The 55,836-nt window shown below is 72.1% G+C and carries 52 protein-coding genes (1 of these 52 cut by a window edge); 24 read left to right on the forward strand and 28 right to left on the reverse strand.

Annotated features, from left to right (window positions below):
- The 3 genes from ACZ4TO_RS10750 to ACZ4TO_RS10760 form a co-directional block, all read right to left on the reverse strand.
- Positions 1 to 145, reverse strand: the start of a protein-coding gene (locus tag ACZ4TO_RS10750; protein WP_382781111.1) for a sensor histidine kinase. 1,151 nt of this gene lie to the left of the window's left edge; only the first 145 of its 1,296 coding nucleotides appear in the window; it begins with the start codon at positions 143 to 145; its stop codon lies off the left edge, out of view.
- A gap of 157 nt (positions 146 to 302) precedes the next feature.
- Positions 303 to 581, reverse strand: a complete 279-nt coding sequence (pspAA, locus tag ACZ4TO_RS10755; protein ID WP_382781114.1) for a PspA-associated protein PspAA — start codon at positions 579 to 581, stop codon at positions 303 to 305.
- Between the two features lie 29 nt (positions 582 to 610).
- Entirely contained in the window at positions 611 to 1,405 is a 795-nt protein-coding gene (locus ACZ4TO_RS10760; protein WP_382782721.1) for a PspA/IM30 family protein, read from the reverse strand.
- A 245-nt stretch (positions 1,406 to 1,650) separates the two neighbouring features.
- Between ACZ4TO_RS10760 and ACZ4TO_RS10765 the strand changes: the two genes are divergently transcribed.
- Both ACZ4TO_RS10765 and ACZ4TO_RS10770 read left to right on the forward strand, forming a co-directional pair.
- Positions 1,651 to 2,277, forward strand: a complete 627-nt coding sequence (locus ACZ4TO_RS10765; protein WP_355772576.1) for a DUF3043 domain-containing protein — start codon at positions 1,651 to 1,653, stop codon at positions 2,275 to 2,277.
- 83 nt (positions 2,278 to 2,360) lie between these two features.
- A complete protein-coding gene (locus ACZ4TO_RS10770; RefSeq protein ID WP_382781120.1) occupies positions 2,361 to 3,062 on the forward strand; it encodes a class I SAM-dependent methyltransferase in 702 nt (233 codons plus the stop codon).
- Between the two features lie 89 nt (positions 3,063 to 3,151).
- Here ACZ4TO_RS10770 and ACZ4TO_RS10775 read toward each other — a convergent pair whose 3' ends face one another.
- Positions 3,152 to 3,364 carry a hypothetical protein gene (locus tag ACZ4TO_RS10775; protein WP_261706966.1) on the reverse strand — a complete coding sequence of 71 codons (213 nt, stop codon included), beginning with the start codon at positions 3,362 to 3,364 and terminating at the stop codon, positions 3,152 to 3,154.
- A gap of 113 nt (positions 3,365 to 3,477) precedes the next feature.
- Between ACZ4TO_RS10775 and ACZ4TO_RS10780 the strand changes: the two genes are divergently transcribed.
- Entirely contained in the window at positions 3,478 to 4,677 is a 1,200-nt protein-coding gene (locus tag ACZ4TO_RS10780; protein ID WP_382781123.1) for a bifunctional adenosylcobinamide kinase/adenosylcobinamide-phosphate guanylyltransferase, read from the forward strand.
- Positions 4,678 to 4,937: 260 nt separating this feature from the next.
- Here the strand turns inward: ACZ4TO_RS10780 and ACZ4TO_RS10785 are convergent, their stop codons facing one another.
- Complete coding sequence (locus ACZ4TO_RS10785; RefSeq protein WP_382781125.1) at positions 4,938 to 6,005, reverse strand: class I SAM-dependent methyltransferase; 1,068 nt, start codon at positions 6,003 to 6,005, stop codon at positions 4,938 to 4,940.
- 122 nt (positions 6,006 to 6,127) lie between these two features.
- Here ACZ4TO_RS10785 and cobT point away from each other — a divergent pair, with 122 nt between their 5' ends.
- The 3 genes from cobT to ACZ4TO_RS10800 all read left to right on the forward strand — a co-directional run bounded on the left by cobT (position 6,128) and on the right by ACZ4TO_RS10800 (position 10,110).
- Positions 6,128 to 7,264: a nicotinate-nucleotide--dimethylbenzimidazole phosphoribosyltransferase gene (gene cobT, locus ACZ4TO_RS10790; RefSeq protein WP_468023979.1), complete on the forward strand. Its 1,137-nt coding sequence runs from the start codon at positions 6,128 to 6,130 to the stop codon at positions 7,262 to 7,264.
- 292 nt (positions 7,265 to 7,556) lie between these two features.
- Positions 7,557 to 9,365: a phosphatidylglycerol lysyltransferase domain-containing protein gene (locus tag ACZ4TO_RS10795; RefSeq protein ID WP_382781131.1), complete on the forward strand. Its 1,809-nt coding sequence runs from the start codon at positions 7,557 to 7,559 to the stop codon at positions 9,363 to 9,365.
- Positions 9,366 to 9,408: 43 nt separating this feature from the next.
- Positions 9,409 to 10,110 (forward strand): hypothetical protein, encoded by a 702-nt coding sequence (locus tag ACZ4TO_RS10800; protein ID WP_382781134.1) that lies wholly within the window; start codon positions 9,409 to 9,411, stop codon positions 10,108 to 10,110.
- Here ACZ4TO_RS10800 and ACZ4TO_RS10805 read toward each other — a convergent pair.
- On the reverse strand, positions 10,047 to 10,814 hold the full coding sequence (locus ACZ4TO_RS10805) for a hypothetical protein (RefSeq protein WP_382781136.1): 768 nt from the start codon (positions 10,812 to 10,814) through the stop codon (positions 10,047 to 10,049). The two genes, ACZ4TO_RS10800 and ACZ4TO_RS10805, sit on opposite strands and share 64 nt — an antisense overlap.
- 60 nt (positions 10,815 to 10,874) lie before the next feature.
- On the opposite strand from ACZ4TO_RS10805, the gene ACZ4TO_RS10810 reads away from it, so the two are divergent.
- Positions 10,875 to 11,669, forward strand: coding sequence for an adenosylcobinamide-GDP ribazoletransferase (locus ACZ4TO_RS10810; RefSeq protein WP_468023980.1), 795 nt, complete (start codon positions 10,875 to 10,877; stop codon positions 11,667 to 11,669).
- A 9-nt stretch (positions 11,670 to 11,678) separates the two neighbouring features.
- Here the strand turns inward: ACZ4TO_RS10810 and ACZ4TO_RS10815 are convergent, their stop codons facing one another.
- The 4 genes from ACZ4TO_RS10815 to ACZ4TO_RS10830 all read right to left on the reverse strand — a co-directional run bounded on the left by ACZ4TO_RS10815 (position 11,679) and on the right by ACZ4TO_RS10830 (position 17,624).
- Positions 11,679 to 12,326, reverse strand: a complete 648-nt coding sequence (locus tag ACZ4TO_RS10815; protein WP_468023981.1) for a spherulation-specific family 4 protein — start codon at positions 12,324 to 12,326, stop codon at positions 11,679 to 11,681.
- Positions 12,323 to 13,951: a hypothetical protein gene (locus ACZ4TO_RS10820; protein ID WP_385049749.1), complete on the reverse strand. Its 1,629-nt coding sequence runs from the start codon at positions 13,949 to 13,951 to the stop codon at positions 12,323 to 12,325. The genes ACZ4TO_RS10815 and ACZ4TO_RS10820 overlap by 4 nt, the downstream gene beginning before the upstream one ends.
- Positions 13,948 to 15,471, reverse strand: coding sequence for a GT4 family glycosyltransferase PelF (pelF, locus tag ACZ4TO_RS10825; RefSeq protein ID WP_467838754.1), 1,524 nt, complete (start codon positions 15,469 to 15,471; stop codon positions 13,948 to 13,950). The genes ACZ4TO_RS10820 and pelF overlap by 4 nt, the downstream gene beginning before the upstream one ends.
- Before the next feature lie 122 nt (positions 15,472 to 15,593).
- Positions 15,594 to 17,624 carry a hypothetical protein gene (locus ACZ4TO_RS10830; RefSeq protein WP_468023982.1) on the reverse strand — a complete coding sequence of 677 codons (2,031 nt, stop codon included), beginning with the start codon at positions 17,622 to 17,624 and terminating at the stop codon, positions 15,594 to 15,596.
- Between the two features lie 347 nt (positions 17,625 to 17,971).
- Here ACZ4TO_RS10830 and ACZ4TO_RS10835 point away from each other — a divergent pair, with 347 nt between their 5' ends.
- The 7 genes from ACZ4TO_RS10835 (at position 17,972) to ACZ4TO_RS10865 (ending at position 28,847) form a co-directional block, all read left to right on the forward strand.
- Positions 17,972 to 19,498: a leucyl aminopeptidase gene (locus ACZ4TO_RS10835; RefSeq protein ID WP_382781152.1), complete on the forward strand. Its 1,527-nt coding sequence runs from the start codon at positions 17,972 to 17,974 to the stop codon at positions 19,496 to 19,498.
- A gap of 316 nt (positions 19,499 to 19,814) precedes the next feature.
- On the forward strand, positions 19,815 to 21,203 hold the full coding sequence (gene lpdA, locus ACZ4TO_RS10840; RefSeq protein WP_385049756.1) for a dihydrolipoyl dehydrogenase: 1,389 nt from the start codon (positions 19,815 to 19,817) through the stop codon (positions 21,201 to 21,203).
- A 147-nt stretch (positions 21,204 to 21,350) separates the two neighbouring features.
- A complete protein-coding gene (gene sucB / locus ACZ4TO_RS10845; RefSeq protein ID WP_451074908.1) occupies positions 21,351 to 23,141 on the forward strand; it encodes a 2-oxoglutarate dehydrogenase, E2 component, dihydrolipoamide succinyltransferase in 1,791 nt (596 codons plus the stop codon).
- A gap of 367 nt (positions 23,142 to 23,508) precedes the next feature.
- Entirely contained in the window at positions 23,509 to 24,132 is a 624-nt protein-coding gene (locus ACZ4TO_RS10850; protein ID WP_356466332.1) for a GntR family transcriptional regulator, read from the forward strand.
- A 296-nt stretch (positions 24,133 to 24,428) separates the two neighbouring features.
- On the forward strand, positions 24,429 to 27,134 hold the full coding sequence (gene aceE, locus ACZ4TO_RS10855; protein ID WP_382781162.1) for a pyruvate dehydrogenase (acetyl-transferring), homodimeric type: 2,706 nt from the start codon (positions 24,429 to 24,431) through the stop codon (positions 27,132 to 27,134).
- A gap of 104 nt (positions 27,135 to 27,238) precedes the next feature.
- Positions 27,239 to 28,222 (forward strand): helix-turn-helix transcriptional regulator, encoded by a 984-nt coding sequence (locus tag ACZ4TO_RS10860; protein ID WP_468023983.1) that lies wholly within the window; start codon positions 27,239 to 27,241, stop codon positions 28,220 to 28,222.
- 103 nt (positions 28,223 to 28,325) lie between these two features.
- Positions 28,326 to 28,847, forward strand: a complete 522-nt coding sequence (locus tag ACZ4TO_RS10865; RefSeq protein ID WP_382782724.1) for a DUF4240 domain-containing protein — start codon at positions 28,326 to 28,328, stop codon at positions 28,845 to 28,847.
- Here ACZ4TO_RS10865 and ACZ4TO_RS10870 read toward each other — a convergent pair.
- Positions 28,811 to 29,071: a hypothetical protein gene (locus ACZ4TO_RS10870; RefSeq protein ID WP_385049835.1), complete on the reverse strand. Its 261-nt coding sequence runs from the start codon at positions 29,069 to 29,071 to the stop codon at positions 28,811 to 28,813. The two genes, ACZ4TO_RS10865 and ACZ4TO_RS10870, sit on opposite strands and share 37 nt — an antisense overlap.
- A gap of 122 nt (positions 29,072 to 29,193) precedes the next feature.
- Complete coding sequence (locus ACZ4TO_RS10875) at positions 29,194 to 29,886, reverse strand: peptidoglycan recognition protein family protein (RefSeq protein ID WP_385049832.1); 693 nt, start codon at positions 29,884 to 29,886, stop codon at positions 29,194 to 29,196.
- 429 nt (positions 29,887 to 30,315) lie between these two features.
- Here ACZ4TO_RS10875 and ACZ4TO_RS10880 point away from each other — a divergent pair, with 429 nt between their 5' ends.
- Complete coding sequence (locus tag ACZ4TO_RS10880) at positions 30,316 to 31,500, forward strand: MarP family serine protease (RefSeq protein WP_468023984.1); 1,185 nt, start codon at positions 30,316 to 30,318, stop codon at positions 31,498 to 31,500.
- A gap of 55 nt (positions 31,501 to 31,555) precedes the next feature.
- A complete protein-coding gene (locus ACZ4TO_RS10885) occupies positions 31,556 to 32,263 on the forward strand; it encodes a TetR/AcrR family transcriptional regulator (protein ID WP_468023985.1) in 708 nt (235 codons plus the stop codon).
- A 7-nt stretch (positions 32,264 to 32,270) separates the two neighbouring features.
- On the opposite strand, the gene ACZ4TO_RS10890 is transcribed toward ACZ4TO_RS10885, so the two are convergent.
- Positions 32,271 to 32,759, reverse strand: coding sequence for a GNAT family N-acetyltransferase (locus ACZ4TO_RS10890; protein WP_385049816.1), 489 nt, complete (start codon positions 32,757 to 32,759; stop codon positions 32,271 to 32,273).
- A 72-nt stretch (positions 32,760 to 32,831) separates the two neighbouring features.
- Between ACZ4TO_RS10890 and ACZ4TO_RS10895 the strand changes: the two genes are divergently transcribed.
- On the forward strand, positions 32,832 to 33,749 hold the full coding sequence (locus tag ACZ4TO_RS10895; RefSeq protein WP_382781177.1) for a TIGR01777 family oxidoreductase: 918 nt from the start codon (positions 32,832 to 32,834) through the stop codon (positions 33,747 to 33,749).
- Positions 33,750 to 34,571: 822 nt separating this feature from the next.
- Entirely contained in the window at positions 34,572 to 35,966 is a 1,395-nt protein-coding gene (locus ACZ4TO_RS10900; protein ID WP_382781180.1) for an NAD(P)/FAD-dependent oxidoreductase, read from the forward strand.
- A 342-nt stretch (positions 35,967 to 36,308) separates the two neighbouring features.
- On the opposite strand, the gene ACZ4TO_RS10905 is transcribed toward ACZ4TO_RS10900, so the two are convergent.
- The gene (locus tag ACZ4TO_RS10905; RefSeq protein WP_385049812.1) at positions 36,309 to 37,781 is read right to left on the reverse strand and encodes a regulator; all 1,473 of its coding nucleotides are present in this window, start codon (positions 37,779 to 37,781) and stop codon (positions 36,309 to 36,311) included.
- 332 nt (positions 37,782 to 38,113) lie between these two features.
- Here ACZ4TO_RS10905 and lipB point away from each other — a divergent pair, with 332 nt between their 5' ends.
- From lipB to ACZ4TO_RS10925, 4 genes are all read left to right on the forward strand, one after another.
- Complete coding sequence (gene lipB / locus ACZ4TO_RS10910; RefSeq protein WP_382781186.1) at positions 38,114 to 38,920, forward strand: lipoyl(octanoyl) transferase LipB; 807 nt, start codon at positions 38,114 to 38,116, stop codon at positions 38,918 to 38,920.
- Between the two features lie 162 nt (positions 38,921 to 39,082).
- Positions 39,083 to 40,048 carry a lipoyl synthase gene (gene lipA / locus ACZ4TO_RS10915; RefSeq protein ID WP_103553050.1) on the forward strand — a complete coding sequence of 322 codons (966 nt, stop codon included), beginning with the start codon at positions 39,083 to 39,085 and terminating at the stop codon, positions 40,046 to 40,048.
- 292 nt (positions 40,049 to 40,340) lie between these two features.
- The gene (locus ACZ4TO_RS10920) at positions 40,341 to 40,535 is read left to right on the forward strand and encodes an SCO2195 family GlnR-regulated protein (protein WP_365492415.1); all 195 of its coding nucleotides are present in this window, start codon (positions 40,341 to 40,343) and stop codon (positions 40,533 to 40,535) included.
- Positions 40,536 to 40,651: 116 nt separating this feature from the next.
- Positions 40,652 to 41,350 carry a DUF4191 domain-containing protein gene (locus ACZ4TO_RS10925; protein ID WP_468023986.1) on the forward strand — a complete coding sequence of 233 codons (699 nt, stop codon included), beginning with the start codon at positions 40,652 to 40,654 and terminating at the stop codon, positions 41,348 to 41,350.
- Between the two features lie 922 nt (positions 41,351 to 42,272).
- Here ACZ4TO_RS10925 and ACZ4TO_RS10930 read toward each other — a convergent pair.
- Positions 42,273 to 42,740, reverse strand: coding sequence for an RDD family protein (locus tag ACZ4TO_RS10930; protein ID WP_382781193.1), 468 nt, complete (start codon positions 42,738 to 42,740; stop codon positions 42,273 to 42,275).
- Between the two features lie 199 nt (positions 42,741 to 42,939).
- Between ACZ4TO_RS10930 and glnA the strand changes: the two genes are divergently transcribed.
- Positions 42,940 to 44,349 carry a type I glutamate--ammonia ligase gene (gene glnA / locus ACZ4TO_RS10935; RefSeq protein WP_382781196.1) on the forward strand — a complete coding sequence of 470 codons (1,410 nt, stop codon included), beginning with the start codon at positions 42,940 to 42,942 and terminating at the stop codon, positions 44,347 to 44,349.
- A 150-nt stretch (positions 44,350 to 44,499) separates the two neighbouring features.
- Here the strand turns inward: glnA and ACZ4TO_RS10940 are convergent, their stop codons facing one another.
- From ACZ4TO_RS10940 to ACZ4TO_RS10965, 6 genes are all read right to left on the reverse strand, one after another.
- Positions 44,500 to 45,765 (reverse strand): tyrosine-type recombinase/integrase, encoded by a 1,266-nt coding sequence (locus ACZ4TO_RS10940; RefSeq protein WP_468023987.1) that lies wholly within the window; start codon positions 45,763 to 45,765, stop codon positions 44,500 to 44,502.
- Positions 45,766 to 45,840: 75 nt separating this feature from the next.
- Complete coding sequence (locus ACZ4TO_RS10945) at positions 45,841 to 46,080, reverse strand: helix-turn-helix domain-containing protein (RefSeq protein ID WP_468023988.1); 240 nt, start codon at positions 46,078 to 46,080, stop codon at positions 45,841 to 45,843.
- A gap of 133 nt (positions 46,081 to 46,213) precedes the next feature.
- Positions 46,214 to 46,357, reverse strand: coding sequence for a hypothetical protein (locus tag ACZ4TO_RS10950; RefSeq protein ID WP_468023989.1), 144 nt, complete (start codon positions 46,355 to 46,357; stop codon positions 46,214 to 46,216).
- Between the two features lie 169 nt (positions 46,358 to 46,526).
- A complete protein-coding gene (locus tag ACZ4TO_RS10955; RefSeq protein WP_468023990.1) occupies positions 46,527 to 48,008 on the reverse strand; it encodes an ATP-binding protein in 1,482 nt (493 codons plus the stop codon).
- Complete coding sequence (locus ACZ4TO_RS10960; protein WP_468023991.1) at positions 47,998 to 48,849, reverse strand: bifunctional DNA primase/polymerase; 852 nt, start codon at positions 48,847 to 48,849, stop codon at positions 47,998 to 48,000. Before ACZ4TO_RS10960 ends, ACZ4TO_RS10955 begins: the two co-directional genes overlap by 11 nt.
- Positions 48,846 to 49,598 (reverse strand): DNA methylase, encoded by a 753-nt coding sequence (locus ACZ4TO_RS10965; protein ID WP_468023992.1) that lies wholly within the window; start codon positions 49,596 to 49,598, stop codon positions 48,846 to 48,848. Before ACZ4TO_RS10965 ends, ACZ4TO_RS10960 begins: the two co-directional genes overlap by 4 nt.
- 310 nt (positions 49,599 to 49,908) lie before the next feature.
- Between ACZ4TO_RS10965 and ACZ4TO_RS10970 the strand changes: the two genes are divergently transcribed.
- Positions 49,909 to 50,334 carry a hypothetical protein gene (locus tag ACZ4TO_RS10970; RefSeq protein ID WP_468023993.1) on the forward strand — a complete coding sequence of 142 codons (426 nt, stop codon included), beginning with the start codon at positions 49,909 to 49,911 and terminating at the stop codon, positions 50,332 to 50,334.
- Here the strand turns inward: ACZ4TO_RS10970 and ACZ4TO_RS10975 are convergent.
- From ACZ4TO_RS10975 to ACZ4TO_RS11005, 7 genes are all read right to left on the reverse strand, one after another.
- The gene (locus ACZ4TO_RS10975) at positions 50,331 to 50,807 is read right to left on the reverse strand and encodes a hypothetical protein (RefSeq protein WP_468023994.1); all 477 of its coding nucleotides are present in this window, start codon (positions 50,805 to 50,807) and stop codon (positions 50,331 to 50,333) included. The genes ACZ4TO_RS10970 and ACZ4TO_RS10975 overlap by 4 nt on opposite strands.
- Positions 50,808 to 51,011: 204 nt before the next feature.
- On the reverse strand, positions 51,012 to 53,117 hold the full coding sequence (locus tag ACZ4TO_RS10980) for an FtsK/SpoIIIE domain-containing protein (protein WP_468023995.1): 2,106 nt from the start codon (positions 53,115 to 53,117) through the stop codon (positions 51,012 to 51,014).
- An 82-nt stretch (positions 53,118 to 53,199) separates the two neighbouring features.
- A complete protein-coding gene (locus tag ACZ4TO_RS10985; protein ID WP_468023996.1) occupies positions 53,200 to 53,517 on the reverse strand; it encodes a hypothetical protein in 318 nt (105 codons plus the stop codon).
- A 2-nt stretch (positions 53,518 to 53,519) separates the two neighbouring features.
- Positions 53,520 to 53,750, reverse strand: coding sequence for a hypothetical protein (locus ACZ4TO_RS10990; RefSeq protein WP_468023997.1), 231 nt, complete (start codon positions 53,748 to 53,750; stop codon positions 53,520 to 53,522).
- A 52-nt stretch (positions 53,751 to 53,802) separates the two neighbouring features.
- Positions 53,803 to 54,627 (reverse strand): phosphoadenosine phosphosulfate reductase, encoded by an 825-nt coding sequence (locus ACZ4TO_RS10995; RefSeq protein ID WP_468023998.1) that lies wholly within the window; start codon positions 54,625 to 54,627, stop codon positions 53,803 to 53,805.
- Positions 54,624 to 55,481 (reverse strand): protein spdB, encoded by an 858-nt coding sequence (locus ACZ4TO_RS11000; RefSeq protein WP_468023999.1) that lies wholly within the window; start codon positions 55,479 to 55,481, stop codon positions 54,624 to 54,626. The genes ACZ4TO_RS10995 and ACZ4TO_RS11000 overlap by 4 nt, the downstream gene beginning before the upstream one ends.
- Complete coding sequence (locus tag ACZ4TO_RS11005) at positions 55,481 to 55,747, reverse strand: DUF6284 family protein (protein ID WP_468024000.1); 267 nt, start codon at positions 55,745 to 55,747, stop codon at positions 55,481 to 55,483. Before ACZ4TO_RS11005 ends, ACZ4TO_RS11000 begins: the two co-directional genes overlap by 1 nt.
- Positions 55,748 to 55,836 lie beyond the last annotated feature (89 nt).

Below are 55,836 nucleotides of genomic sequence, written 5' to 3' on the forward strand. Positions count from 1 at the left end.
GGGCGCTCCAGGTCGTCCCGTCGGCACCGTGCGCGTCGACGAAGGAGCCGGCCACCATGCTGACGAGGACGCCGCCGGCGACGGCGGCGTCCAGGGCGAGGGGGTGGTCCCTCAGCCAGTCCCTCGTACGCTCCAGGGTGCTCATCCGGTCCACGGTACGGGGCGCCGCGGGACGGGGGACCTGTCGGTACGGCACCACTGTGGGCGCGGCCCGGCTCCCGGCCCGGGCACGGACCGCCACGACGCCTGGGCACGGACCGCCCCCGGCGTCCCACGGGACGCCGGAGACACGCGGGCAGGGGTCAGCCGGGGATCAGGCCGTCGTCGCGGAGCATCTCGCGGACCTCTTCGAGGGTGGCGTCCGGAGACGGGAGGATGAGCTCCGACGGCTCCAGCGAGTCGTCGGGGAGCGGGGTTCCCGCGGCGCGCACCGCGTCCAGGAGGGCGGCCAGAGTGCGGCGGAAGCCGGACTCGTCACCCCTCTCCATCTCGGTGAGCAGTTCGTCGTCCAGCTTGTTCAGGGTGGTGAGGCGGCCGTCGTCCAGCCTCACCTGCCCCTCCCCCATGATCCGTACGATCATGTCGCCTCCTCAGGCATGGGCTCGCCAGGTCACTGCTTGTCGAAGCGCGGAGTGTCCTGCTGCTGCGAGGGCTGGGACTGGCCCTTGCCGCCCTCGATCGCCTGCTGCTGCGACGAGGAACCGCCGGCCAGCTCGGCCTTCATGCGCTGCAGCTCGAGCTCCACGTCCGAGCCGCCGGAGATCCGGTCCAGCTCGCTCTGGATGTCGTCCTTCGCCAGCCCGGACTGGTCGTCCAGGGCACCGGAGGCGAGCAGCTCGTCGATCGCGCCGGCCCGCGCCTGGAGCTGCGCGGTCTTGTCCTCGGCGCGCTGGATGGCCAGCCCCACGTCGCCCATCTCCTCGGAGATGCCGGAGAAGGCCTCGCCGATCCGGGTCTGTGCCTGGGCCGCCGTGTAGGTCGCCTTGATCGTCTCCTTCTTCGTACGGAAGGCGTCGACCTTGGCCTGAAGGCGCTGTGCCGCGAGGGTGAGCTTCTCCTCCTCGCCCTGCAGGGTCTGGTGCTGCGTCTCCAGGTCGGTGACCTGCTGCTGGAGCGCGGCGCGGCGCGAGAGCGCCTCACGGGCGAGGTCCTCGCGGCCGAGGGCGAGGGCCTTGCGGCCCTGGTCCTCCAGCTTGGTGGACTGGTTCTGGAGCTGGTTGAGCTGCAGTTCCAGCCGCTTGCGGCTGGTCGCCACGTCGGCGACACCGCGCCGGACCTTCTGGAGCAGCTCGAGCTGCTTCTGGTAGGAGTAATCGAGGGTCTCGCGCGGGTCCTCGGCCCGGTCAAGGGCCTTGTTCGCCTTCGCGCGGAAGATCATCCCCATACGCTTCATGACACCGCTCATGGGCTTCGCGCGCCCCCTTCTGACGGACTCCAGCTCCAGGTACTGCAACAGGACCCACAGTACGGGCCCTGCATCCATTACCGCACTGTTCGGGGACGGATGCGCTCATCCCCAAGGACGACTGCGCCCGCCCCCGCTCCGGCGTGAGGAGTAGGTGGCACCCGGGGGGAACCCCGGAACGACGTCCCCTCTGTCCAGCACAGACGCACGGTGTTGCCGGATCGTTCCCCACTCGATCGACGTCCATGCTCGCGGACCCCGTACCCTTGGGTTTTGTGTTCCGTAGCCGTGCGAAGGAAGAGAAGGCCCCCGCCGACAAGGCGCCGGTGACCGACTCCAAAGTGACCCGTGACCCTCAGGCCCCCAAGGGCCGCCCCACGCCCAAGCGCAGTGAGGCCCAGACCCAGCGCCGCAGCGTCGCCCAGACGCCGACGACGCGCAAGGAGGCCGCGAAGCGCCAGCGCGACGACCGCCGTACGGCGATGGAGCGGCAGCGCCAGGCCCTCGCCAACGGGGACGAGCGGTATCTGCCCGTGCGCGACAAGGGCAAGGTGCGCCGGTTCGCGCGCGACTACGTGGACTCGCGGCTGTGCGTCGCCGAGCTCTTCCTGCCGCTGGCCGTGATCATCCTCATGCTGAGCGTGGTGCCGGTCGCCGTCCTGAAGAACGTGGCGCTGCTGCTCTGGCTGGTCGTCATCGTGATGATCGTGGTCGACTCGTTCGTCATCGCGTTCCGCCTGAGGAAGCAGCTCAACGAGCGCTTCCCGGACGAGAACACGAAGGGCGCCGTCCGCTACGCGCTGATGCGCACGCTCCAGATGCGTCGACTCCGGCTGCCGAAGCCGCAGGTCAAGCGCGGAGAGCGGCCCTGAGCACTACGTCGTTCTCCGGGGGCGCGGCGGATGCCTGGCTGAGCAGGCTGGGCGGGCTGCGGGATGTCGTACGACAGGAACTGGTGGCCCGGCAGCTCGATGAGCAGATAACCGGGCGGTATCCGGTGGGACAGCGCCTGCGGGTGCTGGACGTCGGGGCGGGCCAGGGCACACAGGCCCTGCGCCTCGCGCGGGCCGGCCACCAGGTGACCGGTCTCGAACGGGACGCCACGATGATGTCCGTGGCCCGTGAGGCGCTGGCCGCCGAGCCCGAGGGCATCCGCGGCCGGGTGCGCCTCATCGAGGGCGACGGGCACGAGACCGGTGTGCACTTCCTGCCGGGCAGCTTCGACGTCGTGCTGTGCCACGGCGTCCTGATGTACGTCGAGGAGCCGGACGCCCTGCTGGCCGGGCTGGCGCGGATGCTGGCCCCGGGCGGGCTGCTCTCGCTGCTGGTGCGCAACGCGGACGCGCTGGCCATGCGGCCGGGGATCGGCGGGGACTGGCCGACGGCCCTGGCCTCGTTCGACACGACCGCGTACACGAACCGGCTCGGTCTCGACGTCCGCGCGGACCGTCTCGCCACGCTGACCGGCACGCTCGCCGGGATCGGGGCCCCGCTGCACGCCTGGTACGGGGTGCGCGTCTTCACGGACACGGCGGCCGACGGCGCCCCGGTGCCGCCGGACGCGGAGGCGATGCTGGCCGCGGAGGAGCGGGCCGGCCGGACGGACCCCTACCGCCAGGTGGCGGCCCTTCTGCATCTGTGCGGCGTACGGGGCTGAGCGTGTCCCCGGCGCCGGTGTCGCCCGCACGGGTGCCGCGGTGGGCGGCGGCGGGTTGCCGGGGTGTGGCCCCGGCAACCCCTACCGGCCTACTCCGGTTCGGCGTGCAGGCTCATCGGGCCGTAGATCTGCGTGCTGTCCTCGAAGAGGAACACCTGGTCGGCGCCGCCCGCCAGGAGGTCCTTCCAGACCTCACCGATCCAGGACTCGGCGTCGCCCTGGGTGGTGAACTCCTCCGGCTGCACCGCGGGTTGGACCTCTGTCCCGTCGGACTTCTCGAACCGCCACGTCCATGCCGCCATGTACGCCTCCAAGGTGTGAGCACACTGCACAGCGGAAGCCGGACAAGATCCGCCTCCCGTCCGAAGCCTAGCCGGACGCGCAAGACGTCCGGGGACACGGAAAAATCGGCGGCGTGGAACTGACTCTGCTCGGCACCGGTGCCCCCGCGGGCCTGCCCCGCCCCGACTGTCCCTGCGCCGCCTGCGCGAGCGCGCTCGGCGAGGAGGCGCGGGCGGCGACGGCGCTGCTCGTGGACGGCACGCTGCTGCTCGACCTCACGCCCGGCGCCGCGTTCGCGGCGGCCCGCGCCGGGCACTCGCTGGGCGGCGTACGGCAGGTGCTGCTCTCCCATCCGCACGACGGGCCCGCCGTGGAGGTGCCGGCCGGGCTGCCGCAGCCCGGCCGGGTGCCCGACGGACGGGAGTTGGCGCTGCTGACGGGTCACCGGGTGCGGGCGGTGCCGATGGACGCGCCCGGTACGGGCTACGCGGTGACCGGCCCGGCCGGACAGCGGCTGCTGTACCTGCCGCCGGGCGCGGCACCGGCGGGTCTCGACGAGAACGGCGAGGCGTACCACATGGTGCTCCTGGACGTCGTGGGGCGGCCCGACGCGCTGGCGAAGCTGCGCGCGGCCGGCGCGGTCGACCCGACGACGGACGTCGTCGCGGTGCACCTCGACCACGACGTGCCCCCGGGGGCGGAGCTGCGCAGGCGGCTCGCCGCGGCGGGCGCGCGGGCCGTACCCGACGGGACGACGCTGGACGTCGGCGTCTACGAGGACGTGCCCGACGTGCCGCGCAGGACGCTCGTGCTCGGCGGGGCGCGGTCGGGCAAGTCGGTGGAGGCGGAACGGCGGATGGAGGCCTTCGCCGACGTCCTGTACGTCGCCACGGGAGGGACGCGCGGCGGGGACTCCGAGTGGGCGCATCGGGTGCGGCTCCACCGGGAGCGGCGGCCCGGCTCCTGGCAGACCGTCGAGACCTGCGATCTGGTGCCTCTCCTCGCCGAGGACGGCCCGCCGCTGCTGGTCGACTGTCTCTCGCTGTGGCTGACGGACGCCATGGACGCGGTGGACGCCTGGGACGACGCCGAGTGGTCGGGGGGCGGTGAGCGCGCCCTGCGCGCCCGCGTGGAGGAGCTCGTCGCGGCGGTCCGCCGCACCCGCCGCACGCTCGTCGCCGTCTCCAACGAGGTCGGCTCGGGCATCGTGCCGGCCACCGCCTCCGGCCGCCGCTACCGCGACGAACTCGGCCGTCTGAACGCGGCCTTCGCCGGGGAGTGCGAGCACGTGCTGCTGGTGGTGGCGGGGCAGGCCCTGACCCTGCGGGGCTGACGGAGGACGAGGGCGGTCCGGGCCTCGGGGCTGGTCGTCGGGGGGATTCGGGCCGGGGCACGGGGGCGGAACGGGTCGGGGCGGAACGGGTCGGGGCGCGGGCAGCGGTCCAGGTCAGGTCTCGGGCGACGGTCCGGGCCGGGGCACCGGCGGCGGATCGGGCCGGGGCACGGGCGGCGGTCCGGGCCTCGGGGCTCCTCGTCGGTGGCGGATCCGGCCGGATCACCGGCGGGGAGTCGGGCCGGGGCGCCGGCGGCGGTTCAGTCCTCCTTGCGGGCGATGACGCGGTACGCGTTCGAGAAGCGGGTGCGGCGCAGCAGGGGGGCCAGCAGCCGGTCCAGCGCGCCGGCCGAGGCGAGGAGCGGGGCGGACGCCCGGCCCAGGGCCCGGCGCGTGGTCCGCTGGAGGGGCGTCGGCGGTGCCGGGCGCCAGGGGGCGTCGGGACCGGGGAGGGCACGCCCGAGCGCCAGGGCGAGGGCGCCCGAGAGGTCGTGGGGGACGTGCGGCTCGCGCCGGTCCGTGGCGACGACCACGCAGCCGAGGGCCTCCAGTTCGCCGAGCAGGTTGGGCAGCGGCACGAGGTGCAGATGGCGCGGCTGGCCGTACTCGGGCCACCACTTGCCGAGCAGCGCGCCGAACGCGCAGTCGGGGTCGGGCACTTCGATCAGGAGGTGGCCGCCGGGTCTCAACACCTCGAGCGCGGCCCGCAGTTCCTCACGCGGTTCGGGGGTGTGCTCCAGGTGGTGGAGCATGCTCACGACGTCGTAGCGGGCCCGCAGCCGCTCGGCGATCCGCGGGTCCGTGAGCCGTCCGACGTGCGCCTCCTCCACCCGTCCCGCCGCCCGCGCCCGCTCCACGCGCCGGGTCGGGTCGAGGCCGTCGAAGGAGGTGTACGGGTGGATCTCCCTGGCGGCCGCCGGGAAGTGGCCGTGCCCGGTGCCGATGTCGAGCCAGCTCTCCGGTTCCGTGAAGGGCAGGAGGGCGCGGGCGGCCGCGAGGTGACGGCGGGCTGCGCCGCGGGCGCCGGACGGCCGTCCGGCGAGGCCGTCGTGTGCGTCCTCGCGCGCCTCGCGCCGGTAGAAGGCCAGGCCCTCGGCGGTCAGGCGGGGGTTCTGGAAGGCGTGGGCGCAGTCCCCGCACACGTCGACGACGAACGTTCCCGGCTTGCGCTGGCGCAGATCCGGCGTGCGCACTCGGGTGTGCAGGCGGTTCGAGCCGCACCACGGGCAGTCGGCGCGGCGTGGTTCGTGGAACCGGGCCGTGCCCTGGGCGAGTTCGGCCGCGTAGGCGGCACGGCGTTCGGAGACCGGCTGCGGGGTGGGGGGCATGGACGCTCCTGTCGGGGACGAGCCGTACGACAATCCGATACAAACGGTACGTATGCGATGGGGATCCGGAGCGCAACGACGTGGCGCGGACACGTTCGATCAGTGCCGGTACTGTTCGGCGAATGAGCTCGCTTAATCTCGACGACTTCACCGATCTGATCGAGCGTCCCGACGGAGGCGTGCGCCGTGACGCCGAGGCGTACCGGGAGCGCAGGACCGTGCCGCCCGGGGCGCTGGGCCGTCTCGACGACCTGGGTGAATGGCTGGCGGCGGCGCAGTCCGCGGTGCCGGTGCGGCCGATCGAGCACCCGCGCGCCGTGCTGTTCGCCGGCGACCACGGGGTCGCCGCCCTCGGCGTGTCGGCGCGCCCCGCGGGCGAGGCCGGCCGGCTGGTGCGGACGGTCCTGGAGGGCGGGAGCCCCGCGTCGGTGCTGGCCCGGGGGCTGGGCGTGCCCGTGCGCGTGATCGACATGTCGCTGGACTCGGACCCCGAGGGGCTGCCGGACGAGGTCGTACGGCACCGGGTCCGGCGCGGTTCGGGGCGGATCGACGTCGAGGACGCGATGACGCCGGAGGAGGCCGAGGCCGCGTTCCGGGCCGGCATGGCCGTCGCCGACGAGGAGGCGGACTCCGGTACGGATCTGGTGGTGCTCGGCGACCTCAGCGTGGGCGGGACCACGGCGGCGGCCGTCCTGGTCGCGGCACTGTGCGGGACCGACGCGTCCGTCGTCACCGGGCGGGGCGGGCAGGCCATCGACGACCTCGCGTGGATGCGCAAGTGCGCCGCGGTGCGTGACGCGCTGCGGCGGGCGCGGCCGGTGCTCGGCGACCAGCTTCAGCTTCTCGCCACGGTGGGCGGGCCCGATCTGGCCGCGATGACCGGGTTCCTGCTGCAGAGCGCGGTGCGCAAGATGCCGGTGATCCTCGACGGTGTGGTGTCGGCGGCGTGCGCACTGGTCGGTCAGCGGGTCGCCTTCCGGGCGCCGGACTGGTGGCTGGCGGGGCAGCGGAGCGGGGAGCCGGCGCAGGCCAAGGCCCTGGACCGGATGGCTCTCGAGCCGTTGCTCGATCATGGGGTGACCGTGGGTGAGGGGGTCGGGGCGCTGCTGGCGTTGCCGTTGGTCCGGGCCGCGGCGAGTCTTGCGGCGGAGTTGCCGGAGGCCGCTGTTCCGGCGGCGGAGGAGACCCCGGACGCGCCTTCCGAGTCCGGGCCCGCCCCGAGCCTCGGCTCCGACGCCGACGCCGACGCCGACGCGTAGGCCCGGTTCGCCGGGCCGCACGGCAGGCTTCTTTTCGCCCCCTCCGCCCCTACCCATCCCGTACCCGGGGCTCCGCCCCGGACCCCGCTCCTCAAACGCCGGAGGGGCTGAACCTTGCCCCGCGACGCCCCCGGGCCCGGGGGCTGAACCGTGCCCGCGGCTGACAGGCGGGCCGGAGGGGCTGGGACTCTCGCCGGTCGGGGCTGAAACGTGCCGCACGCCCACGCGGCTGAACTTGCCCAGGTGCATAATGTCCGCTTAGCGCTCTTCTTGCCCCATATCATCCCGTTTTATGGGAGATGCCGGGATTGCCGTTGCCGTCGCTGTTGAGCAGGAGCGGGCTGCGGGCCGCCGGAGTGACGGGGAGCGGCGGTCCACGGCCGGGTCCCGGCGGGCCGCCGCCCTCGCCGTCTGGTACCTGCGCGCGGTCACGTTCATCAACTTTCTGAGCGCCGCCTGGGTCTCCCTCGGACAGGACGTGCGGCGGCACAACACCGAGAACTTCTTCACGCCTTATCTGCTGACGGCCGGCTTCGCCTCCGGTGTGTTCACGATGTTCCTCGCCACCACCATGCGGCGGCGCAAGCGGGCCGCGTGGATCCTCAACTCCGTGCTCGGGGGCCTGTTCCTCCTGTTGTTCGGCGTCGCGATGGCGTTCCCGGAGATCCGCCAGTACGCGCAGAACTGGGTCTCGCTCGCGCTGACCGCGGCGTTCGTGGGCTGCCTGGCCGCCGGCCGCCGGGAGTTCTACGCCAAGGGCGACCGGTCCAACCCCAAGCTCGCGGCGGCCGTCGCGATCGGCGGGCTCCTGGTCACCTCGCTGCTCGCCACGCTGCTGGTCACCGTCACCAACGACGCTCACGACGCGCACCGTTCGACCTTCCTGGACCGCTGGCGCTACGGCACCCTGCGGCTCGTCTCGGTCGCCGCCGACGACTCCCACTACCCCGGGATCGCCACCCCGAACTGGGTCAACGTCGGCATCAACGTGCTCAGCACCCTGCTGGTCCTCGCCGTCCTCTACGCCGCGTTCCGCTCCCGCCGCGCCGTCGACCCGCTCACCGAGGACGACGAGAAACGGCTGCGGGCGCTGCTGGAGCGCAACGGCGACCGGGACTCGCTGGGCTACTTCTCGCTGCGCCGGGAGAAGAGCGTGGTCTGGTCGCCCACCGGCAAGGCGGCCGTCGCGTACCGCGTGGTGGGCGGGGTCTCGCTGGCGAGCGGTGACCCCATCGGGGACCCCGAGGCATGGCCCGGCGCCATCGAGCCCTGGCTGGCCGAGGCCCGGGAGCACGGCTGGATCCCGGCGGTGATGGGCGCGAGCGAGGAGGCGGGCACCGTCTACTCCCGGCACGGCCTGGACGCCCTGGAGCTGGGCGACGAAGCCCTCGTCGAGACGGCCGAGTTCACCCTGGAGGGGCGGGCGATGCGGACCGTCCGGCAGGCCTACAACCGGGTCGGGCGGGCCGGCTACCGGGTGCGCATCCGGCGGCACGAGGACATCCCGGCCGCCGAGATGGCGTATCTGCTCCAGCGCGCGGACGACTGGCGCGACGGCGCGACCGAGCGCGGTTTCAGCATGGCGCTGGGACGGCTCGGCGACCCCGCGGACGGGCGCTGCGTGATGCTCGAATGCACGGACGCCGAGGGCGACTTGAGGGCGGTGCTGTCCTTCGTGCCCTGGGGTCCCGGCGGGCTCTCCCTCGATCTGATGCGGCGCGACCGCGACGCGGAGAACGGGCTCATGGAGTTCATGGTGATCGAACTACTGCGGCGCGCCGGGGAGATCGGGATCACCCAGGTCTCGCTCAACTTCGCGATGTTCCGTTCGGTCTTCGAACGGGGGGCGCGTCTCGGCGCGGGTCCGGTGCTGCGGCTGTGGCGTTCGCTGCTCAGCTTCTTCTCCCGCTGGTGGCAGATCGAGTCGCTGTACCGGGCCAACGCCAAGTACCGGCCCATCTGGGAACCGCGGTTCCTGCTCTTCGAGAAGAGCGCGGACCTGCTGCGCATCGGGGTCGCGTCCGCGCGCGCCGAAGGGTTCCTGGAGGCGCCGGGTCTGCCGAAGTGGCTGCACCGCAAGCACCTGGAGTCGCACCGATGAGACCGGCGGGAGCCGGCGCGAGGAGAGCCGTGGGGACGACCGGATGAGCGCACTCGCCCGCTGGGCCCGCGCCGAGTGGGGTCTGCTGTACGCGACCGTGCGCCGGGCCCTGCGGGCGAGAGGGTGGCGGGCGGTCCCGATGACCCTCGGCGCGGTGGGCCTGACGGCCGTCCTGCAGTTCGTCCAGAACCAGTCCTGGGGCTACCGGCTGGTGCAGGACACGGGGGCCGTCCGGGCCGAGGACCCGCTGTGGCTCGCGCTGGTCCGCACCCCGCTGTCCCTGTTCGTGCCGGCGCTCGACCTGCCGGTGTGGGGCGCGCTCGCGCAGATCCTGATCGTCTTCGGGATCGCGGAGATCTGTCTGGGCTGGTGGCGCACCCTGGTCCTCGCGTACGTCGCCACGCTGGCCGGGACGCTGTACGCCCGGGTCGGGATCGCGCTCGGACCGCACCGTCCCCTGGGGCTGCCCGGTGCGGACGCCCTGGTCGTGGACACCGGTCCGTCGGCGGCGGTGGTGGGCCTCGCGGTGTTCCTCGGCTGGCGCTACCGGGCGTACGTGACGGCGGGGATCGTGATCGGGGCGATGGTGGCCGAGGTGGTCGTCAAGGACAACCTGGCGGGCAAGGAGCATCTGGCGGCGATCGCCGCGGTGCTGGTGGTGTGCGCTCTGTCCGCCGCGCGTCACCGTCGTTCGGACAGGGATCGGGCGGGAGCGGGGTCGGGTTTGCCGCCGATCCACTCCTGAAGCCTGCGGGCGGGGCCCGCCCAGCGGCGGTCGTGCCGGTACGCGCGCAGCCTGGCCTTCGCACGGGCGCGCGGCCGGTTCCGGTAGAAGCGCTTCGCCCAGGGCGAGGCGGGCTTGGCCAGTCTGATGGCGCCGATGAAGGCGATGAAGGGCACGATCACGCCGAAGATCGCCATGCGGGCCTTGCCCTTGCTCAGGGTGAGCAGCACGAAGAGGAAGTTCAGGACGATGGTCACGATCGCGCTCGCGCGGTCCTGCGCCTCCTGGTCGCTGACGTCGTTGACGCCGAGCGGCGAGAAGCCGCTGAGCATCAGGCCGAGGAGGGCCGCCGTGACCACGACGACCTCCACGCTCTTGCGTCCGTCCTCGGTCCAGTAGACGTCGTCGAGGTGCAGGATCAGCGCGAACTCGTCGAGCACGAGGCCCGTTCCGATGCCGAAGACCACGGCGCTCACGCAGGGCCAGAAGCCGTAGCGGCTTCCGGCGACGGCGCCGAAGCCGCCGATCACGGTGAGCACGACTCCGGGGACCACGTGGTGGATGTGCAGATCACCGGCCTTGACGTTGCCGAAGGGCCCTTTGCCGGCGCGGATCATCCGCACGACGACGCGGGTGACCACGAAGGTCACGACGAACGAGGCCAGCGCCAGGAACAGGGGGAGCTTCCCGGGCTCGACGATGTTCCGATACAACCAATGACCCATATGCGAACTTTATCCAGCACCGCTGTATCCGCCTTCCGGGCGTCCGGGTAGCCTGCGCCGATGCCCAAGACCGCCTCCGGCGCCTCCCTGCCCGACAGCCTCCGCTTCGCCTTCGGCACCCTCACCGCGCTCCCGGTGACGGTGACCCGCTGGGACCGCGACGCGGCGCGCGGCGGCATGCTGTGCGCCCCCCTGGCCGGTCTGGCCGTGGGGGCGGGCGCGGCGCTGGCGGGCGTGGTGCTGCTGGCCATGGGCTCGAGCGCGCTGCTCGCGGCCGTGGCCACCGCCGCCGTACCGGCCGCCCTGACCCGGGGTCTGCACCTCGACGGTCTCGCCGACACCGCGGACGGACTGGGCAGCGGAAAGCCGGCCGAGGACGCGCTGCGGATCATGAAGCAGTCGGACATCGGCCCGTTCGGCGTGATCACCCTCGTGTTCGTCCTGCTCGCCCAGGTGGCGGCACTCGCGCAGGCGTACGAGGTCTCGTGGGGCCGGGGTGTCCTCGCGGCCGTCGTCGCGGCGGTCGCCGCCCGCCTCGCCCTCACCCTGGCCGCCCGCACCGGCGTGCCGGCGGCCCGCCCGGGGGGTCTGGGCGCGGCCGTCGCGGGCACCGTGCCGGTGTGGGGCGCGCTGGCGGTGGCGGTGGCCGTGACCGGGGCGGCGGCGGGCGCGGGCGCGCTCGTGGGGACGTACGACATCGTGCGCGCGGCGACGGCGGTGGTGCTGTCCGCCCTGGCCGCCGACCTGCTGCTGCGGCACTGCACCCGGCGCTTCGGCGGTGTCACCGGCGATGTGTTCGGCGCTCTCGCGGAGACGGCGGCGACGGTCGCGCTCGTGGTGCTGTCGCTGGGCTGATCGGCGGGTTCACGGGGTGGGGGCCAGCCCGTGGGGCAGGGTGCCCCAGGGGTGGTCCCCGGTGCCGGGGACGGCGCAGAACAGTCCGGCCCCCCGGTCCCGGGCCAGCGCCTCCGGGTCGGCGCCCTCCGGCGCTCCGTGGACGAGGTGGCACAGACTCACGCCGGCGCCGGTCCACGGCGGCGGGGGTTTCCTCCGGTAGGTGGCCCAGGTGCCCTCGAAGGTGACGAGGACGTCGGCGACACGGGCGTACGAAGGGTGCGGTGCCGTGCCGTGGTTGAGGACGAGGGTGCCGCCGTGCAGCCCCCGGACCGCGGTCGCCAGCCGCCGGTAGTAGGCGAACTCGCCCTCCGTCGCGGCCGCCTGGTCCAGGAACACGCCGTCGGTGCCGAACCAGTCGCGGTGGCGGGCCAGTTCGTCCTGGACGTCCCCGAGCGGTCTGCGCCCGTACGCCGTGTCGACGTACCCGAGGACCCGGACGTCCGCGGCGCGCAGCCGGGCGGCGACGGCCGCGAACGCCGGGTCGGGGCGGTCGCCGGGGCCGCTGGCGGGGTTGAGCACCACGCCGTACAGCCGGGGAGCGGCGGCGAGGAGGGCGTCCCACTCGGCCGGGCGGACGGCGGGGTGTTCGTAGTACGGGACCAGAAGGGTCTTCACCGGTGGGCCGTCACCTTTCCGAGCCGGGCGCAGACGAGCAGGGTCTGCGCGCCCGCCGCCGCGCCGCAGGTGATCAGGCCCACCCAGTGCGCGTCACCCGGGTGCGTGGCGAGCGCCGCGGTCTGGGCGAGCGCGGCGGCGCACACGACGGCGGCGGTGCCGGTGACGGCGCCGAACGACTGGAGCAGCAGCCCGGTCCACATGACGACCCCCAGCAGGAGCAGTCCGCCGAGCCTGACCGCGTCCGCGGCGGCGGGCGCGTGCGGCCACAGCGCGGAGACGCCGAGGCCGAGCACGAGCAGCGCGGCGAGATAGCCGGCCAGGCACCTCAGGAGCGCGCCGGCGACGGCCCGCCGGAACCTCCTCGCCGAGGTGCTGGAGCGCAGTCCGGCGAGGCTGCCGCTGCGGAAGCGGAAGAGCAGCCACTCGGCGGGGCCCATGCTGAGAGTCAGCGCGACCGCGGCGGGCGCGGCGGCCGCCGCGCGCGCCCCGGTCAGGACGTCGCCGAGCGCGGCGTACAGCACGAGGACGCCGCTGCCGAGCCCGAACAGGGCATACGCGAGGGTTCCGGCGTGCCGGCCCGGGGCCGACCTGAGGGCTCCCAGCCGTGCGCCGAGGACGGCGAGGCGGCCCGGAGCCGTCACCCGCTTCCCCGTGGCCGGCCGGCCCGCGGCGGCGGCCCGCGGCGCACCGGCCCGCGCGGACGGCTCGGTGCCGCCCCGCAGGGTGCCGTACGGGACCAGCGCGATCAGTCCCGCGCCCCAGCTCCCCTCCCCCAGCTCCCTCACCGCAGGCGCCACTTCGAGGAGCCCGAGCAGGGCGACCGCCGCGAGGGAGGCGAGGAGGAGGGCCACCCGGGCCGGGTCGGGGACGGGGTGGAACACGGTGAGGGCCGCGCCCGCCGTGATGGGGGCCAGGGCGGCGAGCAGCGTGCGTTCCCGGCCCATGACCAGCAGGACGGTGGCGGCGCCGAGGTAGCCGGACTGCCCGGCGGCGAAGGCGACGGCGCCGCGGCCGGCCGATCCCGCCGCCGCGAAGGCCACCAGGGAGCCGAGCAGGACACCGACCGGGGTGCCGACGAGCAGCGCGCGCCGGGCGGCCGCGCGGTCGCCGAGCCCCATCCAGGTGTACGCGCGGTGGGCGAGCCCCTGGTTCCAGGTCCAGCCGCACAGCGCCCCGGCGAGCATCGGGACGGTTCCGGCCGGGAGTCCGAACGCGCCCCTGGGCCCCGCGAGGAGCGGTGCGGCGAGGACGTAGCCGAGGCCGGGGAGGGCGAAGACGACACCGCGCAGGAGGCAGCCGATCAGACCGGTCACCCAGGGATCGGGGGCCGGCGCGTCCGGTTCGGGATAGCTCCGGTCGACGCGCGCGAACAACTCCTCGGCGAGGGCGAAGGAGTTGGTGACGCCGTACCGTTCGCGGATCTGGTCGTCGGAGAGGCCGTCGGACTCGAGGAGCGCGGCGACTTCGTCGGGATGGACGGCCGCGGTGACGAACTCCTTGAGTTCGGCGGCGAGTTCGTCGATCGGGTCGGGCCGTCCCCAGCTCGCCGGGCGGCGCTGGCTCGGCACCAGGGGACGGGTGGCCTCGTGCGCTCCGGGCTGGGTGCGCAGGGAGCCGCTCACCAGCCGGTCCCGTCCGTGGCGACGGCCTGGTACCAGGGGTCGCGCAGTTCGAGGGTCCAGTCGTCGACGGTCTCCACGGCGGGTTCGTACACCGTGGGCCGTCCGGCCAGTTCCTGGTAGACGGTCCGGAACGCGTCGACGGAGCGGCGCAGCGTGAACCGGTCGATGACCCTCTGGCGGGCCGACTCGCCGAGATCCAGGCGTCGTTCCTCGTCCCGCAGCAGGGCGAGGGCCGCGGCGGCCATCTTCTCGGGCTCGCGCGGCGGGACGACGACGCCGGTGTCGCCGACCGCCTCCCGGACCCCGCCCACGTCGGTGGAGACCGTCGTACGGCCGCAGGACATGGCCTCGATGATCGAGAACGGGAAGCCCTCCGAGATCGAGGACAGCATGACGACGTGTCCGGCCGCGTAGGCGCGCCACACCTCGGTGATGCGGCCCTCGAAGGTCAGCCCGTCGGTGACGCCCAGTTCGGCGGCGAGCTTCTCCAGGCGGGTACGGTACGCCTCCCCGCCGGGCGGTACGGGTCCGAACAACCGCAGCCGGGTCTCGGGCAGTTCGGCGCGCACCATGGCGTACGCGCGCAGGAGGGTCTCCAGGTCCTTGATGGGGTCGATCCGGCCGCACCAGGTGAGGGTGGGCACGGCGGGTTCGGGTCCCGCGTGCGGGAAGGCGTGCGGGTCGACGCCGTTGTAGACCGTACGGATGCGGTCCCCGTCGGCGCCGCCGCGTTCCTCCCAGCGGCGGTTGTACTGGTTGCAGGGGGTGATGAGGTCGGCGGCGCGGTAGCCGAGGGAGTTCAGCTCGCGGTAGAAGCCGAGCATGAACGCCTTGACGGGCCAGCGCTGTCCGGCGCCGCGGTAGCCGAGGTAGCGCTCGCGCAGATAGATGCCGTGCTCGGTGAGCAGGAACGGGACCCCGTCCAGGTGGTGCGCGACGAGGGCGGGCAGCGTGGCGAGGCCGCTGCTGACGGCGTGGGCGACGCAGTCCTCGGGGATCCGGACGCCGAGCGGGCGCAGCGCGTGTTCCAGCAGGTCCGTCGCGGTGAGCGCGTCGTGGACGGTGGGCCCGGCGGCGGCCGTCGGCAGATGCGGCATGGTCCAGATCCACATCAGCGAGCGCAGGGCGGATTCGCCGCGCAGGGCGGCCGAGAGGCGTCCCTCGCGGGCGAGCGCGGCCAGTTCGAACAGCGCGTCGCCGAAGTCCTCGGGCGAGTCGGGGTCGAGGAAGGAGAGCAGGAAGCGTTCGTAGATCTCGGCGAAGCGGCGCTGGGCGCGGCCGATCGGCGGGCGGGCGCGGCCGGGGCGCGGCCCCCAGGTCGGTACGCGGGTGTGGCGGTAGACGTTGGGCGGCAGCTCCCAGGTCACGGGTTCGCGGCCGCTGCCGGTGAGCGAGACGATGTGGAAGTCGACCTCCGGCATGCCCTTGACCAGTTGGTCGCACCAGGTGCTGACCCCGCCGTGGACATGTGGGTAGGTGCCTTCGGTGAGCATGGTGACATGACGGCCGGTGCGCATCATGCGTGGTTCCCCCCTGGGACTGTTTCCTCCGGAGAGCCCCCCGGCTCCCCGTCGCACGGCTCACGAGCGCACCCCGGCCGGTCGGGCCGGGGTGCGCGTCGCGAGCCGCGATGCCGCCGTGCCTAGGCGGGCAGGTTCAGCTTGACCGCGGACTGGAGAAGCTCCGGCTTGGTCCAGTCGTTGCGCGCTCCCGCGTACGCCGTTCCGAACGGGGTGGTGCCGACCAGGAGTTGCTTGGTCGTCCCCTCGGGCACGGTCACCGGGATCTGCGTCCCGGACGGGGCGGTGACGGTGACCTGGTTGCCGATGCGGTAGGCCGTGACCCGCCCGCTCGCCAGGGCGGTCTGCCAGTCGGTACGGCGCTGCAGTTCGGTGCCGATGGCGCTCTGGCGGGGGTTCTGCAGCGGGGCGTTGTCGGCGTAGATCGCCTTGTAGTCGGCGAGCACCTTGTCCAGGACCGGGTAGAGGATGCGCCCCTCGGCCAGGTTGGACTGGTGGACGTAGTGCGGACGCGGGTCGTTGCCGATGGCGTGCCCGAGCGCGGTGCGCGCCTCGGCCGGGACGATGTAGTCGGCGTAGCCGGTGGCCGTGTTCAGCGGGGCCGACAGGCAGGTGGACGTCGCGTTGTTCTCGCACACCCCGCTGCCGCCGGCGGCCTTCGAGGTGTAGATGTAGTTGTACTCGTCGGCCATCTCCTCGGGCGTGCCGGTGTTGTAGTAGATGTTCATCGGGTAGCGGGGGACGGTCATCACGCCGTTGCCGACCGAACGCTGCTCGGGCTCACGGGAGTTGTCGGACCCGGTCCACTTGACGCCGTTGTCGGACATGGCGCGGGCGAGGTTCGGGTTGTCGACGGGCTGCTGGGGCAGCGTCTTGAGGCCCGAGTGCTCGCCGGTCACCAGCTCGGTGCGGTCGGTGGACAGGCCGTGGGAGGCCGCCCACCTGTTGTTGTCCGCGATCTGCGCCGAGATGTCGGAGCGGCTCACGTACTGCGTGGTGCCGTTGGTGTTCTTCGCGCACGTCCAGGGGACGGTCGTGGTGTCCTGGACGCAGCCGAGGAACAGGTGCGTGTAGGTGTGGTTCATCCAGCGGAACTTGGCCTTGTCGGCGAGCAGCCGGTCCGTGAGGGCGTCGGTGCCGCCGTTCTCGGACTTCCACTCCTCGCCCGCGCCGGCGTTGAAGACCATGTCCAGCGTGAATCCGTGGTCGGCCTCCCACTGGGCGGCGTAGGCGGCGTCGGCCGCCGTCATCCGGATCGGCGTGGTGGTGTCCTCGCCGTCGCCGCCCGCGCAGTCGATGTCGCCGGGCGTGCAGTCGCGCTCGGAGTCCCAGCGGGCGTCGGGCGCGAAGACGTCGTCGACGTGGACGGCGAAGTAGTTCCTGGCCTGCCCGAGGTGCACTCCCTGGGTGAGCCATTCGACGATCCCGCGCGCCAGGACCTTGAACTGCTTCTGGTACTGGTTGTACGCGAAGGTCACCACGAGTTCGCGGCGGCCGTCGTGCTCGTACTGCCCGAGCATCGAACCGCCGCTGGGCGCGTTCAGGTAGCTGGTGAACCCGTCCCTCGGGTGGGCCGCGTAGCCGTAGGTCTCCTGTACGGCCGGGTCGTTGTCCTCGAAGGTCAGGGGTCCGTCGAGGTAGCGGAACGGGCCGGTCGTGCCCGCCGCGGTGATCTGCGTGGTCCGGCCGTCCAGCACTCCGGACCAGCCGCCGTTCTGGTCGGTGTAGTCGAGACCGACCTCGGGGTGGGCCCACGTGTAGGCGTCGACCTGCGGGATGCCGAACGTCTTCTCGTAGGTCTCCAGGGCGGTCTGTTCGGCCGAACCGGCGCCGAAGGGCGCCTCGTTCGGCAGGACGACGCCCTGGTACTTGGCGCGCGGGGCGCCGTTCACGGTGTCGCTCAGGAACGTCGCGTTGATGGTCGGGCGGTTCGCGTCGCCCAGGTTGACCGTGGTGTACGGGACACCCTCGTTCTTCAGTTCCGTGGTGATGGCTCCGACCTGGCCCGCGCCGTTGTCCACGACCAGGACCTTGAGGTCGATCCGCGGCGTGGCCGCCGCGGCCGCGCCGGGTGCCCCCATGCCCAGCGCCAGGAGTCCGGCGGCCCCCAGGACGGCAGCCGTCCCTCTCCACCGTTGCAGACTCTGTGCCATATGTAGCTTTCTCCCCCTCGAGCATCCCCCACGGGTGGAAACCATGGGGAATCTGTGGAAATCGTGCAAAGCAGTGGGCGGCGTGCCCACTGAACACGATGAGTGTGTCTCAGGTCACCGGGAGTGAGGGGCGGGAATCCGGCAGGGCGCCACCTGTGGGTGAACGTCCGCAGGAATGAGCGAAACCCGGCCCCGAGCGTAGGCTCGTCCCGGGTACTGGCCCGGCCCTTCGGGGGCCCCGGCAAGGACCGCCCCCGAGGCCGGATCTAGGGTCAGCCGTCGGGCCCGGTCGACCCACCCCTTCTCGGCCACAACGAACTTTCAATGGAAGCGGAGATCTCACCACCGTGACTGCTCTCACTCTCAGCACCGCCGCAGCGTCCGGTCTGCGGGCCGACGCGATCGTCGTCGGTGTCGCGAAGGGCCCCAAGGGCCCGGTCGTCGCACCGGGCGCCGAGGCCGTGGACAAGGCGTACGACGGCGGGCTCGCCGGAATCCTGGAGACCCTCGGCGCCTCCGGCTCCGAGGGCGAGGTGACCAAGCTGCCCGCGCCGTCCGGATTCAAGGCCCCCGTCGTGGTGGCCGTCGGCCTGGGAGCGGTCCCCGAGGACGAGGCCGGCTACGACGCCGAGGCGCTGCGCCGCGCGGCCGGTGTCGCCGCCCGCGCGCTCGCCGGCGCCAAGAAGGCCGCGTTCGCGCTGCCGGTCTCGGACGCCGCCGACGCCGGTGCCGTCGCCGAGGGCGCCCGCCTGGGCGCCTACGGCTTCGACGCCTACAAGGAGACGGGCCGCACCGAGGCCGCCAAGGGCCGCAAGGGTCCGCTCGGCGAGGCGACCGTCCTCGGCGGCAAGCCCCGCGACGCGGCGTACAAGGCGGCCCTCGCGCGCGCCACCGCCGTGACCGAGGAGCTCAACCGCGCCCGCGACCTCGTCAACACCCCGCCGAACGACCTCAACCCGGAGTCCTTCGCCGCCGTCGCCACCGCGGCCGGCAAGGAGCACGGCATCAAGGTGCAGGTGTTCGACGAGAAGGCCCTGGTCAAGGGCGGCTTCGGCGGCATCCTCGGCGTCGGCTCCGGCTCGGCCGCCGGCCCCCGCCTGGTGAAGCTGTCGTACACCTCCTCGAAGGCCGACAAGCACCTCGCCTTCGTCGGCAAGGGCATCACCTACGACTCGGGCGGCATCTCGCTGAAGCCCGCCGGGCACAACGAGACGATGAAGTGCGACATGGCCGGCGCCGCCGCGGTCTTCGCCGCCGTGGTCACCGCCGCGCGTCTGGGCCTGGAGGTCAACGTCACCGGCTGGCTCGCGCTCGCCGAGAACATGCCGTCCGGCTCCGCCACCCGTCCGGGTGACGTGCTGCGCATGTACAGCGGCAAGACCGTCGAGGTCCTGAACACCGACGCCGAGGGCCGGCTGGTCCTGGCGGACGCGCTGTGGAAGGCCTCCGAGGAGAAGCCGGACGCGATCGTCGACGTGGCGACGCTGACCGGCGCCATGGTGCTGGCGCTCGGCAACCGCACCTTCGGCGTGATGGCCAACGACGACGCGTTCCGTGCCGCGATCGTCGAGGCCGCCGAGGAGGTCGGCGAGGAGTCCTGGCCGATGCCGCTGCCCGAGCACCTGCGCAAGGGCATGGACTCCCCCACCGCCGACATCGCCAACATGGGCGAGCGCATGGGCGGCGGCCTGGTCGCCGGTCTGTTCCTGCGCGAGTTCGTGGGCGAGGGCATCACCTGGGCGCACCTGGACATCGCGGGCCCCGCGTTCAACGAGGCCGGTCCGTTCGGCTACACCCCCAAGGGCGGCACCGGTTCCGCGGTCCGCACCCTGGTCCGTCTCGCCGAGCTGACGGCGGCCGGCGACCTGGGCTGAGCCCCCGTACGCCACACCGGCCCCGGGCGTCACCGCGCCCGGGGCCGCTCGTACGGCCCAACCGGGGTTTCGCCCTCGACGAAATCCGCAGGTTCACCCGGCTCCGCACCCCGTCGACGTGATGGATCAGACGTCCCACACACCGGCCCGGCGTCTCGCTCGCCCTCGACAAGTGCGAAGATGGGTTCTCGGCAGGACAGGGCCCCCACCACAGGGCCGTAGAAAGAGCGGCCGGACACCAGCCGACCGACCGGTCAACCACCCGTAAGGGACAAAGGTGCCCGGCGTAACGGCGCACATGCATGGAGGACGTGACGTGGCGAACGACGCCAGCACCGTTTTCGACCTAGTGATCCTCGGCGGCGGTAGCGGCGGTTACGCCGCGGCGCTGCGCGGAGCGCAGTTGGGCCTGGACGTCGCCCTGATCGAGAAGGACAAGGTCGGCGGTACCTGCCTGCACCGTGGGTGCATCCCCACGAAGGCCCTGCTGCACGCGGGCGAGATCGCCGACCAGGCCCGCGAGAGCGCGCAGTTCGGCGTCAAGGCCACCTTCGAGGGCATCGACGTACCCGCCGTCCACAAGTACAAGGACGGGGTCATCTCGGGCCTGTACAAGGGTCTGCAGGGTCTCATCGCGTCCCGCAAGGTGACGTACATCGAGGGTGAGGGCCGCCTGTCCTCCCCGACCTCCGTCGACGTGAACGGCCAGCGGATCCAGGGCCGTCACGTGCTCCTCGCGACCGGCTCCGTGCCGAAGTCGCTGCCGGGCCTGGAGATCGACGGCAACCGCATCATCTCCTCGGACCACGCGCTCGTCCTGGACCGTGTGCCGCAGTCCGCGATCATCCTGGGCGGCGGCGTCATCGGCGTCGAGTTCGCCTCGGCGTGGAAGTCCTTCGGTGCCGAGGTGACGGTCATCGAGGGCCTCAAGCACCTCGTCCCGGTCGAGGACGAGAACTCCTCCAAGCTTCTTGAGCGCGCGTTCCGCAAGCGCGGCATCAAGTTCAACCTGGGCACCTTCTTCTCGAAGGCCGAGTACACCCAGAACGGTGTCAAGGTCACCCTCGCCGACGGCAAGGAGTTCGAGGCCGAGGTCCTGCTCGTCGCCGTCGGCCGCGGCCCGGTCTCGGCCGGTCTCGGCTACGAGGAGCAGGGCGTCGCGATGGACCGCGGCTACGTCCTGGTCGACGAGTACATGCGGACGAACGTCCCCACCATCTCCGCCGTCGGCGACCTCGTCCCGACGCTCCAGCTCGCGCACGTCGGCTTCGCCGAGGGCATGCTGGTCGCGGAGCGGCTGGCCGGTCTCAAGACCGTCCCGATCGACTACGACGGCGTCCCGCGCGTGACGTACTGCCACCCCGAGGTCGCCTCCGTGGGCATCACCGAGGCCAAGGCCAAGGAGATCTACGGTGCGGACAAGGTCGTCGCCCTGAAGTACAGCCTCGCGGGCAACGGCAAGAGCAAGATCCTCAACACCTCGGGCGAGATCAAGCTCGTCCAGGTGAAGGACGGTGCCGTGGTCGGCGTCCACATGGTCGGCGACCGCATGGGCGAGCAGGTCGGCGAAGCCCAGCTCATCTACAACTGGGAAGCGCTGCCCGCCGAGGTCGCCCAGCTCATCCACGCCCACCCGACGCAGAACGAGGCGCTCGGCGAGGCCCACCTCGCGCTCGCGGGCAAGCCGCTGCACGCGCACGACTGACCGGCCCGGCCGGGGGTTCCCCCCGGCCACCGGCCGTTCCAGTCACCGCGTCGAGCAGGGCTCGACGACGACCACAGACTTCCGCACTTCCCCGAGCCCTCGATCCCGGTCGGGCAGGGGAGACCCCAATAAGGAGCAACAGAAACCATGCCGGTTTCCGTAACCCTTCCGGCACTCGGTGAGAGCGTCACCGAGGGCACTGTCACCCGCTGGCTGAAGGCCGAGGGCGAGCGCGTCGAGGCCGACGAGCCGCTGCTGGAGGTGTCGACGGACAAGGTCGACACCGAGATCCCCTCCCCCGCCGCCGGCATCCTCGCGTCCATCAAGGTCGCCGAGGACGAGACCGTCGAGGTCGGCGCCGAGCTCGCCGTCATCGACGACGGCACGGGCGCGCCCGCCGCCGCCCCGGCTCCCGCCGCCGCCGAGGCCCCGGCCGCTCCGGCCGCCCCCGCCCCGGTCGCCGAGGCTCCCGCGGCCCCGGCCGCTCCCGCGCCCGCCCCGGCCGCCGCTCCCGCCGGTGGCGCCTCCGGCACCGACGTCGTGCTGCCCGCGCTGGGCGAGTCGGTCACCGAGGGCACCGTCACCCGCTGGCTGAAGGCCGTCGGCGAGGAGGTCGCGGAGGACGAGCCGCTGCTCGAGGTCTCCACGGACAAGGTCGACACCGAGATCCCCGCGCCGGTCGCCGGCGTGCTGCTGGAGATCGTGGTCGGCGAGGACGAGACCGCTGAGGTCGGCGCGAAGCTGGCCGTCATCGGCGCTCCCGGCGCGGCTCCGGCCGCCGCCGCCCCTGCCGCCCCCGCCGCCCCGGCTCCGGCCCCCGCCGCTCCGGCCGCCCCGGCTCCGGCCCCGGCTGCTCCGGCCGCCCCGGCCGCCGCCGCCCCGGCTCCGGTCCAGCCGGCCGCTCCGGCCGCGCCCGCCGCTCCGGCTCCGGCCCCCGCGCCGGTGGCCGCGCCCGCCCCCGTCACCCCGGCCCCGGCGCCCGCCGCGACCAGCGGTGACGACGGCGCGTACGTGACCCCGCTGGTGCGCAAGCTCGCCGCCGAGAACGGCGTCGACCTGGCCACCGTCAAGGGCACCGGCGTCGGCGGTCGTATCCGCAAGCAGGACGTCGTCGCCGCCGCCGAGGCCGCCAAGGCCACGGCCGCCGCGCAGGCTCCGGCCGCTGCGGCCGCCCCGGCCGCCGCCGCCAAGAAGGCGCCGGTCCTCGAGGTCTCCCCGCTGCGCGGCCAGACCGTCAAGATGACCCGCATCCGCAAGGTCATCGGCGACAACATGGTGAAGGCCCTGCACGAGCAGGCGCAGCTCTCCTCGGTCGTCGAGGTCGACATCACCCGCCTGATGAAGCTCCGCGCGCAGGCCAAGGACTCCTTCGCCGCGCGCGAGGGCGTCAAGCTCTCCCCGATGCCGTTCTTCGTGAAGGCGGCGGCCCAGGCGCTGAAGGCCCACCCGGTCATCAACGCCCGGATCAACGAGGCCGAGGGCACGATCACCTACTTCGACGCCGAGAACATCGGTATCGCGGTGGACTCGGAGAAGGGCCTGATGACCCCAGTCATCAAGGGCGCGGGCGACCTGAACATCGCCGGCATCTCGAAGGCCACCGCCGACCTGGCGGGCAAGGTCCGGGCGAACAAGATCACTCCGGACGAGCTGTCCGGCGCGACCTTCACCATCTCCAACACCGGCTCGCGCGGCGCGCTCTTCGACACGATCATCGTGCCGCCGAACCAGGTCGCGATCCTGGGCATCGGCGCCACGGTCAAGCGTCCGGCCGTCATCGAGACGGAGGAGGGCACGGTCATCGGCGTCCGCGACATGACCTACCTGACGCTCTCCTACGACCACCGTCTGGTGGACGGCGCCGACGCCGCCCGTTACCTGACCGCGGTCAAGGCGATCCTGGAGGCGGGCGAGTTCGAGGTCGAGCTCGGCCTGTAACCCGCACCGCCAGCGCGCGGAAAGCTGACACGGCACCCCCGTCCGGACCTCCGGGCGGGGGTGCCGTGTTTGCGAGACACCCGGGTTCCCGGCCGCCGATCTTCCGCCGCGCCCCGAGTTGCACGATCACATCGACGGTACGAATCCGGACTTCACCCGGTACGGACCCGTACGGACGGGAACACTCTGACAGCGTGTAAGTCTCGTCTCACCTGCGGGAAAGCGCCACCATGCGCCCCTCACCGACCGGGCCCCGGCCTTATTGTCTAAAGGTCAAGCCCCGGGTCCCGCCCGCCACCCGACCACCGCCCCTCATCGGGGCACTCCGTGCCACGGCATCGGGTCTGCCCCTCCCAAAGGAGCCTTCATGACCGCGCCCGTCGTCCACTCGCTGCGCGAACAGATCCGCGAGCACATCGTGGAGGGGATCGTCAGCGGGCGCTGGAAGCCGGGCGAGCGGATCGTGGAGCGGCGGATCGCCACCGAGCTGGAGGTCAGCCAGACCCCGGTCCGCGAGGCGCTGCGCGAGCTGGAGTCGCTGCGGCTGATCGAGTCGGCGCCGAACAAGGGCGTCCGGGTGCGCAATCTGACCGCCGCCGACCTGGAGGAGAGCTACCCCGTACGAGCCGGTCTGGAGGCCATCGCGGCGGAGCTGGCGGCGGAGAGGCTGGCGGAGGACTGCTCGGCCCTCGAACCGCACGTGGCGGCCCTGTACGAGGCCGACCGGCTGGCCGACGGGACCGGTCAGGTCCGGCACACCGTGGGCTTCCACCGCGAGCTGGTCCGGGCGGCGGGCAACTCCGTCCTCCTGCACACCTGGGAGGGCCTGGGCATCGAGGTCTTCACGGCCCTGTCCATCCGCTGGCTCGGGACCGTGCAGCAGTCGTACGCCGAGGAGCACGAGGCCCTCGTGGACGCCTTCCGGCGGCGCGACCCGCTGATCGCCGACCTCGTGAAGGCCCACGTCCTCGGCTGCGCCCCGCGTCCCTGAGGGCTGCGCCGACGCCGTCGGCGCAGGGGAGCACACCCCCGCTCAACCGTGCTCCCACCTGCGAAAACCCTCGATTTTCGAGGCACCCGGTGCCTGGCGGCAAGGCACCCCGTGCCGACTTTCCGATCTGAAGAGGATTTCCCCCCGATTCCTTTGATCGATCATCGATCAGGGGGTTACAGTCCTCGACGGGCTCCCACAAGAGCCCGTCGCCCTGTCCTGCCATAGACCAAGGGCACACCCCGAAAACCCCTTGCCGATGAGGGAACCCCCCTCCGCATCCGGAAGGCGGCGCAATGACCGACCCCACCGCAATCCAGCCGAGCGAGCTCGACCAGCTCCCGGACCGCGACCCCGAGGAGACCGCCGAATGGCAGGCCTCCCTGGACGCCGTCACCCAGGCGGCCGGGCCGCACCGTGCCGCGTACCTGATGCGCCGCACGCTGGAGCGCGCCGAGGGCAACGGTCTCGCGCTGCCCAAGCTGCTTGAGACCGACTACGTCAACACCATCCCCACCGCCGCCGAGCCCTCCGTGGACGGCGACGAGGCGATGGAGGCCCGGATCACCGCGTGGAACCGCTGGAACGCGGCCGCGATGGTGACCCGGGGCGCGAAGCACGGCGTCGGCGGCCACATCGCCACCTTCGCCTCCGCGGCCTGGCTCTACGAGACCGGCTTCAACCACTTCTTCAAGGGCAAGGAGGGTGACGGGTCCGGCGACCAGCTCTACATCCAGGGCCACGCCTCCCCCGGCATCTACGCCCGCGCCTTCCTCGACGGCCGGCTGACCGAGCAGCACCTGGACAACTTCCGCCAGGAGTCCGGCGGCAGCGGCCTCCCGTCGTACCCGCACCCGCGCCGGCTGCCCTGGCTGTGGGAGTTCCCGACCGTCTCCATGGGCCTCGGCCCGCTGTCGGCGATCTACCAGGCCCGCTTCAACCGCTACCTCACCAACCGCGGCATCAAGGACGTCTCCGCGTCGCACGTGTGGGCGTTCCTCGGTGACGGCGAGATGGACGAGCCGGAGTCGACGGCGGCACTCGCGCTGGCCTCCCGCGAGGGTCTGGACAACCTGACCTTCGTCATCAACTGCAACCTCCAGCGCCTCGACGGCCCGGTCCGCGCGAACTTCAAGATCGTGCAGGAGCTGGAGGCGCAGTTCCGCGGCGCCGGCTGGAACGTCGTGAAGTCGCTGTGGGGCTCGGCCTGGGACGAGCTGTTCCAGCTCGACACCACGGGCGCGCTGGTCCGCCGGCTGCGCCAGGTGCCCGACGCCCAGGTGCAGACGTACCAGACCCGCGACGCCGCCTACATCCGCCAGGACTTCTTCGGCTCCGACCCGGCGCTCGCCGAGATGGCGAAGCTGCTGAGCGACGACAAGATCCTGGAGTGCTTCCACCTGTCCCGCGGCGGCCACGAGTCCCGCAAGGTGTACGCGGCCTACCGCGCCGCCCTCGCCCACAAGGGCGCGCCGACGGTGATCCTGGCCCAGACGGTCAAGGGCCACACCCTCGGCCCGGGCTTCGCGTCGAAGAACGCCAACCACCAGATGAAGAAGCTGTCCACGGACGAGTTCAAGCAGATGCGTGATCTGCTCGAACTGCCCATCTCCGACAGCCAGTTCGTCGACGGCGTGGTCCCCTACGGCCACCCGGGCGCCGACTCCCCCGAGGTCCGCTACCTCCAGGAGCGCCGCGCGGCCCTCGGCGGCCCGGCCCCGGCCCGCCGCACGCACGCGCTGGCCCCGCTGCCGGCCCCCGCCGACAAGGCGTTCGCCTCCTTCGACAAGGGCTCCGGCTCGCAGAACGTGGCGACGACCATGGCGTTCGTCCGTCTCGTCAAGGACCTGGTCCGCGACAAGGAGACCGGCCGCCGCTGGGTGCCGATCGTCCCGGACGAGGCCCGCACCTTCGGCATGGAGTCGCTCTTCCCGTCGCTGGGCATCTACTCGCCCAAGGGGCAGACGTACGAGCCCGTCGACCGCGACCAGCTCATGTACTACAAGGAGGCCAAGGACGGCCAGATCCTCAACGAGGGGATCACCGAGGCCGGTTCCATGGCGGACTTCATCGCCGCGTCCACCGCGTACTCCACGCACGGTGAGGCGATGATCCCCTTCTACATCTTCTACTCGATGTTCGGCTGGCAGCGCACGGCCGACCAGATGTGGCAGCTCGGCGACCAGCTCGGCCGCGGCTTCCTCGTCGGCGCGACGGCCGGCCGGACCACCCTGACCGGTGAAGGCCTCCAGCACGCCGACGGCCACTCCCCCGTCATCGCGGCGACGAACCCGGCGGCGCTGTCCTACGACCCGGCGTTCGCGTACGAGATCGCGACGATCGTCAAGGACGGTCTGCGCCGGATGTACGGCGAGAGCGCCCCGGGCGAGGACCCGGACGTCTTCTACTACCTGACCGTCTACAACGAGCCGATGCCGCAGCCCGCCAAGCCGGCCGGCCTCGGCATCGACGAGGGCATCGTCAAGGGCCTGTACCGCTTCAACACGGCGGAGTCGGCGGGCCTGAACGTGGCGGCGGCGAACGCCCCGCGCATCCAGCTCCTCGGTTCCGGCACGGCGATCCACTGGACGCTTGAGGCGCAGAAGCTGCTCGCCGAGGAGTGGGGTGTGGCCGCCGACGTGTGGTCCGCGACCTCCTGGACCGAGCTGCGCCGCGACGCGCTGGAGGCCGACGCGGCCCTGCTGCGCGGCGAGGAGCGGGTGCCGTTCGTCCGCCAGGCGCTCCAGGGCGCCGAGGGCCCGGTGCTCGCGGTCTCCGACTACATGCGCCAGGTCCCGGACCAGATCGCGCAGTGGGTCGAGCAGGACTGGTCCTCGCTCGGTGCCGACGGCTTCGGTCTCTCCGACACCCGTGCGGCGGCCCGCCGCCACTTCGGCGTGGACGCGCAGTCGATCGTCGTCGCCGCGCTGGCGCAGCTCGCCCGCCGCGGCGAGGTCAAGGCGTCGGCCGTGAAGGAGGCCCGGGAGCGCTACGGCCTGTAGTGCCCGGGGAGTGACAAAGGGAAGGGGTACGGCGGTCGCCGTACCCCTTCCCGGCTTTCCGGCCGGCTCTCCCGGCTGTCGGCGGTGCCCGGCATCATGAATCCATGCGTGCCGCTCGTCTGATCAAGATGGTGCTGCTGCTCCAGACCCGCGCGTCGATGACCGCCGCCGAGCTGGCGCGGGAGCTGGAGGTGTCCGAGCGCACGGTCGCCCGGGACGCGCAGGCGCTGTCGGAGGCGGGGATCCCGGTCTACGCCGACCGGGGCCGGGCCGGGGGCTACCGCCTGATCGGCGGGTACCGCACCCGGCTGACGGGGCTCGCGCGCGGCGAGGCGGAGGCGCTGTTCCTGAGCGGGGTGCCGGGGGCGCTGCGCGACATGGGTCTCGAGGACTCGGCGTCGGCGGCCCGGCTGAAGGTGTCGGCGGCGCTGCTGCCCTCGCTGCGGGACGCCTCGCGGTCGGCGGCGCAGCGGTTCCATCTGGACGCGCCCGCCTGGTTCAGCGAGCCGCTCACACCGGAGCTCCTGCCCGCGCTCGCGGGCGCGGTGTGGGACGACCGCCCGGTCCTCGCGCGCTACCTGCGCGACGGGGCGGAGGTGGAGCGGGCCCTCGAACCGTACGGGCTCGTCCTGAAGGCGGGGCTCTGGTATCTGTGCGCGCGGGTGACCGACGCCGGGGCCTTCCGTGTCTACAGGATCGACCGGTTCACCGCCGTCGAACCCGGCCCGGAGCGGTTCCGTCGGGACGACGGCTTCGACCTGCCGGAGTTCTGGCGGGAGCGGGCCGAGGAGTTCGCCCGGTCCGTCCTGCGGTCGGAGGTCGTCGTACGGCTGTCCCCGGAGGGCGTGCGGATGCTGCCGTACGCCGTCGATCCGGGGTCGGCGAAGGAGGCGCTCGGTGCCTCGGAGGCCCCCGACGGGCGGGGCTGGGTGACCCTCACCCTGCCGGTCGAGTCCGAGGAGGTCGCCCGGATGCAACTGCGGGGGCTCGGGCCCGAGGTGGAGGTGCTCGCTCCGGCGGCCCTGCGCGAGCGCTGCGCCGAGGACGCGGCCGGTGCCGCGGCGCTCTACCGGCCCCCGACCACTTGAAATCCGTAGGAACCCGGCGGTTTTACCTTCGGCATGTGCATGCATAACAATCTGCTCCGCTCCACGTGCGTCCCCTCCGCCCAGGCCCGATGCTTGACCCGTGATGGACGAGACGGAGTTCTGGGAGCTGGTGGACACGACCCGCGAGACGGCCGAGGGAGACCCCGAGGAACAGGCGGATCTGCTCGTCGAGCGGCTCGTCCAGCTTGATCCGGACTCCGTCCTGGACTTCGCCCGGCACTTCGAGTCCCGCTACAACCGCGCGTACCGCTGGGATCTGTGGGGCGCCGCCTGGGTGCTGCTCGACGGGGCGAGCGACGACGCCTTCGACTTCTTCCGGTGCTGGCTGATCGGCCAGGGCCGGGACGTCTTCGAGGGGGCGATGCACGACCCCGACACGCTCGCCGAGCTGCTGGACGACTTCGACGAGGAGATCGACGGCGACGGCGAGGAGCTGGGGTACGCGGCCGACGAGGCGTACGAGCAGCTCACCGGTGCCGTCGCGCCCGCCCTGGGCATCCCGGCCGCGGCCGCCGAGCCCGAGGGCACTCCGCTCGAGTTCGAGAACGAGGCGGTCATCGCGGAGCGCTACCCCAAGCTGTGGGAGCGGTTCAGGGAGGACTGACGGGCCGGCGGGGCCGCGTTGGCCCGGTCCAGCGCGGACGCCGTGACCGCCGCCGGGCCCAGCACGACCGTGGCCACGGCGCACAGCAGCGCCCACGGCCGCCGCGCCCCCGTCACGCGGCCGCCGGACGGCTCCACGGCCCGTGTGTCCTGTCCGCCCCCGGTGCGCCCCGCGTGCGCCCCGCTCCCCGCGCGGCGCGCGGGCCCCGTCCGACTGATCCTCATGATCCCCGCCTCCGGTCAGCGCCTGCGACGCCGTGCGGCGCCGTACGTGGACGGTAGGGCGCCCGGCTCTGGGGAGTCTGTGAGCCGGCGGGGGTGTGCCTGTGACCGGCGGCGCCGGGCGCTCAGCGGCCCTGGATGCGCGCCGCGAGGTCGCGGATGTCGGGGATGCGGGCGCTGAGGGCGGCGCCCGGACAGCTCGTCATGAAGGCCGCGTCGTGGCCGGAGACGGTGGCGAGCACGGCGGCGGTGCCGGCGGCGTAGCGGCTGAGGCTGTTGCTGGAGACGAGACGGACCGTGCCCCGGGGGTCCACGCCGCTGAGCCCGAGCTTCCAGGCCACCACACGGGCGATCGCGTCGGTCATCGCCTTGGGCACCTGCGATCCCGCCGTGAAGGTGCCGATCGCGGCGATCCCGGCGGTGCGGTGGTTGAAGCCCTGGGTGTGCGCCCCGGTGACGGGCCGGTCGACCCCGCCCGCGCGGCCCTCGTAGATCGTGCCGCACCGGTCGACGAGGAAGTTGTAGCCGATGTCGTCCCAGTCCTTGGCGCCGGTCTGGCCCGCGTACACGTCACGGATGATGCGGGGCACGTCGGCGCAGTCGTAGCCGTTGGGCGAGTCGGTGTGATGGATGAAGACCGCCACGACCCGGTCGTCGTAGCGGGGCGGCGGCTGTTTTCGCGTGCTCGCGGTGTCCAGCCACGCCGTGCGCGGCACGATGGGCGGTCTGGCGACGGGGCGGGGGACGGTGATCCGGGCCGCGACCGGGGGCGGGGTGGTGGCGCGGGACGCCGTGCGGTCCACCCCGGCCGCGCACATCACCAGCGCCAGGACCGCGAGCAGGCCGGGCACGCAGCCGAGGGCGACGAGGGCCGGTTTCGGGAGCCCGAACGGCGCACGCCGGCGCACGCCGGGGGGCACGGGCGCACGCGGGGCCCGCGCCGTCCTGCCGGTGCGCCTCTCGCGGGCCCGGGGCCCCGGGCGTACGTGCCGCCCGTGCCGGGACACCCGCTCCCCGCTCCGTATTCGAGGCCCCCGCGGATTCCGGAAGACACGCATGGAGCCACCCTGACCCGGATCCGCGCGGCCCGCGATGTGTGGTGTGCCACCTGGTGGAACCATCGTGCGTGTCCGGGACGTTTTTACAGGTCCACGGGTGTGTGGCCGTTCGCGCGGGCACCGAACGCGCGTGGCTGATCACTGGGCCCGCCCGGCGCGTACTAAGGGGCCCTAGAGAAAGGCGGCTCCGTGGACGTTCTCGACCTCCTGCTGGCGCTGGTCATCCTGGTCTACGCGGCCTCCGGGTACCGCCGTGGCCTGGTGGCCGGCTGTGTCTCGCTGGCCGGCTTCGTGGGCGGCGCCGTCATCGGCGTATGGGTGCTGCCGTGGATCATGGAGCTGGTCACGGCGGGGACACCGGCGGCGACGGTCACGGCGGTGCTCACGGTGCTGGTCCCGGGCGTCGTGGGCCACGAGCTGGCCGGGCGGCTGGCGCTGAAGCTGCGCCGCGAGCTGGACCAGGGGCCGCTGCGGGTGGCCGACGGCATCGGCGGAGCCGCGGCGAACACCGTCGCCGTGCTGCTGGTGGCCTGGGTGGCGGCGAGCGTCCTGGGCGCGTCCTCCTCGACGGTGGTGACGCAGTCGATCCGCAACTCGGCGCTGCTGGGCGCCGTCCAGAACTCGATGCCGGAGACCACTCCGGCCTGGTTCTCGCGCGCGACCTCGGCCCTCACGGAGGCGGGCTTCCCGCAGGTCTTCAACCCGTTCGAGAACGAACCGACGGCCGGGGTCGCCAAGCCCTCCGGCGACAGCGTCACGCCCTCCGCGACGAACGCGGCCAAGCTGAGCACCGTGAAGGTCGAGGGCACCTCGGGCAACCAGGGCCGGGAGGGCAGCGGCTTCGTCTACGCCGCCCACCGCGTGATGACCAACGCGCACGTGGTGGCCGGCATCGACCGGCCGACCGTGCGGGTCGGCGGGGTCGGCCGCCCCTACCAGGCGCGGGTGGTGCTCTTCGACCCGCAGAAGGACGTCGCCGTGCTGTACGTGCCGGCGCTGCAGGCGCCCGTCCTCCACTTCGACGGGGTCGCCTCGCGCGGCGACTCGGCGGTGGTCGCGGGCTACCCGCAGGACGGCGGTCTCGACCTCCAGGCGGCCACCGTCGCGAGCCGCATCAACGCGACGGGCCAGAACATCTACAACACCGGCACGGTCACCCGTGAGATCTACTCGATCCGCTCGACCGTCCGGCCCGGCAACTCCGGCGGCCCGCTCCTGACGACGGACGGCAAGGTGTACGGCGTCGTCTTCGCCCGCTCGACCTCGGACGCCGAGACCGGTTACGTCCTGACGGCCCACGAGGTCGCGAGCGACGCCCGCAAGGCGGCCCACGCCACGGCCCGCGTGGACACCGGCGACCTCGTCACGTCCTGATCCGGGGCCCGTATCCGGCCGGGTCCGCGGGCCGCTCCCGGCGTACGCTCTCCGCGTGAGCAGCCAGCCGCCCCGGGCACCCGCACCGTCGCTGACCGAGCGCCGCAAGGCGGCCACCCGGCTGGACATCGCGCGCGCGGCGGCCGAGCTGTTCACCGAGCGCGGTCCGGACGGCACCACGGCGGAGGACATCGCGCGCCGGGCCGGGGTGGGGCCGCGCACCTTCTACCGCTACTTCCGCGACAAGCGGGACGCCGTGGGCCCGCTGCTCGCGGCGGGCGGCGAGCACTGGCGTGCCCTGCTCGCGGCGGCGGAGCCGGGCACGGCCCTGCCGACGGCGCTGGAGCGGGCGATACGGCAGGCGCTGGCCGCCCCCGACGCCCACGCGGCGGAGCGGCTGGAGCAGACCCGCGCGCTGCTGCGGGCGGCCACCGGCGATCCCGCGCTGCGCTCGGTGTGGTACCGGGTGAACCAGGAGTCCGAGGAGCGGCTGGTCCCGGTGACGGCCCGGATCGCGGGCAGCGGCGCGGACCCGCTGGAGCCCCGGCTGGCCGCCGCCGCGGCCACGGCCGCGATCCGGATCGCCCTGGAGACCTGGGCGGCCACGGACGCGCCGGCCGAGGGACCGGGTTCACCCGCCGAACTGGCCGTCCGCTGTCTGCGTCATCTCATGGCCGGCCCGCGCCCGTCGCACACCGGCGGGCGGGAACCGCCGGGGCCGTCGGTGCCGCCCGCGGACGGCGGGTACCCGTCGAGACGGTGAGAGCCCGTCAGAGCGGGCGTCCCATCAGGACGTCGTCCACGTAGGCGCCGTCCAGCAGGAACTCCCCGGGCAGGACGCCCTCGACGACGAAGCCCTCGGAGGCGTACAACGCGCGCGCCGGGGTGTTGTGGCCGAGCACGCGCAGGGTGATGCGCCGGGCCCCCTGGCGGCGGGCCTCCTCGCACGCCGCCCGCAGCAGCGCGCGGCCCACACCGGCGCCGCGGGCCTCGTCGGCGACGGCCAGTCCGAGGATCTGCCGGACATGCGCGTTGCAGGCCAGCGGGGTCGGGAAACCCAGCCGCAGGTACCCCACGACACGGCCGTCGAGCTCGGCGACGACATGGTCCCGGGGACCGAACCGCTCGCTGTAGAAGGGCTCGTACGGCGGCCGGGGGCGCGGCATGACGGCATGCAGCGTGGACCAGGTGTCACGGTCGATCCGGCCGAGCGCGTCCTCGTCGTCCAGGGTGGCGGTGCGTATCCGCGGAGCTGACATACCGGTCACTGTACGGCCGCCGCGCTGCGGTCCTTTCCGTGAAGTCCGCGGCGGCGCGGGCAGGATGGACCCATGAGCGACTCACCGCTGTCACCGGGTTCCCGCATCGCGATCGCCGGCGCGTCCGGTCTGATCGGTTCCGCGCTGGCGCGCTCCCTGAGCGCCGAGGGGCACGAGGTGGTCCGGCTCGTGCGCCGCGAGCCGCGTTCGCCCGACGAGATCCGCTGGGATCCGCAGCGGCAGCGGATCGACGCGGTGGGGCTCATCGGCTGTGCGGCGGTGGTCAATCTGGCGGGGGCTCCGGTCGCGGGGCGGCCGTGGACCCGTACGTACAAGCGGATGATCCGGGACAGCCGGGTGCTCGGGACGGTGACGCTCGCGGAGGCGGTGGCCTCGCTCGACGAACCCCCGCGGGTCTTCGTCAACGGGAGCGCGATCGGGTTCTACGGCGACACGGGCGACCGCGCGGTGGACGAGTCGGCGCCGCCCGGGGACGGTTTCCTGTCGTCCGTCTGTGTGGAGTGGGAGGAGGCGACCGCTCCCGCCCAGGAGGCCGGGGTGCGCACGGTGATCCCGAGGACCGGGCTCGTGGTGGCCCGTGAGGGCGGGGCCTGGGCGAGGCTGATTCCGCTGTTCAAGGCGGGGGCCGGGGGGCGAATGGGGAACGGGCGCCAGTACTGGAGCTACATCGCGCTGCACGACGAGGTGGCCGCGATCCGGCATCTCATCGACACGGAGTCGCTGTCCGGGCCGGTGAACCTGACCGCCCCCGACCCGCTCACCAACGGCGAGATCACCGAGGCCATGGGGCGCGTCCTGCACCGCCCGACCCTGCTGACGGCCCCCGCCCCGCTCCTGCGGCTCGCCCTCGGCGACATGGCCGAGGACGTACTGGGCAGCCAGCGCGTCCTGCCCACCCGCCTCCTGGAGTCGGGCTTCACCTTCGCGTTCCCGTCGATCGACGCGACACTACGAGCCGCACTGGGCTGAGGGGCACGACTCCGGGGGCCGGAGACTCGGGGCATGCCCCGGACGGGGGCGGGTCTCCGGCCTGAGGGCAAGTCCCGGGCGCGGGCGCGGCTTCGAGCGCAGGCCGAGCTTCGAGCGCGGGGCCGGCTTCGAGCGCAGGCCCAGCTTCGAGCGCAGGCCCGGCCTCGAGCGCAGGCCCGGCCTCGGACGCGGGGCAAGGCTCGGGCGCAGGCCCGGCCTCGGGCGCCGGGCAAGGCTCGGGCGCCGGGCAAGGCTCGAGCTGAGGGTCGCCCTCCGGACCGGACCGGAGGCCGGTCTCCGGGCACGTCCCCGGACGACGGCATGCCTCCGGCGGAGGATCTGTCTCCGGGCGGGGCCCGGCTTCCGGCGCGGGCAAGGCTCGAGCGCGGGCCCGGCATCGGGCGCCGGGCAGGGGCTCGAGCGCCGGGCAAGGCTCGGGCCCGCGGGCGAGTCTCCGGACCGGGGGCCGGTCTCCAGGCGGGGCGTCGGCTTTGAGTGCTCCGGCAGGGCTCGGTGGCCCGAGGGCCGGCCTCCGGACCGGAAAGCCGTCTCCAGGCGGGGCGGCGGCTTTGAGTGCTCCGGCAGGGCACCGCGGCCCGAGCTTCCGGTTCGGGGCGAAGTCGCCGAGGGGGCCGGGGCGGTCCCGGTGGGGTCGTCGCACCCGACGGGCGGGCACATGCACCCCCCATGCCCCCGTGCACGGCCGCCGCGCGGCTTCCCCCGGGCGGCCGAACCTCGCACCCTCGATCCGAACTCGGGCATTCCAGAAGCGTGTTGGGGGCATGACGTCCCCACCGGCCGCGCAACCTCGAGGAGGGGCACGTGCTAGAGCCCGCACGCCACGCCGCGCACACGGCGGAGATCACGCAAGACGTCGACGTCGTCGTCGTGGGAGCCGGTGTCGCCGGCCTCGCGGCCGCACGGCATCTGACCGGGGCGGGGCTGAGGACCGCCGTCCTGGAGGCCGCCCCCCATGTGGGCGGGCGCATGTCCACGGAGAAGGTGGACGGCTTCCGGCTGGACCGGCTCGGCCGGCTCCTGTCCACCTCGTACCCGGAACTGCGCCACACCCCGGGCCTGGGCGGCCTCGTCCTGTGCCCGTTCCCGCCCGGCGTGCTGCTGCACAGCGACGGCCACCGCCATCACACGGGCACGCCCAGCGCTCCCCGGAGCGCGAGGGGCGCACTCACCACCGCACGCGCCCTCGCGAGCGCCCCCCGGCTCCCGCTGCCCCGGCCCGCGCGCGGCACCACCCGCCCCGGACCGCTCGGCAGCCCCCTCGATCAGGCCCGCCTCGGCGGGGCCCTCGCGCGGCTCGCCGCCACCACGCCGGAGCGCCTGCTCGCCCGCCCCGACCTCACCGCGGCGAAGGCGCTGACCGCCCGGGGGCTTCCGGCCCGTACCGTCGAAACCTTTCTGCGCCCCCTCCTCGCGGCCCTGCTGTGCGACCCGGACCTGCGGACGTCGAGCCGTCTCGCCGACCTCGCGCTGCACTCCTTCGCGACGGGCCGGCTGTGCCTTCCCGAAGGCGGCGCGGACGCGCTCCCGGAGCTGCTCGCCGCCGGCCTTCCGCCCGGCACCGTGCACACGGGCGTCCAGGTCACCGCCGTGTCGACGACCCGGGTCACGACGAAGGACCACGGCGAACTCCGCTGCCGGGCCATCCTGCTGGCGACCGGGGCCCGTGCCGCCGCCGGGTTCCTGCCCGGGTTGCACGTGCCCGCCTTCCATCCGGTGACCGTCCTGCACCACACCACGGACGAACCGCCGCTCACCGGACCCGCGTTGCTCCTGGACGCCGACCGGAGCGGGCCGGTGGCGCACACGGCGGTCGTCAGCCAGGTCGACCCGACCCGGGCGCCCGCGGGCCGCGCCCTGATCTCCTCGACCGTGCTCGGCACCCCGCCCGCCGCGGCCCATCTGGACGCGACGGTCCGCGCCCAGCTCGCCCGTCTCTACGGCACGTCGACGAGCCGCTGGGAACTGCTGGCGGTCCATCACGAGCCGGAGGCGGTCCCGGCGATGCCGCCGCCGCACGACCCGCGCCGCCCCGTACGGCTGCTCGCGGGCCTGTACGTGTGCGGCGACCACCGGGACACCAGCACGGTGCAGGGCGCGCTGCACTCCGCCCGGCGGGCCGCCCACGCCCTCCTGACGGACCTGGACGTCCACGCCCCCGCCCCCTCGGCCGAACCCCTGGAACCCGCCGCGGCCTGACCCACCCCTCGCGCCCCGGACCGGAACCCCACGACTCCGGCACCGGTCCGGCGAGTCCGGCCCGGAGCCCCGCACCTCCGGCACCGGGTCCCGCAACTCCGGCACGGGGCTCCGGAGTTCCGGGACCACGGCCCCGGCGAGCACCCCGCCCCGGTGGGGCGACCCCGGCCCCGGTGGGCCGGTCCGCGGGTGCCGGGGGCGGGCTCCCGCCCCCGGCGCGCGTGTCGGGCTTCCCGGTCTCCGGTTCCCCAGGCCGGAGACCGGGGACGGTCCGGCGGCACGGGGCCCTGCTCGCCTGTCCGGGCCCGCAGGCGACGCCGCGGCCCCGCCGGACAGTCCTCCTCAGCTCAGCGCGGCCACCTTGTCGCGGTAACCGCGGACGGGGGCGGCGTCCTTGTACGGTTCGAGCCGTTTCTCGAAGTCCCGTACGTACTCGACGGCCCGCGCCGACCGCATCTCGGCCGCCTGCCCCGCGGCCTCCGCGCCGAGCAGACAGGCCTGGTCGAGCTCTCCGAGCCCGAGCCGCGCCGAGGCGAGCACCACGCGGCAGAACAGCCGGCTGCGCGCGTAGCCGGGCGCCCGCAGTTGCAGCGAGCGCTCGGCGTGCTGCGCCGCCGCCCGGAACTGCTGAAGGTCCCGGTGGCAGTGCCCGAACTCGTCGGCGAGCTGCGCCTCGTCGAAGTACCGGGCCCAGTGCGGGACCTCGTCGCCGGTCCGGGACGCCTCCAGCGCGCGCTCGGCCCGCACCAGGGAGGCCGTGCAGGCCCGCACCTCGCCGAGCACCCCGTGCCCGCGCGCCTCGACGGCGTGCAGCAGCGCCTGCACGACGTGCGGCCCCCCGGCACCGAGACCCTGCTGCGCGACCCGCGCGAGCTGCACGGCCTCACGTCCGTGCCCGAGGTAGACGGCCTGCCGGCTCATCGTGATGAGCACGTACGAGCCGTACACCCGGTCGCCCGCGGCCTGCGCCAGCCGCAGCGCCTGGACGAAGTACCGCTGCGCGAGTCCGTGCGCGCCGATGTCGTACGACGTCCAGCCGGCGAGCCGGGTGAGGTCGGCGGCGGCGGCGAACAGGTGGCGGCCGGTCTGCTCGCCGTACGCGCCGCGCAGCATCGGCTCGGCCTCGTGCTCCAGATAGCGGACCAGTGCCTGGCGGGCGTGGCCGCCGCCGTAGGCGTGGTCGAGGGCGCGGAAGAGTTCCCCGACCGAGCGGAGCGCGGCGATGTCCCCGCCGCTGACCCGCTGGCCGGGGCCGCGCTCGGTCCGGCCGCGCCGGGAGGCGGGTCCGCCCTGCTCGGGCGGCACCGTGACCTTGGGCGAGGCCGGGCGGCCCTGGGCGGGGATGCGGGCGGGCTGCTCGCCGCGGGCGACCCGGTCGTCGGCCCGGCCGATCAGCCAGTCCCGGCTGGGCACGACGAGCCCCGCCGGGGTGAAGGCGATCTTGCGGAGCTCGGCGTGGCTCCCGGAGTCCTTGCGCCACAGGCCGCTGACGATGTCGACGGCCTCCTCGGGGGTCGCCGCGAATTCGAGCCCCGCGTACACGGGGGCGCAGGCGTCGAGCCCGAGGTCCTGCGCGCTCAGACGCCGGCCGAGGCGGCGGGTGAACACCTCGGCGATGAGCGCGGGGGTGGTCCCGCGGGGCTGCTGGCCCCGCAGCCACCGGGTCACCGAGGTCTTGTCGTATCTCAGGTCCAGTCCGTGTTCGAGTCCGAGCTGGTCCACGCGGCGGGCGAGACCTGCGTTGGAGAACCCCGCTTCTGCGATGAGCGCGGCGAGCTGTCGATTGGGCGTGCGCTGCGCGGGTCGTTCCGTCATCTGCGGTGCGGTCTCCTGCCTTCGGGTCTCCAGAGGCGTCTCGGGGCGGCGCGAGAACGTGCTCGCGCCTCCCCGAGGCCCCCCTGTGCCCGGATTGCCTGTGAGCAGCCCTTATGGCCTCGTGAACGGCGCGAATGTAGCGGAGCGTGAGCACGTCATCGCACACATCGACATTCATTCATCCGATCGTGTGAGGATTAGCCGTCGAGCTGACGCGGATCGGACGGACGTACAGTGGCGTGGGCGCGCCACGGACCTGACGAAAGGTTCCTCCGCGTGCCCCGCACGGGGATCACCACGTGCCCGAGGAAGCTTCGAGGGAGGCGCTTGCCGTGAGTGAGTTGCGGTTCGTCCGCATGGGATTCGGTGCCGAGGCCGTCGAGTACCAGGAGGCGTGGGACGAGCAGCGTCGCGTGCACGCCGCCCGGTTCCTGGACGAGATCCCCGACACCTGCCTGCTCCTGGAGCACCCCCCGGTGTACACCGCGGGCCGGCGCACGGCGGACAACGAGCGGCCCCTGGACGGCACCCCCGTCATCGACGTGGACCGCGGCGGCAAGATCACCTGGCACGGTCCCGGCCAGCTCGTCGGCTACCCCATCCAGAAGCTCCCGCGTCCCGTGGACGTCGTAGCCCACGTACGCCGTCTGGAAGAGGCGCTCATCCGCACCTGCGCCGAGTTCGGCCTGGAGACGAGCCGGGTCGAGGGCCGCAGCGGCGTCTGGGTCCTCGGTGACGCCAAGGACCCCGCCCAGGGGGCCTCCGCCCTCGGCGGCCTCTCCCTCGACTTCGACCCCCGGCTCCAGGACGAGGAGTTCGACCCGCGGCTCAACGGCCCGGAGTACGCCCCGTCCAACGCCGGCCAGCGCCGCGAGGACCGCAAGATCGCCGCGATCGGCATCCGCGTCGCCAAGGGTGTCACCATGCACGGCTTCGCGCTGAACGTGAACCCGGACAACGCCTGGTTCGACAAGATCATCCCGTGCGGCATCCGTGACGCCGGCGTCGCCTCCCTCGCGAACGAGCTGGGCCGCGACGTGACCATCGCCGAGGTCCTGCCGGTGGCCGAGAAGCACCTCAGGGACGTCCTGGCGAACGCGGACCTGAAGCCGCGCGTCGTCGAGCACACTCCGGCCTGAGCCCCGCGCGCCCCGTGGGGGCGCGCACACGTCCCCCGCGCCGCACGGCCGAACGCCTCCGGGAATGCACCCCCGCTCCCGAAGGTTGCCCACCTCGGGGGCCGAGCACCACACGGGCGTACCCTGGTGTACGCCGAAGAATCGAAGCTACAGGGAGCCGATGTGTCCGCAGTCGCACCCGACGGACGCAAGATGCTGCGCCTGGAGGTCCGGAACAGCCAGACCCCCATCGAGCGCAAGCCCGAGTGGATCAAGACCCGGGCGAAAATGGGCCCCGAGTACACGAAGATGCAGGGCCTCGTGAAGAGCGAGGGCCTGCACACGGTCTGCCAGGAGGCGGGCTGCCCCAACATCTACGAATGCTGGGAAGACCGCGAGGCCACCTTCCTCATCGGCGGTGACCAGTGCACGCGGCGCTGCGACTTCTGCCAGATCGACACCGGCAAGCCGGAGGCCCTGGACCGCGACGAGCCGCGCCGTGTCGGTGAGTCCGTCGTCACGATGGACCTGAACTACGCCACGATCACCGGCGTCGCCCGCGACGACCTGGAGGACGGCGGCGCCTGGCTGTACGCGGAGACCGTCCGCCAGATCCACGCGCAGACGGCGGGCCGCGAGGCCGGACGCACCAAGGTCGAACTGCTCGCCCCGGACTTCAACGCCGAGCCCGAGCAGCTCGCCGAGGTGTTCTCCTCGCGCCCCGAGGTCTTCGCCCACAACGTCGAGACGGTCCCGCGGATCTTCAAGCGGATCCGTCCGGGCTTCCGCTACGAGCGCTCGCTCAAGGTCATCACCGAGGCCCGTGACTACGGTCTGGTCACGAAATCGAACCTGATCCTCGGCATGGGCGAGACCCGCGAGGAGGTCAGCGAGGCGCTCCAGCAGCTCCACGAGGCCGGCTGCGAGCTGATCACGATCACGCAGTACCTGCGCCCCTCCGTGCGCCACCATCCCGTGGAGCGCTGGGTCAAGCCGCAGGAGTTCGTGGAGCTCAAGGAGGAGGCCGAGGAGATCGGCTTCTCCGGCGTCATGTCGGGCCCGCTGGTCCGCTCCTCGTACCGGGCCGGCCGGCTGTATCAGATGGCCGTCGAGAAGCGGGGCGCGTACGTCGCCTCCCAGGCGGTCTGATCCCCCGAACGGCACACGTTGCGAAAGGAAAGCGGTGGCACCGAGTGCCACCGCTTTCGTGTGAATCCGCGCACAGGCAACTCGCCCTTCACAACGGCCCGTTCACACCCCCTCACGGCATCCCCGCAGTTGAACGCCGCATCAGGAAGGGGGCCGGAAAAGGACCCGCGGTATCAAGGTTTCATTGGTGTTTGACCGCTCGGTCACGTACTGGTAACACCAATCAGTGACTCTGGTTCCACGTCACACCCGTCCCCGTCCGAGCCGTCGATCCCTAGGGGGGATCTCCATCATGCAGGCCGCGCCCGTACGCGCCACCGCGATTCCGTCGTTCACCGATGCACTGCGTGCCGTCGAGTCGTTGCTCATGAGCAGTGGGCAGCGCACCGCCCGCCGCAACGCCTGGACCTCCGTCCTGGAGGACCGTCGCCGAGCCAAGGACCGGGTCGAGGCGCAGCGCGTGCTGGAATCCGTCGTCCATTCCTGACCGGCGCCGCCCGGCACCGGTCGTTCCCGCCACGGCAGCCGCCTCGCCGCTGCCGCGACCCCGCTCGCCCGGTACTGCCGTCGTCGGCGCTTCGCGGGCCACGTAGACTCGTGGGCATGGCGAGGAAGGAACCCGCAGCGGACGCTGCGAACCCCGGGCGACTCAAGCAGATCGCTCAGACGTACAAAATGACCCGCAAGGCCGATTCCAAGATCGGTCTTGTACTCGCGGCTGTCGGAATTCTCACCCTCGGTGTTTTCCTCGCGATCGGCTTCTTGATCGGCCACCCGGTCTATCTCGGGATTCTCGGGCTTCTGCTCGCCTTCCTCGCGACGGCGATCGTCTTCGGGCGCAGGGCCGAGCGGGCCGCCTTCGGGCAGATGGAGGGCCAGCCGGGCGCGGCCGCGGCGGTGCTCGACAACATCGGCCGGGGCTGGACCACGACTCCGGCGGTCGCGATGAACCGCAGCCAGGACGTGGTGCACCGCGCGGTCGGCAAGGCCGGCATCGTGCTGGTCGCCGAGGGCAACCCGAACCGGGTGAAGACCCTGCTGGCCGCCGAGAAGCGGAAGATGGCGCGGATCGTCGCGGACGTCCCGGTGCACGACATTCTCGTGGGCACCGGCGAGGGCCAGGTCGAGCTGAAGAGGCTCCGCACGACCATGCTGAAGCTGCCGCGTGTGCTCGCTGGGCCCCAGGTCACGGCGACCAACGACCGGCTGCGCGCGATGGGCGACCTGATGAGCAACATGCCGCTGCCGAAGGGTCCGATGCCCAAGGGCATGCGGATGCCGCGGGGCGGTCCCAAGCGGTGACGCTCGCGCCGGCTTGACCAGTTCTACGGCGGTGGGGGGGGGGGGGGGGGGGGGGGGGGGGGGGGGAGGGGGGGGGGGGGGTGGTGGGGGGGGGGGGTTTTTTTTTTTTTTGTTTTTTTTTTTTTTTTTTTTTTTTTTTTTTTTTTTTTTTTTTTTTCCCCCCCCCCCCCCCCCCCCCCCCCCCCCCCCCCACCGCCGTTTCCATGCCGTTCCGTCGGGCCCGGTACCGCCCCCGTCGGCACGCGGCCCGCGTCGCGACGACCACCTTGCCCGGCGGGACACCGGACCGGGGGCCGAGTCCGCTGCGGTCGGAGTTGCCATGGCCGGGGCCACCTCGACCGGCCGGGACAGGGCCCTCACCGGGGCCGCCGGGCCGCGCGGGCATACCGTTACCGTGCGGGCCCGCCCGCCTTACGTCGCCGGCCCCTTCACGGAGCCGCCAGGCGCAGCGGGGCCCACACCGTTGCCGTCGGCAGCCGCCATGGCCCGCCGGGCCTCTCAGCGGAGCCTCCGAGGCAGCGGGCCCACGCCATTGCAATTTCCGTCGGCAGCCGCCTCGGCTGGCCGGGCCACTCGGCGAAGCCGCCGGGGCAACGGGCCCACGCCATTTCCATCGCCGACCGCCTTGGCCCGCAGGGCCCTCACCGGGGCCGCCGGGCGGCGCATGCCGTTACCGTGCGGGCCGCCCGCCTTCGGCCACCGGCCCCTTCACGGAGCCTCCGGGGCAGCGGGCCCACGCCATTGCAATTTCCGTCGCCGGCCGCCATGGCCCACCGGGCCCCTCGGCGAAGCCGCCGGGGCAGCAGGCCCACACCATCACCGTCGCCGGCCGCCCCGGGTCACCCGGTCACCGGGCCCTCACCCGAGCCGCCGAGGCGGTGGGGCCGTGTCTGGTGTGTGCGGTCCGTGGGGGCGGGGTGGGTCAGGTGCGGACTTCGATCGTGCGGGCGAGGCGGTCGTGGAGGCCCCGGCCGTCGCGGTCCCAGATCAGGGCCGGGACGGCCACGCACAGCAGCGCGGTGCGCAGCACGGCGCGCAGCGGGTTCAGCCGGCCGCCGCCCTCGGGCACGACGCGCAGACCCAGCAGCCGCTTGCCCGGAGTGAAGCCGACGGTACCGACCGTCAGGACGCCGAGGGCGAAGAAGACGAGCAGGGCCCAGTTCCCCGTAGCCTGGTCATAGCCGTCGGTGAGCAGCCCGTATGCGATCAGGAGGCACAGGCCCCAGTCGACGGCGAGGGCGCCCAGACGGCGCCCCGGGCGGGCGATCGAGCCCGGTCCGTGCTCCGGCAGACCGAGCTGTTCGCCCCGGTATCCGAAGTCGACTCCGGCTTCCTCCGCCGCCGCGCGGGGGCCGGAGAGCCACGATCCGATTGCTTGCCTGTTGTCCACCCGTCCAAGGTACTGTGCCCGTTTTGCCATACGGACAGGAGGGGCCCGCCCGGCCGAGGTCGGTTAACTTGGGCGAAACAAATGGGTCACGCTGGAGAAATCCCCCGTCCCTATGGTCGGCCCCAGCGTGTGCCACCGCACTGGCCGCACGAACGAACTACCACCCCGGTCCACAGTGGGCGGGAGTAGGAGGAGCTGGATGTTCCAGAACGCCGACGAGGCCAAGAAGTTCATCGCGGACGAGGACGTCAAGTTCGTCGATGTCCGTTTCTGCGACCTGCCGGGTGTGATGCAGCACTTCACGATCCCGGCCGAGGCCTTCGACCCGGCGGAGGAGCTCGCATTCGACGGCTCCTCCATCCGCGGCTTCCAGGCCATCCACGAGTCCGACATGGCGCTCCGCGCCGACCTGTCCACCGCGCGCGTCGACCCCTTCCGCCGCGACAAGACGGTCAACATCAACTTCTTCATCCACGACCCGATCACGGGCGAGCAGTACTCCCGTGACCCGCGCAACGTGGCCAAGAAGGCCGAGGCCTACCTCGCGTCGACCGGTATCGCCGACACCGCGTACTTCGGTCCCGAGGCCGAGTTCTACGTCTTCGACAGCGTGCGCTTCAAGACCGCCGAGAACGAGTCGTTCTACCACATCGACTCCGAGGCCGGCGCCTGGAACACCGGTGCCATCGAGGACAACCGCGGTTACAAGGTCCGCTACAAGGGCGGCTACTTCCCGACCCCGCCGGTCGACCACTTCGCCGACCTGCGTGCCGAGATCTCCCTGGAGCTGGCCAACTCCGGCCTCCAGGTCGAGCGCCAGCACCACGAGGTGGGCACCGCAGGCCAGGCCGAGATCAACTACAAGTTCAACACGCTGCTCGCCGCGGCCGACGACCTCCAGCTCTTCAAGTACATCGTGAAGAACGTCGCCTGGCGCAACGGCAAGACCGCGACCTTCATGCCGAAGCCGATCTTCGGTGACAACGGCTCGGGCATGCACGTCCACCAGTCGCTGTGGAGCAACGGTTCCCCGCTGTTCTACGACGAGGCCGGCTACGCGGGCCTGTCGGACACCGCCCGCTACTACATCGGCGGCATCCTCAAGCACGCCCCGTCGCTGCTCGCCTTCACCAACCCGACGGTGAACTCGTACCACCGCCTGGTCCCCGGCTTCGAGGCCCCGGTCAACCTGGTGTACTCGCAGCGCAACCGCTCCGCGGCCATGCGTATCCCGATCACGGGCTCCAACCCGAAGGCCAAGCGCGTCGAGTTCCGCGCGCCCGACTCCTCCGGCAACCCGTACCTCGCGTTCGCGGCGCTGCTGATGGCCGGTCTGGACGGCGTCAAGAACAAGATCGAGCCGGCCGAGCCGATCGACAAGGACCTGTACGAGCTGGCTCCCGAGGAGCACGCGAACGTCGCCCAGGTCCCGACCTCGCTCCCGGCCGTCCTCGACTCGCTGGAGCGCGACCACGAGTTCCTGCTCGCGGGCGACGTCTTCACGTCCGACCTGATCGAGACGTGGATCGACTACAAGCGCACGAACGAGATCGCGCCGCTCCAGCTCCGTCCGCACCCGCACGAGTTCGAGCTGTACTTCGACGTGTGATATCGCCCCAGGTCAGAGCGGGTTTCCGCTCTCCTGGGCCGTGTGTGGGCCGTCGGCCGTGTTCTTCCTCTCGGGAAGGGCACGGCCGACGGCCTGTTTCGGGCCCCACACCGCGAACGGCGATCGCTGGCTCACACGGGGCGCCGCCGCTCAGGCCGACGCAGCGGCTTCACCGGGACCGAGCTTCGCGCCCCGCACTCCGAATGCGGCGTCGATGGCCCTGCGGGCGCGGTCCTGGCTGTTCGGCATGAGGTGCGTGTACGTCCGAAGCGTGAATCCCGGGTCGGAGTGACCGAGGTACTCGGCCAAAGCCTTGATGTTCTCTCCCGAGTCCAGCAGCACCGACGCGTAGTAGTGCCGCAAGGCGTGCATGCCGTGCTCTCGCGACGGTTCGAACCGCTCCCCCGGTGTCCGTTCCGGGATGACGCCGGCCGCGATCAGAGCGGGCTTCCACAGGTACATGTTGAAGTAGTTCCGGTTCATTGCTTTGCGCTCGCGCGAGTAGAACAGCAGCTTGGCCGTGACCGGCGGTCCATCCGGCGTCTTCCACGGCAACGTGACGTCGATGGGGGGCCGGCCGGTGATGTGGGTGGCGAGCGCGTCCGACACCACGTCGGGCAGCGGGACATCCCGCAATTTGCCGCCCTTGGGCGGGGCGAACACCATCTGCGAGCCGATCAGCTTGACCTGTCGCACAACGTGCACGACTCCCCCGACGAAGTCGACTTCATCGACGGCGAGCCCGAAAATCTCGCCTTGCCGCAAGCCGCATCCGGCACCGACATCGGCGATCGACGCGTACTGACTCGGAAGTCCACCCCGGACCGCAACCACACGATCGTGCGTCCACGGCTTCAGCTTCCGTCGATCCAGCTTGGGGGCCCGCACGGAACCCGCGCGGCAAGGATTCCGGAGCAAAATGCCGTCGTCCACTGCGGCGGCGAACACCGCAGAGACATTCGCAAAGACCGTCCGCTGATACGACGCTGCCATACCGGAGTCGGCGAGAGCCCGTGCCCACGTGCGGATATGAGCAGGCTGAAACGCGCTCATGGAGCGAGTACCGATGTATGGAACGGCGTGCAGCCGGAACCTCAGCTCCATGTTCACGATGGTTGAAGGATCCGTGGTCTGGGATGCCAGCCACTGACTGGCAAACTCCTTGAACGTCACCTTGCCGGAGGACGGGTCGACGAACTGCCCGCGGTTCATGTCAGCCGCGATCTGAGTGAGCCACGCCTCGGCAAGTCGCTTCTGCTTATCCGGGAAGGACTTGCTGCGTTCGCTCCCATCCGGCGCTACGTAGCGCGCCCGGTAGCGCAAGCCCGTCCCACATCGCTCGGTCTTTTCCCTGATCGTCTTGCCGTTGGGCGCCGTCTCGGTCTTATACCAACGGTCTTGGATGTGGCCGGCCATACGGCGGTGGTCCTCTCAACGTGCAGCAGGGAGAGCCGCTACTTGCGGCTCTCCCTGCTGTCTCGGGGTGGTGGGTTACGCGGCGCCCTGGCAGACGCTCTTGCGCTCGGCGACGTAGACACGGACGTCGGCCGGGTCGTAACGGAGGTGCTTGCCGATGCGGAATCCGGGTGGCCCGGTGCGCTTCCTGCGCCACTGGTAGACGGTTTCGAGCGGCACTCCGAACATGCCGGCGATGTCGTCGGGGGTGAGGTAGCGGTCTGGGAGACCGCCCCGGAGGGTCGCGCGAGGGTCACTCTTGGAAGGGGCGGTCACGCTCAATGGGTCCTCCACGTTGGGTCGGTGAGTCCGTACCTGTCCGAGGTTCGGATTTCTGCGTCACCGCGTCACCTGCGTCATTTAGGGCTCTGACCTGCTGCTTTTGGTGACGCAGACGGCTGGCTCTGCGTCACCGGTGCGTCATCGGCTGCGTCACCGGGTGACGCAGGTGACGCACGATGACGCAGAGCCAGCCGTCTGCGTCACCGCTGTTGCCGCAGGTCAGCAGCCGCTTCTCGGCCCGGGTGACGCAGGTGACGCAGCGTCTTCCCACTTAGGACAAAGAGGGGGCTGCCTGTAGTAGTTGGGCGCGCCTTACAGAGCGAATGAGGAGCCGCTGCGCGGCGCGACCTTGGGGCGGCGTTCCGCCGAACAGCAAGAGGAGCACGCGCTCCCGGGACCGGTGCTCTTCTTGCTGTTCGCATGGGCGGGCGGATCGCGGGTCAGAACGCCTGGGTCTGCTCGTGCGGGGGCAGGGTGAGGGCGGCTGTGCGGGTCATTTCGAGGTAGCGGCCCGCCTTGGTGCGGCCCGAGTCGATGAGCACTCCCCGGGCCGCCAGCGTCGGCTGGAGCCGCTTGAGGCGGTCCGAGAGCACCTTGCCGGTGGTCGGCCACCCCTTGGGCAGGGGACGGCATTCATCGCCGCTGTAGAGGCTGCTGAGGCAGGACAGCCACTGCGTGGACGTCATCTGCTGCGCGGCACCCGGCTCCATGGTCTCGGCGTACAGGAGGACAGTCTGCGCGAGGAGGTCACCCTCGATCACGTCGTCGTTCAGGTCGTCCAGACTCGCCCGGTACGCGGCGAGCGCCCCGAGGCCGGTGGCCGCGTCGAGCTGCGCGCACAGGTGGGCGAAATCCGCCATCCGCAGATCGGTGGGAGTCTCCGCCTCCACGGCCCGGACCTTGACCGTGAGATCCAGGAGCGAGCCGAGGACCACGGGCAGCACTTCCGCGTAGTCGGCCCACAGTTCGGCCTCGGTGCGCCGCACCTTGGGCCGTTCTAGGCGCAAGGGCAGGAGTCGTTCGGCGAGGTCAGGCCGGATGACGCCGACGTCGATTCCGGTCAGGAGCAGGGGCCGGCGGTAGCCGACGCGGAAGACGTCCCCGTCGGTGAACAGGGCCCGCTTGACGCTCTCGGCGCCGGTGACGATGCAGCACATCGCGTCGGACAGGTCCGGCGTCATGTGGGACAGGTTGTCGAGAGCCGTGATCCATCCGGCCGCCACCGCCGCGATCAGGTTCTCCTCATCCTTCGGGGCCCTGCGCAGGTCGCCGCTCATGCCCTCGATGATCCGGGTGAGCATCCGGCCCCCGGTTGACTTGCCCGCGCCCTGCGGCCCGGTGAGGAACGGCGCAGGGACCGGCACGGACGGACCGAGGCAGCCGATCAGCCACGCGATGGCAAGGCATTCGGTTTCCGCGTTGGCGAAGTTGCACAGCCGCATCAGCAGGTCGATGCCCTTGCCGTCGGTGTCTTTGGCTGGCAGGGGCAGTTCGCCGCTGAGCTGCGTGCGCCGCCAGCAGACCTCTCGCGGGTCGGGGGTGAGGATGTCCCAGCCGGTGGGGTGGATGCGGACGGACTGTCCATCGCCGCGGCCCAGGTCCAGCCAGGTCGCCCCGTCGAATCCGGGGGCGACACGGATGTGCACGGCGTGCGTTTCCTCGTACAGCGCGAGTGCTTCGATCAAGTCCAACGCCTCCTTGAGCGCCGTCCCGTTGAACACGCCGATCCCGTCCCGGTACATGCCGACGATGAGTTCCTGCCGGTGGCTGCCCGTCGTGCCCTGAGAGCGCATCGGACGGGCCACGGGGTGGCCGTTGCGCTGCGCGTACACGGTCCCGTCGGCGGTGCGGAAGTACCGGAAGTGGCTCTGTGCGTAGTCCGCGATGATCTGGCGTGCCGGGTTCTTCTCGTCATCGGACATGACTCAGTCCCAACGTGGTCAGGGCGTTCGTCCACGCGTCCACGCAGTGCCGGGCCGATTCGCCCTTGGCCTGGGCTGCCGTGAACAGCCGCACGGTGTGCGCCTCGGTGAGACAGCCACACCGCCCGTGCGTCGACAGCACCGCCAGGAACGTCCGATAGACGGTCGCGTGCACCGCCTCCCGGGCCCCGGTGATGCGCTGCTCCGCCATGGCGATCCCGCGGTCCAGATAGGTCGGGGTACGGTGCGGGCATGTCTCCTGCTGACCTCCCAAGGGCACTGAGAGCGCCCGTGGCGGCCTGCGAGTCGCGGGCGGTTCCTTTGCTGCCAGGGCGGGCACGGCGTCCGGGAGAATGGCCATGGCGCCCGTGCCGGGTCCGAGCCAACGGGCGTATCCCATAAGGGACTTGACGTCCACACCGGGCCGAACTGCGTTGACGGACGGCATGAAGCCCCGATAGATCCAGTGCTCACCCCGGGTCGTGGTCACCGTCCGGGTGGCGGGCAGGCTTGCGCGGGCCCACTCGATGGCGGCCTCGTTGTCGAGGTCCAGCACGGTCACGCCGGCGCCGCCGGGGTGGTAGGCGAGCGTCGCAGCCCTCCGCCACGCCAGCGCCCACGTCGGGGAGCTGACGACGCCCGGGTCGGTGGTGGCGGCAGCCCACCCGTGGCACGGGTACGGGCAGGCGCAAGAACCGGGGACCTTCATGTTCGGTCGGCCGCCGCAGACGTTCTTGGCGCAGGCCGGGCAGTTCCCGAACGGCACCTTCCCCACCCTCAACGGGAGCACGGGGATGCCCTGAGTCGCGAGGCGGAGCGCGGTGGTCAGGTGCTCGCTCATGCCGCGACCTCCAGCCGGGGGGCGAGGGTGGTGAGGTAGGCCGCGCCGATCCACTCCGCGTACGCGGGCGGAAGGGCTTCCCGGAGACGGAGGTGATGGGCGGACCAGTCGATCTCCTTCGCCGCGCGGATCTCCTCCACGGTCGCCTTGCCGCCGCCCCTGCCGTACGCGGCCACGTACGGGCCGTCCCTCCAGATGCCGTGCCGGTAGCCCCTCACGTAGCCGCGGTGACGCGGGTGGGCAGGCTGACGGACGGTCCAGCCGCCGAGTTCGAAGTACCGGTGCATGAGCAGCCCGAGCCCGAACTGTTCGCCGCACAGGCGGATGTCCTTGCGGACGTCGGAGCCGGCCACGTTCTCCATCACGTACGGCCGGCCCGTCGCCTCCAGGGCCGCGCGGGTCGGGACGATGAGCCGGGGGTACGTCCGGCCGATCGCCGCGTTGCGGGCCGCGTTCGTGCCCTTGGTCGGGGCGCCCTCGCCCTGGCACGGCGGGGAGGCGTGGATGAAGTCGAATTCGTGGCCGTGCGCGCGGATGTACTCGATGGCGTCGCCCTGGTGGAAGGCGTCACCGCAGTAGTCCGGCTGAGCCTCGATGTCGACGCCGGTGATGTGGCAGTCGGCGCCGAACGCATGCCGGTAGCCGGCGGTTGCGCCGCCGATGCACGAGAAGGCGTCCAGGACCCGGAACACGTCCCCGCGTCCGAGCCGTAAGACGAGGGCTCGCCGGATGTCGGTCGGTTGCGTCATGCTGGATGTCTCCAGTTCTGTTGAGAGTGCTGGTGGATGAGGGCGGTCCCAGGCTTTGGCGAGACGGGGGCCGCCCTTGGTCGTGAACGACCGTGCCCTTCAAGCTGGTTGAGGATCGCTTCAGGTCTCTGGTGTGATCGCGATGCGACAGGTCGCCGCCCGGAGGCCGTCTGGAGTCGGAGCGGCGAACCTCGTACTGTGCGCACATGGAGTGGGGGACTCTCGGCGCTGCGGCAGTGGGTGCGCTCTTTGGAATCGGGGCGACGGTCATCACCGACGTCCTCCGCTCGCGGCGCGAGAAGGATCAGCAATGGACCGATACCAAGCGGCTCGTCTACTGCGTTTTTTGACGGCACTCGCCCAAGCCCACAGCCGCATGGCCATTGCGGCGGCCCGGGGAGAGGTCGGTCCTGAGCGGCAGCACGCGGTTCATGACGCGTTTCATCTGGACCCGCAGCATTCCGATGCGAAGTCCGTACTCAGAGAGTTGGGACTGGCGGCTCCCGATCACGTCTATCGGGTGGCGCTGCCGCTCTACGAGCAGTTACGGAAGGTTCGCGACCTGCTCGCTTCGGACGGGGTGACCTTCGAGACTCCCGAGTACAAGCAAGCTGTGCAGCCGTTCTTCCAGCAGCTGGAGGCTCTGCAGCGGCTCATGCGGGACGACCTGCGGCCACCCTCTAGCCGCAGCACTCAATCGGGCATGGAGTCGGAAGGGTCCATTCGGCGTGGCTAGCCGTGGAAGTGGCTGCGCTTGATGACGGCCTTTCGGATGTTGACCGTGCTGCCCCTGCCACCGCTGATCGCGCGGGCGGGGATGCGCAGGGCGAGGACGATGACGGCGCCCCAGACAAGTGCGCCGCCGCTGATTCCGGCGGCGGCGGAGATGATCTCGCCCACGCCGTAGCCGATGCCGGCCGCGAGGGCGCCGCCTCCGAGTCCGGCGCCGAGGAAGCGTTGGGCGACGGGGTCGAGGAGCGGGAGCGGGGTCAGGTCGCGTGGCTCGGGCGGGAGGATCGGGGCGGGGGCGAGGTGCTTGGGCATGGGGACCATGCGCCCATATGCGTCGGGCACCCACACCACCGACTGACGCTCGCTGTACGGGTCCAGCGGTGCCGACGGGCCCGGGTCGTAGAGGGCGAGGGGCTGTGGCTGATGGACGGTCACGGCCCGCTGGGCGGGCTGGTGGGTGTCGTGTTCGGGGTGCATGCGGAATCCCTTCGGGTGCTCGGTCAGGGAGGTTGAAGCACACCCTTGCGGGGTGGCTGTGGAGGGGGTTTTCAGGATCTGACCTGGGATGCCTCCCTGACTCCCTGCACGATCATTCGTGCAGCTCAGGGCCAGGGAGGCGGGTCAGGGAGGCTTACAGGGAGTTCTCCCTGCCTCCCTGACCCGGGCGGGGTCGGCTCCCTGTCATCCGTCGGCGGAAGCGGAACCGTCCGCGTCGCGGTTGGCGAGGGCTCGGGTGAGGCGGTCGCGGCTGACGACCATGACGCCGTCGGACTTGTAGGGCTCCGCGCCGGCGTCGTCCAGCACCCGCTTGAGGTCCAGGAATGACCAGCCGCCGTATGTCTGCTCGTTCAGCGTCGCGAGCCGGGTGAGCACGTCCTTCGTCCGCACCCGCGGCGCGTCCCCGACGACGTTGGCGATGTCGGCGAGCGGGTCCCGGTCCTTGCCGCGGTCGATGACGGTGAGGGTGGTGACTCCGTCGCGCAGGGCCTTGGCGCGGTTGATGATGGCTTCGGCCGCGTCGTCGTCCACGTAGTGCGTGCGCACGGTGATGGATGACTGGCCCTTGGGGATGTCGATGCCGGACGACGCGACCACGAGCGTGCCCTGATCCAGCCCGGGGCGCAGCAGGTTCGGCGCCGCGCCGCCGTCGACCGCCTTGTCCCCAAGCGCCATCCGGGCCTGCGACTCGGTGCCCAGCGCGAGGGATGCGCGGGTGTGGGCGCCCTCGCGGACCAGCTTGGGCAGGTTCTGATCGGTGGGGTCCTGGGTGCCCTGCCACATCAGCACGTTCACCGCACGGCCCTGGTTGTGAATCTTCCGGACCGCCATGAAGTACCGGGAGGTGGCCTTGGAACCGCCGTAGAAGCGGCCCTCTTCGTCCTTGAGCGGGCACATGAATGCGACCTGCGCCTCATCGACCAGCACGATCAGCGCCGGGAACTTCGTTCCGGGCGGGGCCATGAGGCGGCGGTTCATCTCGGCAACGGCGTCTTCCACCATCTCGGTCACCTGGATCACGTGCTCATCCGTCGGCCCCTGGATCAGCGTGGTGGCGATGCCGTCGAACATGGCCCAGTCGCCGACGCCCTTGAGGTCGCCCATGAGGAACTGCACCGACTTGTCCAGGGCGAGCCACAGTGCGAGGGAGCGGAGGGCGACGGTCTTGCCTTGGTTCGACAACCCCGTGATCAGAAGGTGCCGCTGATACAGGGACAGGGCCGCCGCGTCGCCGCGCAGGTCCTGACCCCAGGGGGCGCGGCCCTTGGCGTAGTCGGCGGTCATCGTCTCGTCGGTGACCAGTGGCGACGGGCCGATCGGCTCATCGAGCGCACCGGAGTCGGCGACCCACAGGCGGACGGTGCGGGCGGCCTGGGGGATGGTGATGAACACCTCGTGTTCGTGGCGGGTCAGGTTCTCCGCGAGCTTGCGGCGCCGGTTCTGCACCTCGATCGTGGACACCCCGGACGGGAGGGTGACGTCGACCTCGACGCCGCATCCGGCGATCCGGATCGGCCCGAGCATCGACGCGCCGGCATCCCCCATCTCCTTGATGGCGTTCCGGAGCGCGGGGACGCCGAGGTCGCGCAGGGCCTTGACCACGATCGACGGGGTGATCGGCTCGCCCTCGCTGTCGCGGACGTTCGCGGGAAGGGCCCACTGGGGTGCGGCCTGCTGCTTGCTGCCCACCGCCCATAAGGCCAGCAGCGCCAGGAACGGACCGATGGCGAGAGCGGGCCCCCACACCACCTGAACGATGGTGATGATCAGGTTGATGAACTCGATCGTGGCCATCAACGGCGTGACGACCTGTGTGACGTCCTTCGTCGCGATGGCCATCACGACGCCGAGGGCGACCAGCGAACCCACGCCCATGCCCGCGCTCACGGCCACGCCCTTGGCCGCGTCCACGGGCGAGTGCAGCAGGTCCATGCGGCGGCGGTGACGGGCCTCGCGGAAGTGCTGCCCCCGCTCCTCCCACTCCGCCGCCACCTCGTGGTTGCCCGCGGCTTCGGCGGCACGGAACATCCGCTCGTACCGGGAGGCGGTCCGCCCGTCCCACGTCCGCCGCGCCGCGATGCGTGCCCCGCCGGCCACGTAGAGGGTGTGCCGGGCGACGGCGCGGGCGGTGCTCTTGGTCGTCTCGTGCGTGACCACGGTCCGGATGGCGCGCCCGGACCGGACCCACAGCGGGACCGGTGCGGAGGGGGCCGGCTCGGGGACCACGGTCAACGTGGTCACAGCGGACGGGTTGGTGTCTTTGTGCAGGTTAAAGACGTTCTCACTCATGGTGAAACCGACTCCTGACTGCCCCGGATCGGGGTGAGAGTGAAGAGGGAGGGTGTGGCACGGGCGCATGGCGCGGTGCGGGTCACCACCAGCCGGACGACTTCTTGGCGGCCTTGGCGCGGGCGGCCTCGGTGACGATCCGCTGGCGCTCGATCTGCAACGCGGTGATCTCCGCGATCAGCCGCGTCTCCGCCGAGGTCGAGACGGATTCGATCTGGTTGTCGGCGCGGCCGGTGCTCTTGCCCCGCATGACCCGGTACGAGCCGCCCGCGACGGCGGCGAGCATCTGGCGTCGCTCGGAGCCGGTGAGGGGCCAGAGTTCGCCGCGTCGTACGGCTTCGAGCTTGCGGTTCGTCTCGCGGATCGCCCGGTCAAGGCGGCGGGTGTCGGGCTTTCCCATGGTCAGACCGCCTTTCCGGCGTTCGGGGCGAGGATGAGGTGGATGTCGGCGAGCCGCCCGGTCACGCCCCGTGCCCCGAGCCAGGCGGCGACCTCGCGGGTGACGCGGTCCCAGCAGAAGGCGACGGGGACGGTGACGGTGCCGTGGGCGAATGCGCGGCCCTCGCCGGGCACGCTCACCCAGGCATGCCACGCGTAATCGATCGTGTCCGGAGCAGCGTTGACGCTGGTCACAGCAGAACTCCAAGGTGTTGTTGGAGCGTTCGGGTGGTGTGCTGGAGGGCGATCAGGTCATGCACCAGCCGGAGTCGCATCCGGAGTCCCACTCGTCGAACGGCAGCGTGTCCACGCCGTCCGGGATCGCCTTACGCAGCGGCCGGTTGAACCGGGTGAGCCAGACGTGGTCCTTGCCGAGTTCGTCACGCCGGCGGTTCAGGAGTTCTTCGAGCCGGCACGCCTTCTCGAACAGCTCGGGCTCGTCGCGACGCATGTCGTGCCAGGTCTCCGGCCGGTGGAACGGACAGAACCAGCACGACGACTTCGGCGGCACCGGCAACCCGGCACGGCGGATGATCCGGGCGCAGTCGATACGCCGAATCCCGCGCTCCAACAGCGGATACTCGATCCGCTCGTGCGGCTCGCAGCGCCGCTTGTTGGCCCGGTGGATCTCGTCCAGGCTGATCCCGATACCGACCGTGGCCGGGCTGTCCTTGGTGGCGCCGCGGCGTTTGAGTTCGTCGCCGACGACCTTGATTTTGAACTGGGCCGTGCACGAGCGGGTGCCGGGGGCCCCGTTCGACATCCGCACCGGGATCGTCAACGACCTCGACCCCTCCCGGGTGAGGTCCTGATACAGCGTGCGGACCTCACCCGAGCGCTTCATCACCCGGTCCAGGACGACCAGCTCAAGGCCGTGTTGTTCGGCGTAGGGGATGGCGTACTGGTGCAGGTAGCGCAGGGTGCCGGGGTGCTCGGAGTCGTCCCCGACGTTGGCCATCAGAAACGTGCGGTAATCCAGCTCACCCCTGGCCGCGAGAACCAGAGCGGCGGTGGACTGCACTCCGCCACCGAAGCTGAACGACTTCACCACGGGCGCGGGGGCGCTGGTCATGCGGCCACCCGCTTCCATGCCGCCCGCAGCCGGACTTCGGACGCAGAGTGGCCGGCGGCGCGGAAGCGGGTGGCCATCTCCCGGTAGGACAGGGCCGGGACGCGGCTGGTGCGGATCTCCTCCACGACCGCGTCAAGTTCGACGTCGGTGAGCGCGGGCCCAGATTCGAGCGCCGCAAGCGGCTCGGTCGGCCCCCATACAGGCAGTTCCCAACGGGGTGCGACGTCGGGTGTGACGCGGTGCGTCACGCTGGTCAGTGCCCTACCGGTGTCCTCGCCGGTCCGGGCCGCCTCCAGCGTCGACCAGGCATCCGAGAGACGTTTGGCGGTGTCGGCCTGGACCCGGGCCACGCGGGCGCCGGCCTGCGTCACGGCCATCAACCGCGTCTCCTCCGTGGACGCTTCCGCCCGAAGCCGGGCACGGGCCACGGCCGCTTCGTCCCGAGCTTCCTGCTGGATCCCGGTGATGGCGGTCAACGCGGCCGGGGTGAGCGCGGTCCGCTCCCACAACCCGTGGACCAGCCACAGGGCCTTCGCCGCGAGCGGCAGCCATGCAACCGCCAACCACGCGCCCCTGTCCGCCTCGGCGGTCAGGGCATGGGCGATCAGGACGCCGGTGGCGAGCAGGCCGAACGACCAGCCGACCCCGGTCACGGCGTCGGAGTGGTCGCCCTGGGCTGCGAGGCGCCGTTCGTAGGCGAGGGTGGCGAGCCATCCCCCGTCGATGCCCAGCCCGACGACCAGGGCGACGGGCCACGGCATCGCCGTGCCGAGCCACATCACGACCACGGCGAGGGTGAGGACCAGAGAAACCGCCGTCACGGCGACGGCGGGCAGAGCGGTCGGGCGGGCCATCACGCCACCCCCGCCGGGATCGTGCCGGCGGTGCGGTTGGTCAGCTTGGCCCGCTCGACGAGCACCCGGGCCAGCGCCCGGCGCACCCGGCGGGTGTCGACCTCGTTCGGGGTGTGGTTCATGGCGATGATCTGCGCGTCGATCAGGTCGACGTCCGCGAGGATCACGGGCATCTCCAGCTCGATCGCGTCCAGCTCCGCGCCTGTCGGCTCCATGAAGTCGGCGAACGCGGTAACAGCATCCTGAACAGTGACGATGGTGTTCATTGGGTCTTGTTCCTCTCAGACAGGAACGGCCCGAACAGCGGCCCCGGTGTTCCAGCACCGGGGCCGCGCGCCGTTGAAGTCGGTAGATC

The sequence above is a fragment of the Streptomyces sp. NPDC028298 genome (assembly GCF_055565895.1).

Coding starts and splice junctions, on each gene's coding strand:
- ACZ4TO_RS10960 (WP_468023991.1), bottom strand. CDS start 48,849: ATGAGCGAGCACCTGACCACCGCGCTCCGCCTCGCGACTCAGGGCATC.
- aceE (WP_382781162.1), top strand. CDS start 24,429: ATGACCGACCCCACCGCAATCCAGCCGAGCGAGCTCGACCAGCTCCCG.
- pspAA (WP_382781114.1), bottom strand. CDS start 581: ATGATCGTACGGATCATGGGGGAGGGGCAGGTGAGGCTGGACGACGGC.
- ACZ4TO_RS10805 (WP_382781136.1), bottom strand. CDS start 10,814: ATGGGTCATTGGTTGTATCGGAACATCGTCGAGCCCGGGAAGCTCCCC.
- ACZ4TO_RS10895 (WP_382781177.1), top strand. CDS start 32,832: ATGAGCGACTCACCGCTGTCACCGGGTTCCCGCATCGCGATCGCCGGC.
- ACZ4TO_RS10995 (WP_468023998.1), bottom strand. CDS start 54,627: ATGACCAGCGCCCCCGCGCCCGTGGTGAAGTCGTTCAGCTTCGGTGGC.
- ACZ4TO_RS10775 (WP_261706966.1), bottom strand. CDS start 3,364: ATGGCGGCATGGACGTGGCGGTTCGAGAAGTCCGACGGGACAGAGGTC.
- ACZ4TO_RS10760 (WP_382782721.1), bottom strand. CDS start 1,405: ATGAGCGGTGTCATGAAGCGTATGGGGATGATCTTCCGCGCGAAGGCG.
- ACZ4TO_RS10975 (WP_468023994.1), bottom strand. CDS start 50,807: ATGCACCCCGAACACGACACCCACCAGCCCGCCCAGCGGGCCGTGACC.
- ACZ4TO_RS10830 (WP_468023982.1), bottom strand. CDS start 17,624: ATGGCACAGAGTCTGCAACGGTGGAGAGGGACGGCTGCCGTCCTGGGG.
- ACZ4TO_RS10890 (WP_385049816.1), bottom strand. CDS start 32,759: ATGTCAGCTCCGCGGATACGCACCGCCACCCTGGACGACGAGGACGCG.
- ACZ4TO_RS10970 (WP_468023993.1), top strand. CDS start 49,909: ATGGACCGATACCAAGCGGCTCGTCTACTGCGTTTTTTGACGGCACTC.
- ACZ4TO_RS10875 (WP_385049832.1), bottom strand. CDS start 29,886: ATGTGCGCGGCCGGGGTGGACCGCACGGCGTCCCGCGCCACCACCCCG.
- pelF (WP_467838754.1), bottom strand. CDS start 15,471: ATGATGCGCACCGGCCGTCATGTCACCATGCTCACCGAAGGCACCTAC.
- sucB (WP_451074908.1), top strand. CDS start 21,351: ATGCCGGTTTCCGTAACCCTTCCGGCACTCGGTGAGAGCGTCACCGAG.
- ACZ4TO_RS10865 (WP_382782724.1), top strand. CDS start 28,326: ATGGACGAGACGGAGTTCTGGGAGCTGGTGGACACGACCCGCGAGACG.
- ACZ4TO_RS10850 (WP_356466332.1), top strand. CDS start 23,509: ATGACCGCGCCCGTCGTCCACTCGCTGCGCGAACAGATCCGCGAGCAC.
- ACZ4TO_RS10905 (WP_385049812.1), bottom strand. CDS start 37,781: ATGACGGAACGACCCGCGCAGCGCACGCCCAATCGACAGCTCGCCGCG.
- ACZ4TO_RS10810 (WP_468023980.1), top strand. CDS start 10,875: ATGCCCAAGACCGCCTCCGGCGCCTCCCTGCCCGACAGCCTCCGCTTC.
- cobT (WP_468023979.1), top strand. CDS start 6,128: ATGAGCTCGCTTAATCTCGACGACTTCACCGATCTGATCGAGCGTCCC.
- ACZ4TO_RS10955 (WP_468023990.1), bottom strand. CDS start 48,008: ATGTCCGATGACGAGAAGAACCCGGCACGCCAGATCATCGCGGACTAC.
- ACZ4TO_RS10800 (WP_382781134.1), top strand. CDS start 9,409: ATGAGCGCACTCGCCCGCTGGGCCCGCGCCGAGTGGGGTCTGCTGTAC.
- ACZ4TO_RS10925 (WP_468023986.1), top strand. CDS start 40,652: ATGGCGAGGAAGGAACCCGCAGCGGACGCTGCGAACCCCGGGCGACTC.
- ACZ4TO_RS11005 (WP_468024000.1), bottom strand. CDS start 55,747: ATGAACACCATCGTCACTGTTCAGGATGCTGTTACCGCGTTCGCCGAC.
- ACZ4TO_RS10860 (WP_468023983.1), top strand. CDS start 27,239: ATGCGTGCCGCTCGTCTGATCAAGATGGTGCTGCTGCTCCAGACCCGC.
- ACZ4TO_RS10940 (WP_468023987.1), bottom strand. CDS start 45,765: ATGGCCGGCCACATCCAAGACCGTTGGTATAAGACCGAGACGGCGCCC.
- ACZ4TO_RS10985 (WP_468023996.1), bottom strand. CDS start 53,517: ATGGGAAAGCCCGACACCCGCCGCCTTGACCGGGCGATCCGCGAGACG.
- ACZ4TO_RS10965 (WP_468023992.1), bottom strand. CDS start 49,598: ATGACGCAACCGACCGACATCCGGCGAGCCCTCGTCTTACGGCTCGGA.
- ACZ4TO_RS10765 (WP_355772576.1), top strand. CDS start 1,651: ATGCTCGCGGACCCCGTACCCTTGGGTTTTGTGTTCCGTAGCCGTGCG.
- ACZ4TO_RS10785 (WP_382781125.1), bottom strand. CDS start 6,005: ATGCCCCCCACCCCGCAGCCGGTCTCCGAACGCCGTGCCGCCTACGCG.
- ACZ4TO_RS10795 (WP_382781131.1), top strand. CDS start 7,557: ATGGGAGATGCCGGGATTGCCGTTGCCGTCGCTGTTGAGCAGGAGCGG.
- ACZ4TO_RS10980 (WP_468023995.1), bottom strand. CDS start 53,117: ATGAGTGAGAACGTCTTTAACCTGCACAAAGACACCAACCCGTCCGCT.
- ACZ4TO_RS11000 (WP_468023999.1), bottom strand. CDS start 55,481: ATGGCCCGCCCGACCGCTCTGCCCGCCGTCGCCGTGACGGCGGTTTCT.
- ACZ4TO_RS10920 (WP_365492415.1), top strand. CDS start 40,341: ATGCAGGCCGCGCCCGTACGCGCCACCGCGATTCCGTCGTTCACCGAT.
- glnA (WP_382781196.1), top strand. CDS start 42,940: ATGTTCCAGAACGCCGACGAGGCCAAGAAGTTCATCGCGGACGAGGAC.
- ACZ4TO_RS10870 (WP_385049835.1), bottom strand. CDS start 29,071: ATGAGGATCAGTCGGACGGGGCCCGCGCGCCGCGCGGGGAGCGGGGCG.